Genomic DNA, 56892 nt, shown 5'->3' with positions numbered 1-56892 from the left:
GACGGGGCCCGACCCGGTCGCCGCGATGATCGCCACGCGATCCTCGTCGCCCGCGAACACCTTTCCCGCTGTGAACGCCTCGCCACGCGCACCGAAGGCGTCTTCGCCGATCAGTCCCGCGTGCCGCAGCGCCTCGTCGGCTGCGGCGATCGCCCAGAGCTGCACGGGGCTGAGACGTCGCATGAGTCCGGTCGGTACGAGACCCTCGGCGTCGAATCCCTCGATCCTGCCCCCGATACGCACCGGCAGCGCATCGAACTCCGGCCCGTCCAAGCGCTGGATCGCACTGCGTCCGCGCACCACCGCGTCCCACAGCGCTCCGACGCCGATCCCGCTCGGCGTCACGGCCCCCATGCCCGTGACGACGACCCGGCGCCCACGCGCGGCGGCGCTCACAGGCGCACCGCCGATCCGTCGGCGATGCGCTCGGCCGTCTCCCCGCGACGCACCTTGCCGCCCACGGTGCGGGGCAACTGGGGCAGCGAGAACCAGCGGCGAGGCACGTACTGCGGAGCCAGGCGCTCCGAGGCCCATGCGGCGAGCGCCTCGCGATCCGGCACCGCTTCACCGTTCGCTTCGACGACCAGAGCGACGATGCTGCCGAGCGACGCGTGCGGGAGCGCCACGGCGATCGCGGCCCCGATGCCGGGCGCCGCCGCGAAGGCGCGATCCACCTCGGGCAGCGAGACCTTGTGCCCGCCCGTCACCGCGACGTCACCGGCGCGGCCGAGCAGATGCAGCTTGCCGGCGACGAGTCGGGCCTGGTCGTGCACGGTCGCCCACCCGCCGGCGCCGCGGAGTACGTCGTCGGTCGTGCCTGCGAGGTAGCCGTCGGAGCAGGCGGCAGCACGGATCCAGAGCGTGCCGGCACGCCCCTCCGGCACCACGCGCCCCGACTCGTCTCGCACGCTCGCATCGATGCCGGGGTAGATCGCGATCGCGGTGCCGTCGCCGTCGCGGCTGTCGCCGATGAACCCGATCTCGGCGGCACCGTAGTAGCTGATGAGACGCGTCTGCGGCAGCGCGCGGGCCAACCCTTCGCGAATCGCTGCCGGAAGGTTCGCTCCACCGGTCACGACGAGCTCGAGCCGTTCGAACGCTGCGGGATCGCGTCGGGCGGCGTCCGTCAGCGCTTGCACCACTGCCGGCACGGCCACCACTCGGGTGATGGCCTCATCGCGCACGCGAGCCGCCACGCCGAAAGGATCGAACGCGTCTGCGACGTGCACGCTGCCGCCCGTCGCGAGGCACTCGATGACGGCGTAGAGCGTCAGGCTGTACGAGACCGGACCCGGGGCGAGCGTCGCTACGTCGGGCAGCGGTTCGAGGTGCGCGCTCGACACCGCGACGTTCTGTCGGTACTGCTGCCGCGTTTTGAGGAACGCTTTCGGGCGGCTCGTCGTTCCAGAGGAGAAGAGCAGGAGGAACGCTTCGTCGCCGTCGCGCACTGCGGGCGGCGGAGCCGGATCGATGGCCCGCTCGCGATCCGCGAACTCTGCAAGGGTCAGGATCGTGCCGCCCCAGCCGCTCTCCGCGAGCGCTGCCGCGAGATCGGCCGAGTCGGAGACGATGACCCCGATACCCGTCGCGAGCACCACGCCCACGCGATGCTCCAGCGGCCAGCGCGGATCGATCGTCGCCGACACCGCGCGGTAGCCCGCGAGGGACGCGACGAACCGTGCCGCAGCGAAGGCGGAGTCGACGCTGATCGCGCTGATGGGAATGCCGCCGGTTTCGGGAGCAGGAGCTGGCGCCGCCGACCGGGACGAGGTGGCAGCGTGCAGCGCATCGATCACCGCGAACGTGCGACGCGAGTGCTCGACCAGTTCGCCGTAGGTGAGCGCCCGCCCCTCCCCCACGATCGCGAGTTGCTCGGGGCGATGATCCGCGACGCGCAGCATCGCCGACGTGATGGGCATGCGCTCAGTCTACGCTCCGCCTCGGACCCTTTCTCTCACACCCGAACGCGGCCCGAGCTGGCGTTCAGGAGGCCAGTCACACGGTACGGAATCACTTCACGCAGAAAGAGGCTCGTCGAGGTGCGGGTGATGCCGGGGCACAGGCGGATCTCTTCGCTGACGCGGTACAGATCGTCGGGGTCGCGCGCCACCACGCGCAGCAGGAGATCGGTGCTGCCCGCGGGCGCGAAGCACTCCAGCACCTCGGGGATGTTCGCGAGCGCGGCGACCGCAGCACTGATCTGATGCTGATCGAGTTCGACCTGCACGCTCGCTCCCACCGGTCGGCCGAGCGATGCGGGCGTGACCCGGGAACTGTGGAGGCGCAGCGATCCGGCCTCCTTCAGCTTTTCGAGCCGCGCCTGCACCGTGCCGCGCGCCAAGCCGAGTTTCGAGGCGATCATCGCCGTCGGCATGCGCGCATCCTGATCAAGCAAGAGGAGAATTCGTCGGTCGGTCGCGTCCAGCTCATTCATTCTGACCACTTTCTGCTTGGTTTCGTCTTTGCACATTGATCATATCGATCAATTGGCGTGATGTCGCTTGCGCAGATCGACCCGGTACGATGAACTCATTCATGTGCAGGCGGACACCCCCGCCGCACTCGGATCAACGCCCGCACCACCCCGCGGGCTGAACCACCGGACGCGCCACCCCTGCGCCCGAAGAAGGAGCCCGCCATGCGCGCGAACGCATCAGCGACCGCAACACCATCGCTCAGCACCCCGAGCACCCTGCCCTCGTCCCAGGCACGAACTTCTCCGGCTCCGTACGCAGCGCTGCACCGCCCGCGGGCCCGCGTCGCACTCACCTCGCTGGCACTTTTCGCCCTGCTCGTGAGCGCGAATCTCAGCACTCCGCTGTTTCCGCTGCTCGAGACACAGCTGCAGACCGGATCGCTCGGCATCTCGATCGCGTTCTCGAGCTACGTGCTCTCGCTGATCGTGGGCTTGATCCTGTTTCGCCACGTCGCCGACCGGGTCAATCGCCGCACCGTGCTCATCGCGGCACTCGCGGCCGCCGCGCTCGCCACCGCGGCCCTCGCCTTCGCGCCGACGCTCGGCTGGTTCTGCGTCGCCCGCGCCGTGCAGGGCATCGCGGTGGCGTGCGCGACGGGCACCGGCTCCGGTGCCCTGCGCGTGCTGCTTCCCGGGCGCCCGGCCCTCGTCGGGCGCCTGACACTGCTCGCAACCTCGGGCGGCGTCGCTGCCGGGCCCGTGGCGGGCGGCGTGCTCTCGCTCATCGGCGTGCCGCTGCACACCCCGTACCTCGCCGTGGCGATCGTGCTCGCCGCGCTCGTCCCCGTGATCATCGCGGTCGCACCGCACGACGAGTGCGCGCCGCACATCGCGGGGATCGCACTCGCCGACGCGCCCGATCCTCGCCCTGACGCTCCCGGCTCGAGCGGCCGCAACGATCCCGCTGCCGCCCGCGCATTCCGCATCGCCGCGGCTACCGGGTTCCTGAGTTTCATGGTCTTCGGCTTCTGCCTGTCCCTGGCGCCCTCGCATTTCGCGACCATCGTCGGAACCGACTCGCGCGTGGTCATCGGAGTGCTCGCGGCCGTGACGCTCGCCGCGTCGGCGCTCGTGCAGCTCGTGCCGCTCTCGGGCGGATGGCGAATGCCGGTGGGACTCAGCGTGCTCGCGGTGGCCCTCATCGGTATTGCGGCCGCGGGCGGGGTCGGAGCCGTGTGGTTCCTCGTGCTCGCGAGCGCACTCGCCGGCGTGGGGCAGGGCATCGCCTTCCAGGCGGCGTTCACCGCGGCCACGGCGGCCGTCCACCCGCTGCGCCACGCCTCGACGGTGAGCGCTGTCTACACCGTCACCTATCTCGGGAGCGCGGTGCCGGTCATTGCTCTCGGCGCGATGGCCGAGCAGTTCGGCCTCTCGCAGGCGGTTGTGGTGTTCGCGCTCGTCGCGGCCTCCCTGAGCGGCATGCTCGCCTGGGTTTCGGGTCGCCGCCAGCGCTGAGTGCGAGGCGGCGGCGCGGGGCTACTCTGCGAGCGCGGCGAGGGCGCGGCGGTCCAGATCGCTCTCGACGAGCAGCCCGAAACGGTCGGCAACCGCCCGGCGCGCGATTCCGCTCGCGCGCGCGCCGTCCCGCTCTTCGATCGCCGAGAACAGGCTGCGGTCGATCGCGGCCGATTCGAGCTTCAACCGGTTGTCGTGGTGCTCGTTCTCGACGTCGCGCTGGATGATGGCGCGCAGCACACCGGACACGGCCTCACCCGTGAGACGCAGCACTTCGTTGCCGCTCGCCTCCCAAATGGCCTCGTGGAATTCGATATCTGCGGCGGCGAACGAATCCGAGTTCGCTTCGGCGTCGCGCTCCATCTGCTCGATCGCGGCACGCATGCGCTCCAGCTGTTCAGCATCGTGCCGCACGGCGGCGAGCCGGCTCGTGGTGCCCTCAAGCACCACGCGGTACTCGACGAGCGCCGAGACGTCGAGCGCATCCGTGCCGACGAGGGCGCGCAGTGATCGGGAGAGCGTCTTCGACGACGGCGCGAGCACCACCGGTCCGCCTCGGGTGCCGGGCCGCGACTCGATGAGTCCCATGCTCTGCAGAATGCGCAGCGCCTCACGCACGGTGGGTCGGCTCACGCCGAACTGCACCATGAGATCACGCTCACTGGGCAGTTGCGATCCCACGGCAATGTCGCCCGAGACAATCGCCCGTTCGATCTGATCGACGATGCGCTGATACGTGTGCACGGGCACCGCGGGCTCGAAGCTGTGGGTCGTGGACACCTGAGTCTCTTCCTATTCGAGGGTCGCAGTCGCGCTGAGTCAGCTGCGTGCTCCGATGATAGCGCCCACCGCAGTGGCCTTACCATGTATCCTGGTTCGAAATCTCTCGGGATTTCTGTCACACCAATCCGCCGGTTTCGCGAATACGCTGTGCATTGCGGATCGGCGACTGGGCATCGTCGCCCAACCCCACCCTCCACCCCGGCTTCGCCCAGCGAGGCCCCCATTCACAGGAAAGCAATGATGCGACGTAAGAATGCGATTCTCACCACGGCCGCCATCGCGACGGCGGCCGTCCTCGGCCTCGCGGGTTGCTCCGCGGGCGCCGGTAACAGCGCGGGCAGCGACGGGGAGACCCCGACCACCGCGACCATCGCCCTGACGGGCACCCCCACGAACCTCGACTTCACGACGACGGCCGGCTCGGCGATTCCGCAGGCGCTGATGTCGAACGTGTACGAGGGCCTCGTCGAGCTCGACCAGTCGGGCGAGATTCAGCCCCTCCTCGCGAGCGAGTGGACCGTCAGCGACGACCGCAAGACGTACACGTTCACCCTGCAGGAGGGCGTGACCTTCTCGAACGGCGACGAGTTCACGGCAGACGACGTGAAGTTCAGCTTCGACCGGGTGAAGACCGATTGGGTGTCGAGCCTCAAGGCGAAGATGGACGTCGTCGACAGCGTCGAGGTCGTCTCCCCCACTGAGGTCGCGGTCACGCTGAGCAAGCCCTCGAACGCGTGGCTCTTCAGCCTCGCAACGCCGGTCGGCGCGATCTTCTCGGAAGACGCCGTCGACGATCTCGCGAACACCCCAGTCGGCACCGGCCCGTACGCCGTCGAGGCGTGGACGCCGAACGAGAGCCTCGTCTTCGACACGCGCGACGACTACTGGGGCGAGGCTCCGGGCGTTGAGCAGGTCACACTGAAGTACTTCGCCGACGCGACCGCCACCACGAACGCGCTGCAGACGGGCGACGTCGACGCGATCGCGAACCTGCAGGCCCCCGAGCTGCTCTCGAGCTTCGAGTCGGATGACCAGTTCGTCGTCACGACCGGCACGTCGAGCGGCGAGGTCTCGCTCTCGATGAACAACCAGGCCGCCCCGTTCGACGACGTGCGCGTGCGCCAGGCAGTGCTCTACGCCCTCGACAAGCAGGCGATCCTCGACACCGCATGGAACGGCTACGGCTCGCTCGTCGCGACCTACGCGGCTCCGACGGACCCGTACTACGAGGATCTGAACGACGCGTACCCGTACGATCCCGAGAAGGCGATGGATCTGCTGGCTGAAGCCGGCCAGGAGAACCTCGACATCACCTTCACCGTGCCGACGCGCCCCTACGCGCAGGCCGTCTCGGAGATCGTCGTCTCGCAGCTGAAGGACGTGGGCATCAACGCGACCATCGAGTCCGCCGAGTTCCCCGCCGTCTGGCTCGACCAGGTCTTCACCCAGCACGACTACCAGATGACCACGGTGCTCGCCGTCGAGGCGCGCGATATTCTGACCGTCTTCAACGACCCGAACTACTACATCGGCTACGACAACTCGAAGATCGCTCCGATCGCCGAGGAAGCGGATGCTGCCGATGAGGACGGGTACGTCGACGGCATGAAGCAGGTCGCCGAGCAGATCGTCGACGACGCGGCTTCGGGCGTGCTCTTCCTGTTCCCGAACATCACGGTCGCGAAGGCTGATCTGCAGGGTATGCCCGAGAACGCCATCATCGAGGCGCTCGACCTGACGAACCTGAGCTGGAACTAAGCGGAGCGGCGGTGCGAACCGCCGCTCTCGCCCCTCCAGTGCGCGAGAGCGCAGTTGAGGTCGTACGAGGCGCATGCCCGAGACCACAACTGCGCTCTCGCGGGCGCACCACACCATCCCGCCACTGAACCCGAGGAACCCGAACCGCATGGCCATACGGATCCTGATCAATCTCGCGAGATTCGCGGTGACGTACGTCGTCGCCACGGTCGTCGTGTTCCTTTTCATGCGACTGATCCCGGGCGACCCGGCTCAGATCGCACTCGGCGTGAACGCCACCCCCGAACTGCTCGAGCAGACGCGCGAGCAGTTCGGCACGAATCGACCGCTGATCGTGCAGTACTTCGAGTGGTTCGGCGGGCTGCTCACGGGCGACTTCGGCACCTCGTACGTGACGCGCACCGACATCAGCCCCATGGTGCTCGACCGCGTGCAGGTCAGCCTCATCCTCGTACTCACCGCGATGGTGGTCGCCCTGCTCGTCGCGATTCCGCTGGGCACCTGGGCGGCCGTCAAGCATCGCAACTTCTCGGGCGTCGCGATCGGCCTCGGTTCGCAGATCGGCGTCGCGGTTCCCGGCTTCCTCGCCGGCATCCTGCTGGTCATCGTCTTCGCGGTCGGCCTCGGGTGGCTCCCGGCGAACGGCTGGACCGCCCCGGCCGTCGACTTCGGCGACTTCATACGCCGGCTGATCCTGCCCGTCGTCGCGCTCGCCTCGGTGCAGGGCGCGATCCTCACGCGCTACGTGCGGTCCGCCGTGCTCGAGGTGATGAGCGAGGACTACCTCCGCACCGCGCGCGCCAAGGGGCTCAGCAAGAACGGCGCGCTGCTCAAGCATGGCCTGCGCAACGCGGCGATCCCCGTCATCACGGTGACGGGCGTGCAGATCGCCGCCCTCATCATCGGCGCCGTGGTCATCGAGCGCGTGTTCGTCATCCCCGGCCTCGGCTCGATGCTGCTCGACGCGGTCGGCAACCGCGACATGCTCACCGTGCAGTCCGTCGTCATGGTGCTCGTCGCCATCACCCTGATTCTCAACCTCGTCGTCGATGTGCTCTACACGCTCATCGATCCGCGTCTGCGAAGGAGCGCCTAGCCATGAGCACGCAACAGGTTCCCACCCCACCCTCTCAGGCACCGCGCACCAGCGCGATCAGCGCCCCCGGCAACGCGAGCACAAGCGGCACCGCGCGGTCGGGCAAGCGCAAGCTCTCGGCAACGCTGCTGATCGGGCTGATCCTCATCGGGCTCGTCGCCCTCGCGGCGATCGTGTCCTTCTTCTGGACGCCGTACGACCCCACGCAGGCGATGCCCGCCGACCGGCTGCAGGGCTCGAGCCTCGCGCACCTGATGGGCACCGACAAGTACGGTCGCGACGTCTTCTCCGCCATGCTCTACGGCGCCCGCATCACGCTGTTCGTCGGCGTCATCTCGGTCGGCATCGCCATCCTGATCGGCACCCCGCTCGGCATCCTCGCAGGCATCCGCGGCGGCTGGATCGAAGAGGTCATCATGCGCGCCTCCGACATCGCCCTCGCCTTCCCGGCGCTGCTGCTCGCGATCATGTTCAGCGCCGTCTTCGGCGCATCGACGCTCACGGCGATGGTGGCCATCGGCATCGCGACGATCCCCGGGTTCGCCCGCGTCGCCCGCTCGGGCACCCTGCAGGTGATGACCACCGAGTACGTGCTCGCGGCGCGTGCGGCGAGCCAGTCGCGATTCCGGATCGCCCTGCGTCACGTGCTCCCCAACATCATCGGCATGGTGGTCGTGCAGTCCTCCGTCTCATTCGCGCTGGCGGTGCTCGCGGAGGCGGGCCTCAGCTTCCTGGGGCTCGGAACGCCACCGCCCACCCCATCGTGGGGGCGCATGCTGCAGGAGTCGCAGCAGTTCCTCGGCACCGAACCGATGCTCGCCGTCTGGCCGGGCATCGCCATCGCCATCGCGGTCATGGGCTTCAACCTGCTGGGTGACGGCCTGAGAGACCGCTTCGATCCGAAACTGAACGGGAGCCGCGGCTGATGCGCACCGAACCCACCGCCTCACGGGCGACTGCCGCCTCGCACGCCGAGGGCTCCGACCTGCTGCTGCGCGTCGACGATCTCAACGTGCGTACGCCGTACCGTACCCTCGTCTCGGACTTCTCCCTGCACATGGCTCACGGTGAGCGCATCGGCCTCATCGGGGAATCCGGATCAGGCAAGTCGATGACCACGACCGCGCTGCTCGGCCTGCTCCCGAACGGCGTCACCGCCGACGGGTCGGTCGAGATCGACGGGTACGCCGGCAACCTGCTCGAGGCCCCGGAATCCGATCTCATGAAGTTGCGCGGCAACGACATGGCGATGGTGTTCCAGGAGCCGCTGACGGCGCTGAACCCGCTGATGCGCGCGGGCGCCCAGGTCGCCGAGATCATCTTGCAGCACAAGCTCGCACCGAACAAGGCCGAGGCGAACCGCCGTGCGGTCGAGATGCTCGACGCCGTGCACCTCCCCGATCCCGCTCAGGCCGCGCGGGCCTACCCGCATCAGCTCTCCGGCGGGCAGCGCCAGCGCGTGATGCTGGCCATGGCGCTCGCGAACGATCCGTCGCTGTTGCTCTGCGATGAGCCGACGACGGCGCTCGACGTCACGGTGCAGCGGCAGGTGCTCGACCTCATTCTCGAACTCGTGCGCGAGCGCGGCACTGGCCTGCTCTTCATCACGCACGACCTCGCCGTGGTCGCGAACATGTGCACGCGCGTGCTCGTCATGAACAACGGCGCCGTCGTCGAGGAGGGCACGACCGAAGACGTCTTCACCCGCCCGACGCACCCGTACACGCGCGGGCTGCTCGCGGCGTCCGACCTCGACGCTGTCGATGCCAGGGGCCGCCTCTTCACCGTCGCGACCGCTCAGGAATACGTGCCGCCGACCGCCGACGAGCGGATCGTGGAGCGCGCTGAGGCATCTGGGGCGGTCGCTGGCACTGCTGCTGCCGACGTCGCTGCTGCTGGTGCCGCACCCGCGCACGCCGAACCGGTGATGCGCGTCACCGACCTCGTCCGCACGTACACGCGCGGACGCACGAGCATCCTCAAGCCAGCCCCCGAGGTGCACGCGCTCAAGGGCATCTCCTTCGAGGTGCCCGAGGGCGGGCGTCTCGGGGTCGTCGGCGAGTCGGGATCCGGCAAGTCGACGCTGCTGCGCATCCTCGCCGGGCTCGACCAGCCGACCTCCGGCAGCGCCGTCGTCGCGGGCAACGAGGTGAAGGGCGCGAAGGAGCCGCAGCTCCGCGCGCTGCGGCAGAACCTGCAGATCGTGTTCCAGGACCCGATGGGTTCGCTCGATCCGCGCATGACCGTCGAGCAGATCATCTCCGAGCCGCTGCTCGTGCCCGGGCGCGGTGAGACCGCCGCCGACCGCAAGCGCATGGTCGCGGAGATGCTCGAAGCCGTGGGTCTGCCCGCGTCTTCCGCTGAGCGCTTCCCCCACCAGTTCTCGGGCGGCCAGCGTCAGCGCATCTCGATCGCACGCGCGCTGATCTGCCGCCCCCAGGTGGTCGTCGCCGATGAGCCGGTGAGCGCCCTCGACGTCTCGGTGCGCGCCCAGGTGCTCAACCTGCTCGCCGACCTCGTCGACGAGTACGGCCTCACCCTCGTCTTCGTGTCGCACGACCTCAACGTCGTGCGGTACCTGTGCGACTCGGTGATCGTGATGCAGTCGGGCGAGATCGTCGAAGCCGGTGACACGGAGACGGTGTATCGCACCCCGCAGCACCCCTACACGAAGCGCCTCATCGATTCCTCCCTCACGCTGCGTCAGGAGCTCGCCCAGAGCGCCTAGCGCGGACGCTGCTTCGACCCGCACCACCTCGACGAAAGGCCCAGGATGACCTCGCCACGCCACGCCTCCCTCGACGCCGCCGCGCTCGGCGAGCGCTACGCCGACGGATCGCTCACCCCCAGCGAGGTCGCCGAAGACGTCATCGCCCGCGTCGAAGCGCGCGAACCCGAGCTCAACGCGCTCTACCTGTTCGACGCCGCGCAGGTGCGCGCCGACGCCGCCGCTTCGACCGAACGCTGGCGCACCAGGACGCAGCTCGGCCCGTTCGACGGGGTGCCGGCGACGGTCAAGGAGAACATCGCGCGCGCCGGGCAGCCGAAACCCGCCGGCACGGCGATCCCGAACCCGCCGATCGCAGCTCACAACGCTCCGACCACGGATCGACTGCTCGAAGCGGGCGCCGTCATCGTGGGTTCGACGACCATGCCCGACTGGGGCATGCTCTCGTCGGGCGTTTCGAGTCTGCACGGCATCACCCGCGGAGCGCTGAACCCGGCGCACACCTCCGGCGGGTCGAGCGCCGGAGCCGGCACGGCGGCCGCGGCTGGATACGGCCCGTTCCACATCGGCACCGACATCGGCGGATCCATCCGCCTGCCCGGTTCCTGGCAGGGCCTCACCGCGCTCAAGCCGAGCGAGGGGCTCATCCCGCTCGACGTGCCCTACGCCGGACGCGCTGCCGGCCCGCTGACCCGCACGGCTGCCGACGCGATCCGGCTCATGTCGATCGTCGCGCAGCCCGATCCCCGCGACTATCTTACGCGCGCATACGCCGAGATGGACTGGTCGACCGCGCCGCTCTCCCCTGCCGGCCTCCGCGTCGCCCTGCAGCTCGACGCGGGCTCGGGCCTGCCGGTCGAGCCCGAGACGCGTGCGATCATCGAGCGCGCCGCGGGCCGATTCGAGGAGGCGGGCGCGACCGTCGTACCGCTCGAGCCGTTCATCCCGGCAACGGTGCTCGACGGCATCGCCGACTTCTGGCGCAGCCGTTCATACGCCGACTTCGAGGCCCTCACCGAGGCCGAGCGTGCCGTGGTCCTCCCCTTCATCGCCGAGTGGTGCGCCGCTGGAGCAACGTTCTCCGCCGCTCAAACGGTGCGCAACCGCAACATGATCGACGAGATGGCCCACCTCACGAGAGCCGCGACGCAGCCGTTCGACCTCGTGCTCTCGCCCGTGACGCCGGTCGCGGCGTTCGCCGCGGAGGACCCGATGCCGATCCTCGACCCGCTCGAAACGATGGGACACATCTCGTTCACCGTGCCCTACAACATGTCGGGACAGCCTGCGGTATCGATCGGTGCAGGCGTGCAGGCGGACGGGCGCACCGTGGGTCTCCAGATCGCGTCGCAGATCGGCACCGACGATCGCCTCATGCAGGTCGCGCTCTGGTTCGAAGGCGTGCGTGGCAACGCCGCAGAGGTCGACTGGTCGCAGGTCGCCTGAGGCCTGCGACCTGCGCCGGGGTGTCGCGCCCTACGAAGCCGGCGGCGTGAAGCGGCCGTCGATCGCGGTCCAGCCACCGTCGACGAAGAGGGTGGATCCGGTGACGAAAGATGAGGCGTCGGACGTGAGGTAGACCACCGCCCCGGCGAGCTCGTCAGGCCGCGCCCAGCGACCGAGCGCGGCCTTCTGCGCGTACGCCCCGTACCACTCGTCGTTCGCCTTGATCTGCGCGGTGAGCGGGGTCTCAACGACCCCGGGCGCCACCACGTTCACGCGCACGCCCTGAGCGCCGTACTCGGCGGCCGCGGTCTTCGCGAGCTGCACGAGACCGGCCTTCGTTGCGGCGTAGACGCCCTGGCCGGGTTCGACGACCTGAGCGCGGATTGACGCGAAGCCGACGATCGACCCGCCGCCGTTGGCCGCGAACCGCGTGCCGAAGTGGCGGATCAGCTGGAACGAGGCGCGCAGATTCAGATTGACGACGCGGTCGAACTCGTCGAGCGTGTAGTCCTCCATGCGCTTGCGCACGTTCGTAGCGGCGGTGAAGACGAGCGCCGCCGCGTCGCCGAAGCGCTCGGCCGCAGCCTCGACCGCGGCGTCGTCGAGCACGTTGATCTCGTACGCCTCGGCCACGCCGCCCTGCTCGGTGATGAGCGCGACGGTCGCCTCAGCCCCCTCGAGCGAGTAGTCGGCGACCACCACGTGCGCACCCTGCGCGGCGAGCGCCTGCGCCGATTCGCGGCCGATGCCGCTGCCCGCGCCGATCACGACCACGGTGCGTCCGTCGAGGCGGAAGAGCTGCGAGTAGTCGATCTGCGTGTGGCTCATGCTGGTGTCTCCAGGGTCAGTTCGGAATGTGGTTCGGGATGCGGTGCGGGATCGCGGCGCGATCTCAGCTGCGCGCCTGCGGGCGGATCATCGCCATGCGGGTCACGGTGAACTCTTCGATCGCGAAGCGGGGGCCCTCTCGGCCGATGCCCGAATCCTTTACGCCGCCGTAGGGCATGATGTCGGAGCGGAAACCGGGGATCTCGTTGACGACGACCCCGCCGACCTCGAGTCGCTCGATGGCGTCGAAGGCGCTCGCGAGCGATGCGGTGTAGATGGCGGCCTGCAATCCGTAGCGGGAGTCGTTCACGAGGTCGATCGCGGCGTCGATCGAGTCGACGACGGTGAGGCAGACGACGGGCCCGAAGATCTCTTCGCACCACACGTCGACATCGGCCGGCACGTTGCCGAGCACGACGGGTCGCACGTGGGCGGCTTCGCCGTCGCCCGGGCCGTCGGTGAGCAATTCCGCTCCCGCGGCGAGGGCCCGGTCGATCATGGCGCGGATGCGCTCCCCCGAGGCGGCGTTGATGACGGGTGCGACGTTCGTCGCGAGGTCGCGGGGGTCGCCCACGACGAGTTCGCCCATGCGTTCGACGAGACGCGCGGAGAAGCGCTCGGCGATCCCGCGCTCGAGCACGACGCGCTGCACCGAGATGCAGGCCTGCCCGTTGGCGTAGAAGCCGCCGCGCAGCACGGCGTCGACGGCCGCTTCGAGGTCTGCGTCGGCTGCGACGATGAATCCGGTGTTCGATCCGAGTTCGAGCACGGCCTTGCGCGGTGCAGCCTGCTGCGCGATGAGGTGGCCGATCTTCGCCGAGCCGGTGAACGAGACGACGGAGGCGCGGGGGTCGCGCACGAGCGTCTCGCCGACGATCGGGGCGCCGTTCACGAGCTGCACCGCCGCCGGCGTCACGCCGTGCGCGTCGAGGATCTCGCGCGTGATGGCGAGCAGTTCGATCGTCGCGAGCGGCGTGTTCGGGGCCGGCTTGATGATGACGGGGCAGCCGGCCGCGATGGCCGGCGCGAGCTTGTGGGTGGCGAGCAGCAGCGGGTAGTTGAAGCCGGCGATGCCGATGACGATGCCGGCGGGTTTGCGGGTGTAGTAGCCGATCATGCCGCGGCCGAGCTCTTGCAGGTCGAGCGGCACGGTCTCACCGTGGATGTGCGATACCTCTTCGGCGGTCGCTTCGAGGGTGACGATGGTGCGGTTCACCTCCGTGCGGCAGTCGACGCGGGGCTTGCCGGTCTCGAGCACGAGCAGGTCTTCGAGGTGCTGGGCGCTCGCGCGCACGCGGCTCGTGAGGTCGGTGAGGATCGCCTTCCGCTGCGCCGTGGTCAGCGCTGCGACGGCCGCTCGCGCCGCCTCAGCAGCGTCGAGCGCGTCGCGCGAATCCTGCTCGCCGCTGACCGGTGCCTGACCCACGACGCTGCCGTCGAACGGGAAGACGATGTCGGAGCGCTCGGCGATCGCGCGCCATTCGCCGCCGATGGGCAGTGCCCCTGCGGGTGCGATGAGTTCGAGTGCCTCGGGCATGGTGGTTCCTCTGCAGCGGGCGGCGGATCCGTTCACGTGCGGCCGTGCACGCGAACCCTTCGCGCCGAGTGGTCTTACCATTTAATATAGTTCACCAGAGGCCCATCTCCAAGGCGCGAGCGGCCGCACGTTCTCGAAAGGATCGACATGACGAACAGCTACGCCATCGCGGTACTCCCCGGAGACGGAATCGGGCCGGAGGTCGTCGGGTGCGCGCTCGAGGTGCTCGACGCCGCGGAACAACGATTCGGCTTCTCGACCGACCGCAGCACCTTCGCGGCTGGAGCGAACCACTACCTCGAGACCGGGGAGCTGTTCGACGCCGTCGAGGCGCAGCTCCGCGACAAGGAGGCGATCCTCTTCGGCTCCATGGGAGACCCGAGAGTCACCCCCGGCATCCTCGAGCGCGGCTTCATCCTCGAGATGCGCCAGCGCTTCCAGCAGGCGGCGAACGTGCGCCCGGTACGGCTGTACCCGGGCGTTCCGACCCCGATCGCCGAGCTCACCCCGGAGCGCTGCGAGATGGTGATCGTGCGCGAGAACACCGAGGGAGCCTACGTCGGCCGCGGTTCGACCGTGCACGCCGGCACGCCCAACGCGGTCGCCATGCAGGAGTCGCTCAACACCCACGCCGGCATCGAGCGCGTCGTCGACTTCGCCTTCCGCCTCGCACTCGGGCGCCGCAAGAAGCTGACGCTCTGCCACAAGACCAACATCCTCGTGGCTGCCGGGCAGCTCTGGCAGCAGGTGGTCACCGAGGTGGGCGCCCGCTACCCCGAGGTGGAGGTCGACTACGTGCACGTCGACGCGATGTGCTTCCACCTGCCGCTCACCCCGGAACGCTTCGACGTGGTCGTCACCGACAACCTCTTCGGCGACATCATCACCGACCTGGGCGCCGTGATCCAAGGCGGGCTCGGGGTCGCCACCAGCGCGAACCTCAACCTCGACGGCAGCGCGCCGAGCATGTTCGAGGCCATCCACGGCTCGGCGCCCGACATCGCCGGCAAGGGGTGGGCGAACCCGGCCGGCGCGATCCTCTCGCTCGCACTCATGCTCGGCCATCTCGGCGAGGGCGAAGCGGCACGTGCGGTCGAGGCGGCGACGGTTGAGGTGCTCGGGTCGCTGCCGAGCCTGGCCGGTGCCGACATGGGAGCCTCGACCTCGGAACTCGGGTCGCGCATCGCGGCGATCGTGCGCGAGGGGCGCGCCGACACGGCACTCGTGCCCGACTCCCTCCTCGGGGTGCTCGCGGGCATGGCGCCGTCTCGGCTCGCCGGCTGACGCCGCGCTCTCTGGGCGGCATCACACCACGCTGGTACCTCTACAGGTCACTAGAGGGCTATACTGACCTGTATAGATACCAGTGGAGGGCGTTGAATGGTTCAGAGATCATCCCCCGCGCGCGAAAGAAGGCTCGCTCGTCTCGGTGAAAACATTCGGAAGTGGCGACAGCTTCAAGGCATGTCCGCATCCGAGATGTCTCGGCGCGCACACATCACCCGCGACACTCTCCGCAAGATCGAGAACGGGACGGGATCTCCTCGAATCGACTCGCTCATCGCTGTCATCACTGTGCTCGGATTCGCAGACCACTTCATCGCATCAGCCGACCCATTCACCACTGACGCCGGCCGCTCGCTCGCACTCGACCGAGCTCACGTAAAGTCATGAACCTGCACGACACACTTGACGTGTACGTCGAGATCAACGGGGAGAGCGTGCGCGCAGGAACCCTCGGCGCATCTTTCAACGGCATTCGTGCTCTCGGCGGCTCGTGGTTCGAATACGACGCCGGATATCACCAAGCACCAGGGGCATACCCCCTGGACCCTTCGCTGCCCCTTGGTCGGTCCCGCAGCTATTCAGGCGAGGACCAGCAACTTTTCGGGGCATTCCAAGACCTCACCCCGGACGACTGGGGAGAACGAGTCATCAATGCCAATCTGCAACGCCTGAGGTCGACAGGGGAGGAAGCACCGCGAAGCATTGGGAAGTTTGACTACCTGACGATCGCAAGCGACGAAGCACGACTTGGCGCGATCCGCTTCCAACCCAGCGGAGGTGGGCAGTGGCTGGGGCCAGCGAGCGTGCCGAGCCTGAGTCAGAAGAAGCTCGATGCATACTCAAGTGCAGCATCGAGACTCGAGGCGCACGAAGCCACTGCAGAAGACATCGAATTGCTCAATGCCCCGGGATCATCGGCAGGCGGGGCTCGACCCAAAGTTACTGTGCGACTCGATGGGAAACTCAAACTTCTCAAACTGCCTTCGGATCGAGACAGCGGCCGTGACGGTGAAGCTTGGGAGTACCTCGCAATCACCCTGGCAAAGAACGCGAATATCAGCGTTCAATCCGCGGAGCGGCTGCGCGTTTCGGGCGGTAAGACGAGCCTCGCGCTTGACCGGTTCGACCGCACCACTGACGGATCGCGGCTGGGGTTCATGTCCGCTCGGACAGCTATGGAAATCGGTGATCAAGAGCACGGCACAATCACCTACCTTGATCTCGCAGACGCTACGGATTCGCTCACCGCGGGAGACCGCAAGCAGTTGCGTGACCTCTTCAAGCGAGTCGCGCTCACGCTCCTCATCAACAACGTCGACGACCACTGGAAGAATCATGCGTTCGTCCGCCAGGGAGAAGGGTGGACGCTGAGCCCCGCCTACGACATCAACCCGTCGCCGACCCGAGGCGTCGTACTCTCCAGGCCAGTGTCGAGCAGCGACGACCCCAGCGATCGCGACATCAGAAATCTCGTCAGTACAGCTGACGCGTACTCCCTGTCAGCAGAAGCAACAGCTCAGTCTCTTGGTGAAGTGCTCACAGCAGTACGAGAGTGGGCGACCGTTGCGCGAGATATCGGGATCAGTGCAGGCGAGATCGAAGTGATGAAAGTGGCGTTCTCCGAGGACCAACAAGCTCACGTCGAGCGGGCGATCAGAAAGCTCGGCGGTCGATCCATCATCGACCTCGGCACAGACAGCCCAGGCGATTTTCAGCGGAGCAAGGAGTCAGAAGAGAGCTCTGGCGCTACTTGGGTGAGCCCCCATGTCCGAAACGGGAAGCCTGTCGCGGGATTCTGGCGCCACACACCGCGCCGCGAATAGGTGCTCCGGCGCGAACCTCCGGCACCGATAGGGTGTGTGCGTGAGGAACGCGGATCGGGGAGGCAGAGGACGCCTCTCCCGAACCCCGCCGCGCTGGGCCACCGTCGCAGTGCTCGCCTACGCGGGGCTCTGCTCGTCGTTCATGTTCACGCTCGTCGTGCCGCTCCAGGCGGAGCTGCCGCGCCTCCTGGACGCATCGCGCGAAGACACCTCGTGGGTCGTCACGATCACGCTGCTCGTCGCCGCCATTGCCACACCGATCTCAGGCCGGCTCGGCGACCTCTTCGGCAAGAAGCGCGTCGTACTCGTGCTGCTCGCCCTGCTCATCACCGGTTCTGTGATCGCCGCTGCCGCGGGCACCATCGTGGGCGTGATCATCGGTCGCGCCTTGCAGGGGGCCGTGACCGGGGTGATCCCGCTCGGCATTGCGATCATGCGCGACGTGCTGCCTCCCGAGCGCCTGAGCACCGCGGTGGCGCTGATGAGCGCGACGATGGGCGTGGGTGGCGCCGTGGGAATGCCGCTCGCCGCCTACCTCGCACTCAACGCCGACTGGCACGCGCTCTTCTGGCTCGCCGCGGGGCTCGGCGTGATCGGAGTGCCGCTGATCGCCTGGTACGTGCCGGGCGACGTGCTGCGCTCGTCGGGCCGCCTCGACCTGCTCGGCGCATTCGGCCTCGCGGTTGGCCTCTCGGGAATCCTGCTTTTCGTGTCGCGCGGTGCACAGTGGGGCTGGACCTCGCCCTTGACACTCACGACCATCATCGGCGGCGCCGTCGTGCTGCTGCTCTGGGGGTGGTACCAGCTTCGGGCGAAGGATCCGCTGCTCGATCTGCGCGTCGCGGCGCGCCCCGCCGTGCTCTTCACGAATGTCGCGGCGATCGGCATGGGGTTCGCCCTGTTCTCCTCCAACGTCGCGTTCCCCCAGCTGCTCGAGCTGCCCGTCGCGTCGGGATCCGGCTTCGGTCTCGACATGATGCAGGCCGCGCTCATCGTGATGCCGGCCGGAATCGTGATGATGATCCTGTCCCCCCTCTCCGGCTGGCTCGAGCGCACCGTCGGACCCAGGCCGCTGTTCACCGCCGGCACGGCCGCGATCGTGCTCGCGTACGTGTTCGTGCTGCTCTGGTCGAGCGAGGTGTGGCACATCTTCGCGGCGAACCTCTTCATCGGCGTGGGCATCGGGTTCAGCTTCGCGGCGATGCCGATGATCATCATGCGGTCGGTGCCGGCCCACGAGACCGGCGCCTCGAACGGGTTGAACGCACTGTTCCGGTCGGTGGGCACGTCGAGCGCGTCGGCCGTGATGGGCGGGGTGCTCGCCTCGATGACGATCGAGTTCAACGGGCAATCGATCCCGAGCCGCGCCGCATTCGACGTCTGCTTCTGGCTCGCGATCGCCGCGGGCGTCACCGCGCTCGTGCTGTCGCTGCTGATTCCGAAGTCGGCGGGCGAGCAACGGCCGGCGCTTCCGAACTGAACCGCGCCCTACTCCGCGTGTGCAGCTGGTGCGAGATTCGCCGATGCCCACCGGCCGAGGTCTTCGAGTACCGGAACGAGTTGCTCTCCCCCGGCAGTGAGCGCATACGACACCGATACCGGAGGTCCGGGCGCTACGGTGCGCGACACCAGGCCGACCTCGGCGAGTTCGGTGAGCCGATCGGAGAGCACCGCGTCGCTGATGCCCGGAACCGCCCGCCGCACCTCGGCGAACGCGAGCGAACCGTTGCCGAGCGCATCGATGATCATGCCGTTCCAGCGCTTACCGAGCACCGAGAATGCGAGACTGACTGCAGCGTCGCACGCGTGCCGATCGTGCCGGGAGGCTTCCATGCCTTCATTCTACGGTGCTACACTCGCCAAAGTCACTCTGAAAATATTAGTGACTCAACTTTCTGAGAAACGGAGCCCTCGTGACTTTCTTCCGCCTGGATGCGAGCATCCTTCCTGCAACCTCCGCGAGCCGCGCACTCGGCGACCGGGTCGAGCGCGAGTGGACCGCCGCTCACCCCGAATCGGACGTGGTGCGCCGCGACCTCGCAGCAGAACCCGTCTCCGCCGAGATCTGGCGAGCCGCCGTCACCGGCGGGTTCGCGGCAGAGGATGAGCGCAGCCCCGAGCAGCGCGAGGCCAAGGCCTTCGCCACGAAGCTCGCAGACGAGCTCGTCTCGGCCGATGCGCTGCTCTTCGACGTGCCGCTGTACAACTACGGCCCGTCGCAGCACTTCAAGACGTGGTTCGATGTCGCTTACACCGATTCGCGCATCGACCCGCAGGGCACGGCCCTGCAGGGCAAGCCGGCGACGCTCGTCACGACCATCGGCGGCAACTACGGCCCCGGCACGCCGAAGGAGGGGTGGGATCACTCCACGCCGTGGCTGCGCCGCGTGCTCGAAGACGTGTGGGGTCTCGATCTGCGCATCGTCGAGCGCCCGTTCACCCTCGTCGGCGTGAACCCCGCGCTCGACGACTTCGCCGACCTCGCAGCGTCGCTCAAGGAGCAGGCAGAAGAGCACGCGACCCGCTCGGGACGCGAACTCGCAGCACAGCGCTCGCGCCAGTCCGCCTGACCCGATCGGGAATGGGTTCCACTCGCCGCCGGTTGCACCTGCAGTGAACGACACCGGCCTTCTCGACAGCATCGTCATCGGTGCCGGGCAGGCCGGCCTGTCGGCCTCGTTCCACCTGCAGCGGCTCGGCATCCAGCACCTGGTGCTCGATGCAGACCGCACGCCGGGTGGCGCGTGGCAGCACCGCTGGGACGCACTCACCATGCGCGATGTGCACGGCGTCGCAGAACTCCCCGACTCGCGCCCACCCGCGCGCACGCTCGAACGGGCGAACACCGCCATCCCGCACTACTTCACCGAATACGAACAGGAGCACGATCTCCCGGTGATCCGGCCCGTGCACGTCGATCGTGTGCAGAACGACGCGCAGGATCGCGAGACCCTGAGCATTACCGCCGCCGAAGGCAGCTGGCGTTCGCGCACCCTCATCAACGCCACCGGCACCTGGTCGCAGCCATTCGTGCCGCGTTATCCGGGAATGGAGACGTTCGCCGGCGAACAGCTGCACACGGTGGCCTACCCTGGGCCGGAGCATTTCATCGGCAAGCGCACGCTCGTCGTCGGCGGCGGCGCCTCGGCCGTGCAGTTCTTGGGAGCTATCGCGCCACTCACCGAGACCATTTGGACGACGCGCAGCGAGCCCGTCTGGCGCACCGACGACTTCACACCCGAAGCGGGCGCAGCCTCGGTCGCGCTCGTGGAGCAGCGCGTCGCCGCGGGCCTACCGCCCCAGAGCGTCGTGAGCGTCACCGGCCTCATGTTGCGCGAGCAGGAGCGCGAGGCCGAGCGCCTCGGGGCGTATCGCGCGCGGCGCCCCATGTTCGCGAGGGTTGAACCCGATGGGGTGCGGTGGGCCGACGGCACGTTCGAACGGGTCGACGTGATTCTGTGGGCCACCGGGTTTCGACCAGCCATCGCCCACCTTGCGCCACTGCATCTGCGGAGCGCAGCCGGCGGCATTCAACTCGATCGCGATGGGCGCGGCACCACCGCGGTCGCCGATGCGCGAGTGCAGCTCGTCGGGTACGGCCCATCCGCGAGCACGATCGGGGCGAACCGCGCCGGCCGTGCGGCCGCGGCCGGGGTGCGGCGGTATCTGCTGCAGGCTGCGCAAGCCGCCTAGCGACTTCTGCAATTACGACGGTTGCGGCTGAGCGCCCTTCGAATCTACGCGCTCTGGTCGCGCAGGCGCACGAGTCGCTCGTGCCCGGTCTCCTCGAGCTCGGCGACGTCGGAGCGCGACTTCAAGAAGTCGGAGAAGGATCGGAACCCGAGCGCCTTCTCGTTGAACGAAGGGTCCATTCGTCGCATCTGCTGCTTCACGGCAGAACTGTAGAGCCAGCCGGAGTCGTCTTTGTCCTGGCTCAGCCACAGGGCGCGAATCAGCAAGCCGGTGACCGCGATCTCCGCGTCTTCCCCCGATTCGATCGCGTCGCCCGGCTCGACGTCGGTCGCCGCTTCCTCCGCGGCCTCGAGCGCGGTCGCGAGCCCCTGCTCGAACGTGCCCTCTGTCTCGGGCACCGCTTCGCTCGATGCGCCGCCCCGGCCGCCGCGCCCCCGCGACCGCCGCGGCTGATCCTCGCGCTGCGTACGCTGCGCCGCCGGCGCGTGCGGAACGGCCTCGATACCGGGAAGGGCGTCGTACGAGGCGAATTCGTCGCAGGCTGCAGTCAGCGCCTTCGCCGTGGATCCGGCCACACCGATGCCGACCACGTACCGGCCGAGGCGCTTGCAGCGCTGCGCCAGGGGCACGTAATCGGAATCGCCCGCGACGATCACCACGTGGGTGAGGTCGTCGAGGCGGAACATGTCTTCGACCGTGTCGACGGCGAGGCGAATGTCGGCGCCGTTCTTCGCGTATGCCGCGGCCGGGAAGAGCTGCACGAGATCGACGGCGCGCGACACGAGCTGCGAGCGGTATTCCGCGTTCATCGGAGCCGACCAGTCGGCGTACGCCCGCGTGAGCACGAGCGTGCCGAACGACGACGCGTAATCGATGATCGCACCCACATCGACCACGGCGGCGCGCAGGCGCTCGGCGATCTCGGGCTCAGATGGGTTCTCAGCGATGCGCTGGCGATCCCTCGCGAACGAATTGCGCCCGTGCACTCGGTCGTACCACGAGAGCACGATGTTATCGAAGTCGAGGTAGACCGCGACCCGGCCATTCTGAGTATCCGCCACGCCCCCAGTGTGGCACTGTTCGCTCAACACGCCAACGGCGACCGTACCTCGCCGACTTGCGGGAGCATATCGGAAATCGTATATTATTTTCGATTGGGTGTGTCACCTCGCAGAAAGCCTCGCCACAAAGGAGTGTTCGTATGTCACCAGCATCCGCACCAGGATCGCTGACCCCGACCGGTACGATCGCCACATCCAGCGATCGGCGTCGGGTCGCCTTCGCCACCGTCGTCGGCACCACCGTGGAGTGGTACGACTACTTCATCTACGCCTCGGCTGCAGGTCTCGTCTTCAGCCAGCTCTTCTTCGAACCGGCCGGCCCGGGCGTCGGCACGATCCTCGCCTTCCTCACCGTCGGCATCAGCTTCCTGTTCCGCCCGCTCGGCGCCTTCCTCGCCGGCCACTTCGGCGACCGCTTCGGGCGCCGCATCGTGCTCGTCGTCACGCTGATCCTCATGGGCGCAGCGACCGTGCTCATCGGCCTGCTCCCGACGTACAGCCAGATCGGCGTCGCCGCGCCGATCCTCCTCATCCTGCTCCGCATCCTGCAGGGCGTCTCCGCCGGCGGCGAGTGGGGCGGCGCCGTGCTCATGGCCGTCGAGCACGCTCCGCGCGACCGGCGCGGACTCTACGGCGCGATGCCGCAGATCGGTGTGCCGATCGGCCTGCTCCTCGCCAGCGCCATGCTCGCGATCATGAACATCATCTTCCCCGGCGACGCCTTCCTCGATTGGGGCTGGCGCATCCCCTTCCTGTTCTCCATCGTGCTCATCCTCGTCGGCTACTGGGTGCGGCGCCGCGTCGAGGAGAGCCCCGTGTTCACCGAGATCGCGGAGCGCAAGGAGCAGACGGGCGCCCCCATCGTCAAACTGTTCGCGCGCTTCACACCGCTGGTGATCCTCGCCGCGCTCGTTTTCGCCGGCAACAACGCCGTCGGCTACATGACGACGGGTGGATACGTGCAGAACTACGCGACGAACCCCGAGGGCCCCGTCGGCCTCGACCGCGGCGACGTGCTGTGGGCAGTGACCGCTTCGTCGGTGACGTGGCTCATCTCCACCTTCATCGCCGGCTGGATCTGCGATCGCATCGGCCGTCGCACCACCTACATCTTCGGCTGGATCCTGCAGGGCGCCGCGCTCTTCGCGCTGTTCCCGCTCGTGAACACCGCGAACCCGGTACTGCTCGCGTCGGGACTCATGCTGCTGACGGTCGGACTCGGCTTCACCTACGGCCCCCAGTCGGCCTGGTACTCCGAGATGTTCCCCGCCTCCGTGCGGTTCTCGGGGGTCTCGATCTCGTACGCGATCGGCGCGATTCTCGGCGGTGCGTTCGCGCCGACCATCGCCGCCTGGCTGCAGCAGACCACGGGAACGTCGACCTCGGTCACGCTCTACCTGGTCGGCATGACCGTGATCGGGCTCATCGCCACGCTGCTGCTGCGCGATCGCAAGGGCATCTCGTTGCGCCCCGGCGACGAGGAGGAGCAGCGCCAGGGTATCTACATCTGGGAGCCGGCGAGCGCGCCGAAGCCGTAGGAGCGCCCCCGGGCGCCGGCCCGGGATGCGCCGGCGCGAGATGCCCGATCCCGAAATATCTGGCCCCGAGATGCGACAGAACATCCGCTGAAGTTTCGCGCTTGAGCGGATGTTCTGTCGCATCTCTGCTCTGCGAGCGTTCGGGCTCGCGGGCATTCGGGCCGCGAGCGTTCGGGTATCCCGTGCTTACGAGCGGCGCGAGGTACCGCGTGATCGATCGGGCGGCGGCGCGACGATCCCGTGCATCACCTGGTCGACGATGCCGCGCAGGCGCTCTTCACTGTGCACCGTGCCGGTGAGCGCCGCATACGCGGTGATCGCGATGAGGTGATCGGCGAGCAGGATCGCGTCGACGCCGTCTCGCAGCGCGCCGTGCGCGGCGGCGCGATCGATGCGCTGCTGCACCCACTCGCGGATCGGCGCTGCGAGTCGGTCATTGAGCGCCGCCCCCACGGCCGGGTCTGAGGCGGTGACCGCGATCAGCGCGCGCGCCACTCCGAGGCCCTCGGTTTGCTGGAGTTGCCGCGAGGAGGCCGTGAGCCAGGCGAGCAGATCGCTCGCGAGATCGGGGGCATCGTCGCCTGCTGCAGTCGGTCGCGGAAGGGATGCCGGCAGCACCCCTTCCACGAGCGCCTCACCCAGAATCGCCGCCTTCGTCGGCCACCACCGATAGATCGTCTGCTTCGAGACACCGGCGTCGGCCGCGAGCTGCTCGATCGTGAGCGCCTCGTACCCCTCGCCGGTCACTGCGCGACGCATCGCCGCGAGCACCGCCTGGCGGGCGGATTCACTACGAGGTCTCGGCACGCAATCAGGCTACCCGGGTGTAACGTGTTTCATTAGTGGACGCACCGTTGCGAAACCCGCTTCGCGCGGTTCCCCTCGCGCCCGCTCCCACCGAAGGAGACATCATGGCACTCACCGCTCAGTCCAGCATCGGCGATTGGCTCGCAGACCCGACGGGAGGCGAGCTCGTGCGCGGGCTCCTCGCGCAGTCCGGGGCAGACCCCGATTCGCTGGCCCCCGTGCTCGGGCTCCCCCTCCAGCAGCTCGTCGTCCTCAGCCAGGGCGCGATGCCGCAGTCGGTCGTCGACGACCTGGTGCGCGCGGCGAACGGCGGGGAGATGCCCGATGCGCCCGCGGCGACCGGGTGGAGTGAGCGCGTCACGCCCGGCAGATTCGACGGCAAGACCGTCATCGTCACCGGCGCAGCGTCGGGCATCGGCAAGGCCACGGCCTCGCGCATTGCCCGAGAGGGCGGCCACGTCGTCGCCTGCGATATCGCGGCCGACAAGCTCGAGGCGCTTGTCGCCGAGCTGCCCGACGCCGACATCGTCACCGTCGCAGGCGACCTCACGCAGCAGGACGCGATCGATCGCGTGATCGCAGCGGCCGGCGAGCAGATCGACGGGCTTGCGAACATCGCCGGCATCAACGACGACTTCTCGCCGGCGGGAGAGACGCCCGATGCCGTGTGGGACCGGGTCATCGCTATCAACCTGACGGCACCGTTCAAGCTGATTCGTGCGGTGCTGCCGGCGATGGAAGCGGCGCGGCGCGGGGCGATCCTGAACGTGGCGAGCGAGGCGGCATTGCGCGGCAACGCATCGGGCAATGCCTACACCGCGAGCAAGCACGGCATCGTGGGCGTCACGAAGTCGGCAGCCTTCATGTATGGGCCGAAGGGCATTCGCGTGAATGCGGTTGCGCCAGGCGGCGTCGCCACGGGCATCCCGATGCCGCCGAACATGTCGGAGGCAGGATCGGCTCGACTGGCACCGTTCCAGCAGGCCATCCCCACGGTCGCGACTGCCGAGCACCTCGCCGCGTCGATCACGTTCCTCCTCTCGGACGACGCGGTCAACATCAACGGCGCGATCCTCGCCTCGGATGGCGGATGGTCGGTGCAGTAGGCGCGAGCCGGATCAGTCCGAAGCCGGCCGCAGCTTGCCCACGAGCGCGGCGACGCGCTTCGCTCGCGTCTCGGGCCGCACCGCAGTGACGATCGAATGGAGTGCGCTGTACCGCGCGCTCCGACTCAACGCGGCGAAGGCCGCACGAGCGTCGGGATCGGCGGCGAGCGCCGCGACCAGCTCCTCGGGCTCCTCCATCGTCGCCGACCCGGCGTAGGCGCGCTCCCAGCGTCCGTCGGCCTGCGCGCGTTCCACCTCGGTTCGCCCGCGCGGGCGCAGCAGCCCGTCGGCTTCGAGCCGGGCGATGATGTCGACGTTGCGCTTCGACCACATCGAGCGCGCGCGCCGTGGAGTGAAGCGCTGCTGAAACGTGGCGTTGTCGCGCGACTGCTTCTGGCCATCGATCCATCCGCTGCAGAGCGCCACTTCGAGGGCCTCTTGATAGCTCAGCGAGGTGGGGCTGGTCGTGCCTTTCTTGGCCAGCACCACCCAACCGCCGCCATGGGACTCTTCGTGAGTTTCGAGCCACGTGCGCCACGCTGCCGCATCGGTGAAGATCGCCGGCTCGGCAAAGACGGCCGGCTCAGCGACACCCGAGGCTGCTCCCGCGTCACTCGGCGACATCGAGAATCACCTTGCCGAGGTGGCCACCGGCTCGCAGCATCTCGTGCGCCCGCGCGGCTTCGGCGAGCGGCACTCGCGCGTGCACGGGCAATGTGATCTCGCCGTTCTCGAGCAGCGGCCAGACGAGCTCGGCCGTGCGCTCGAGGATTCGTTGCTTGTCGCGCGGTTCGCGCGACCGCACCGTCGTGCCGATGACGCTGGCGCGCTTGCCCATCAGCGCACCGACGTTGAGCTCTCCGGTCGCGCCGCCCATCGTGCCGATGATGACCAGCCGGCCGAACTCGCGCAGCATCGCCACGTTGTCCGTCAACGCCGGGCCGCCGATCACGTCGAGGATGATGTCGGCCCCGCCTGCCTCACGAACCGCCGCCACCACGTCGGTCGTGTGCCGGTTCCAGGCCTCAGCAGCACCGAGCCTCCGCACCTCGTCGATAGCGGCATCCGATCCGACCGTCGTGAGCACGCGCGCTCCGAGGGCGCTGGCGAACTGGATCGCGAACGTGCCGATGCCGCCGGTGCCGCCGTGAATCAGCACGGTCTGGGGCTCGGGCGCCGCTCCCCCGTCACCGCCGGCCGGTTCGGCGCGCAACCCGCCCTCGATCACCAGGTTCGACACGACGGTCGCCGCGACCTCGATGATGCCGCCGGCATCTGCGAGCGAGAGCGCGGGCGGGGCCGAGAGCACCTGCGCCTCGGGCACGGCGACGACCTCCGCGTATCCCCCACCCGCGAGCAGCGCGACGACCGCCTCGCCGGTGTCTCGTCGATGCCCCGAGACCTCGAGACCCGGCAGCTCGGACGCGCCCGGCGGCGGCGGGTACTGCCCCGCGGCCTGCGCGACATCTGCGCGATTCACCCCCGCCGCGACGACATCGATGAGGATCTCGCCCTCGCCCGTCTCGGGCGCGGGCAGGTCGGCGAGTTCGAGTCGATGGTCATCGGTGATGGTGATAGCGCGCATAGCTCCACGCTAGACCGGGCGGTGCGCCACCGCTAGCGCCCGGTGATCAGCATGTCGGCGAACCCGGCGACGCGCTGCTGCAAACGTTCGATGCGGCGCTGCCGGTCTGCCGCCATGTCGAAACCGTCATAGGGCACCGGCGGGTCGGTACGCACGACCCACGAGCATTGAAAGTTGCGGCAGACGAGTGTGCCGACGGTGTTGCCCCTGCGGCCAGACTCGCCCACACGGCGCGCGGCGAAGAACACGACCTCGTTGATCAGCCGCGCATCGCGGCACCACTCGCAGATCTGTCTACGCTGCGGTGATGCGTCAGCCTGCCTGAACAGAATGCCCGTCGGGGTGCCGTCGGGAGCGGGCAGCACGGCGTAGGCGCGCTTGGCGAATTTCGGGTCGTGCCAGCCGAAGTAGTCGAGGGCATCCCAGTCGCGGGTCTCGAGGTCTTCGGGAAGCCCCGCGACGGAGACCTCTTTCCGTGAGGCATTGACGAAGCTGGAGCGGATGGATGCTGCGGTGAGTGGGAGCATGAGAACACCTGTTCGTACGGGGCGTTCCGAGGTGCGGCCGCGGCAATTGTGCGCGGTGAGCGACGGCATCGGGAGAGGCCGGTGAGTGATGGAGAGCGCGCCCGGATCGGGCGCAGAAGCGCGTCTCGGCGGGGCCGCACCTGCGGCTCGCATCGCCGAGCGATCAATCAGCTGCCGAGGGCGGATATTCCGCCGCCGACCTCCTGACGCCCGAGGGCCGTCCGATTCACACCATTCACCTCGCCACGGTAGCATGCGGTCAGCACCGCCGCGATCGAGAAGGAGCGCCATGTCTGCTGAGTACGACGTCATCGTGATCGGAGCCGGCCCCGTCGGCGAGAACGTGGCCGACCGAGCCGTGCAGGGCGGTCTGACCGTCGCTCTGGTCGAGGCCGAGCTGGTGGGCGGCGAATGCTCGTACTGGGCCTGCATGCCGTCGAAGGCGCTTCTGCGCTCGGGCGAGGCGGTGCGCGCGGCTCGGCGCCTCGATGGGGCACAGCAGGCGGTCAGCGGCGAGGTGGACGCAGCTGCGGTGCTCCGGCGCCGCGATTCGTTCACGAGCAACTGGGATGACTCGGGCCAGGCCAAGTGGGTCGCGAACGCGGGCATCGATCTCGTGCGCGGGCACAGCGTCGTCTCGGGCGAACGCGAGGTCACGGTGCGCTCCGCCGACAACGGGTCGGAAGATGACGCCACCTCGGCTGAGATGGTGCTCCGCGCTCGCCACGCGGTCGTCATCGCAACCGGATCGGCCGCGTTGATGCCCGACATTCCCGGCCTCGCCGAGGCGAACCCGTGGACGAACCGCGAGGCAACGAGCACCGAGCAGATCCCGCCTCGGCTCGCGATCATCGGAGGCGGCGTGATCGCGGCCGAGCTCGCCACCGCGTTCGCGTCGCTCGGTTCGCAGGTGACCGCTCTCGTGCGAAGCGAGCTGCTCTCGGGCCAGGAGCCGTTCGCGGGCGAGCTCGTCGGCGACGCGCTGCGCGAGCTCGGCGTCGATCTTCGGCTGCACACCTCGCCGACAGCGGTTGAGCGTGGTGATGACGGCGTGGTGCGCATCACGACGGACGGCGGCGATGTGTTCGAGGCCGATGAGATCCTCGTCGCCACCGGGCGCGTGCCTCGCACCTCGGACCTCGGGCTCGACAGCATCGGCCTCGAACCCGGGCGCTGGCTCGAGACCGATGACACCCTGCTCGTACGGGGCGCAGACGGCGCGCCACTCGCCGGCGACTGGCTCTACGCCGTGGGCGACGCGAACCACCGCGCACTGCTCACGCACCAGGGCAAGTACCAGGCGCGTGCGGCGGGCGACGCCATTGCGGCCCGGGCGAACGGAACCGTGCTGCGCGATGAGCCCTGGGGGCGCCACGTCGCCACGGCCGATCACGCCGCGGTGCCTCAGGTCACGTTTACCGATCCGCCCGTGGCCTCCGTCGGATTGACCGCCGCGGCCGCCGAGAAGCAGGGGCTCAACACGCGCGTCGTCGACTTCGAGATCGGAGGCGTCGCCGGCGCGAGCCTGCACGCCGACGGGTATCAGGGCACGGCGCGCATGGTCGTTGACGAGGATCGCGGGGTGCTCGTCGGGGTGACCTTCGTCGGCCCCGATGTGCACGAACTCGTGCACTCTGCGACCGTGGCCATCGTCGGCGAGGTTCCGCTCGAGCGACTCTGGCACGCCGTGCCGTCGTACCCGACGATCAGCGAGGTCTGGCTGCGGTTGCTCGAGACTTACGGGCGGTCGAACGAGCAGGTGGCGTAGGGGCGCGATCCAGCAGCGCCGCACATCTGCAGGCTTGCACGGCGCGTGTCCATCACAAGCGCGTGCTCGAGTGGCGCACAGTATGCTGCGCCTACCCTTGTGTGCGCAGAATAATGTGCATACTATGGGTTGCACACGATACTGTGCAACCACAGGGGGCCCTCATGTTCGTTCAATCGCCGCAAGCGTTCGCGGACTTTGTACGCTCGCACCGCGTCCGAAGCGGAATGACGCAGCAGGACCTCGGTTCACTGGCCGGAATGAGTCGTCGGTGGGTGCAGGAGGTCGAATCGGGAAAACTCGTGCCGTCCCTGGAAGCGACACTGAGTGTGGCGACGGCGTTCGGCTACGAGCTGCACCTGGAGCCAATGCCAAGCGCCTCGCACTTGGACACCCTGTTCGATGAGCTGTCATGAGTGGGAATTCGGACATGCTAGACCTCTGGCTCGACGGGCGGTTAGCAGGTTCCCTCATGCGCGGGCCATCCGATGATGTGGAATTTTCTTACAGTTCGGAATATTTCGGCAGCCGTGGGGCGACTCCCCTATCGGTGAGTATGCCGCTCGTCCAGCAGCACTATGGCCCTGTCGAGGTGATGCCGTGGCTATCGAATTTGCTGCCAGATGCGGTCGAGGTTCGAGACAGGTGGGCGGCCAAGTTCGGTGAGACGCGCAACGACCCTTTCTCACTGCTGCGACACATGGGCCAGGATGCGCCTGGCTCCGTTCAGGTCGTACCGCACGGCACCGAGCCATCTCAGCTCGGCAATCTGTCGCAGATCACTGATGCACGTATCGCTGAGCGGATCCAGGAGATCATCGAGGACCCCGACCATTGGGTTGACGGCAGCGACGAGGACCAGAGCCGTTTCTCCCTCGGCGGCAACCAAGGGAAATTTGCGCTTGCGAGGATCGACGGACAATGGTTCGAGCCAAATGGCCGAACGGCGAGCACACACATTGTGAAGCCGGGAATGGCCACAGTCACCGGACACACGAATGCTGAAGTCCAGGCAGTCGAGTTCGTCACGATGCGCGCGTCACGGTATCTGGGCCTCGCAACTGCGCTGGTGAAGATCGAGGAGTTTAACGGCCTCGCCGCGTTCGTCACGCAGCGATATGACCGCATCACCCAACCCGACGGGACGGTCACCCGACTGCACCAAGAGGACTTCTCCCAGGCTCTCAGTTTTCTGCCCACCCGAAAGTACGAGCAAAACGGAGGCCCGACGATGGCCGACATGGTGGCCGTGGTTGATGACCACAGCTCACCGCAGTGGCGAGCCAAAGATCGTGCAGCGCTCGCAGGTTTTTTCATGTACAACCTGCTTATTGCGGGCGTCGACGCGCACGCGAAGAACCACAGTCTCATTCTCAGCGGCAACCTCGTGCGTCTCGCTCCAGCCTACGACCTCATTTCAGCACACGGCATGTGGAATGCCGACCGTGTGCGTTTCAAGAGCTCGGCCGCGGTCCGCTACGGCAAGCAGCGACCCTATCGTCGGATCACGGGACGAAATCTGGCTCGCACTGCCGACACACTGCTCTTGAACCGCGGGGAGTTCCACGACCGACTTGTAGACATGCAGCAGAAACTCCCCACCGCGCTCGCTCAGGCCATCAGCGAACTTCCCACGGAGATGGTGACGGACCGGGTGAAGCGCATGGCTGAGCGCGAGAAAGAGTTCGGCGCCGAGGTCGTTTCACGCATGACCCTGGCAGATATCGCGGACACCCCGATCTTCGATCCGCCATCTCACCGCAGACGCAGCCGGCGCAACTCCGTCTGGGTGCCAGGACAGCTGAAGAACGGTGCTTGGGAGTTGGGCAGCTACCGAAACCGTGGACAATCGCGCGCATCAGCGACTTCGGCACAGCGCACCTCGTGAAAGAGGGCGTGCTCACCGCGTACCGCTAGTCGTCAGTGGCCTGCACCGCGACGGTCGGTTCGACGGCCTCAGTGTCGGCGACCGGACGCTCCCCCGGGGGCAGTAGCTTGAGGTCTTGGGCCGGGAACACGACCTTCTGCACGATGATGATGACGCTCGCCGCAACCGGGATCGCGACGAGTGCACCGAGAATGCCGCCGAGCGCACCGCCGCCGACTGCGGCGATGACGACCAGGGATCCGGGCACCGCCACCGCGCGGCTCATGATGCGCGGGCTCAGCACGTACGCCTCGATCTGCATGTAGACGAGGTAGTAGATGCCTGCGGTGAGCGCCGTCATCGGCGAGCTGACCAGACACACCACCGAGATGATGATTGAGGCCGAGAGCGTGCCCACGAGCGGGATCAGCGATCCCACGAAGGCGATCAGCGCGAGCAGCGCCGGGAGCGGAGCGTCGATGATGCTGAGGAAGATGAGGCTGAGCACGCCGTTGCAGAGCGCGAGGCTCACCTGACCGATCACGTACCGCCCGACCGCGCCCGAGACGTCTTCGAGCAGTTCGCGGAACCGGGGCCGGTGGTAGGCGGGCACGAAGCGCACGGCGAGACGCTTCATCGCGCGCATCGAGGCCATGAAGTAGAGCGTCAGGATCAGCACGATGATGACCCCGGTGACGCCGCCCGCAATCCCCGCACCGACCGCGACGATGCCGCCGCCGATCTGGCCGAGGTTCGTCGGATCCTGCAGGAAGTCGAGGGCGCCCGAGACGGCGTTGTCGAAGTTCGTGCCGAGTTGATCGGTGAGCCACGCGTACCAGTCGGAGTGCACGATGTCGCCGACCATCTGCGGGGCGTTCTCGACCAGGTTGGAGATCTGCTTGACGAGCACGGGCACGATCGCGAGCAGGATGCCGGCGCAGGCCAGCAGCACGCCACCGACCACGACCGCCACCGCCGCGGCTCGCGGGAGCTTGCGCTCGATGCGCGACACGATCGGATCGAGACCGAGCGAGAGGAACAGAGCGACGCCGACGTAAACGAGCACGGTGCCGAGCTGACCGATGATCGCGCCGATGAGCAGCGCCACCAGCACACCGAGCGCTCCGAGCAGCCCGAACGTGAAGGGGTTGATGCGCGCACCCTCGCCCCAGGGGATGTAACCGGGGCTCGAAGCTGCTTTGCCGGGCAACTCGTCGGCGCCGTCTTTTTCGGCGCTGTTCTTCACAGCCCACCACCGCAGCATGTCGTTCCCCTTCGCCGCGGCGCAGAAAGCCGCGCCGCCTGCTGCCAGTCGACCACTCGGCGGGGTCGGGGTCAAGTTCATCCCGTTGTGGGATGCCGCGTGTCGCGCTCCCTCGACGCGCGGGTGAAAGCTCGGGTGATTTCTCCCAGAACATGAGGGTGCATCTTTCAGCTTCCGCTAAGTTTCACGCGGGGAGTGAACGATCACGCCTTGATCATCGCTGATTAGACATGACGATCGCTCGACGTGTCGCACGGGTATCTGGGAGCACATGTTGTCAACCATCGGCGCGCCACGCGCGCGTACGTATCGTCTACGATCGCGCGCTGGTCGCGCAGTCGCCATCGCCGCGGCTGCCGCGGTCGCTTTCTCCGGGCTCGTGCTCGGCACCGCCCAGCCGGCTCAGGCCGCGGTCGAGAACATCCAGTTCGAGGCTCCAAAAAATGAACCCGTGAAGCTCGGCGAACTCGCGAGCCGCTCGCAGCGCGGCCCGGTCGCCATCAGCGGCATCGGCCCGTACACCGTGCGCGGCACCGATTCACTGACGAACGAACCCTACGAGTTCGTCACCGACTGGAACTATTCGGCAAACAATATCGGGTGGCAGCGAGAGAGCGACGAGCGCAATGCTCAGATGACGCTCGGCTCGCAGTCGAACGTCCCCTTCCTCAATCGCACCGGTGCGCTGCAGCTCAACTCGAACGGTCGGTGTGACTCGGGCAACGATTTCGGCGGGCTGACGACGTACTGCTCGTCGTTTGGGCCGGAGGTCTACTCGCAGCCCTTCGCCGCGACGAGCGGACAGGCCGTGTCGTTTGACTGGGCCGCGCAGCGCACAGGTGACGACTACGAGATTTACGCCTACCTGGTGCGGGTCGATGGTCAGAGCTACGGAACGCCCGAGGACCACACGCTCATCGCCTACGGCCGCGGAAGCACGCAGAACTGGACGACCTCGAGCAAGACGATTCCCGCCGATGGGACGTACCGGTTCCGCTTCGTCAACGGGACCTACGATCAGTCGGGCGGCTACGTCATCGGGTCGAACATGTACATCGATAACGTGCTGAAGCTCGGCCAGGCGAACCCGGTCGACTTCGCACAGCTCTCCGACCATGTCGCGACGGATGGAGCGATCACTGTCAGCGCAACCGCCCCGGGCGGCGTCGTCACCTTCAGCACCAGCACCACCTCGATCTGCGCGGTGAACGGCACCACGGTGACCTTCACCGGCACGGTCGGCACCTGCACGATCGTCGCGAACCAGGCCGGCAGCGGTGAGTACGTGCCCGCCGAGAGCACGGCGCAGTCGTTCCGCGTGCTGGCCGACCGCACCGCACCCGTCAATGCCGGTCTGCCGTTCTTCACGGGGTCCACCGCCGAGGGCAGCACCATTTCCTTCGACGAGGGCACCTGGCTCGATGGCGGCTCGCCGATCACCGAGACGACGGTCCAGTGGACGCAATCGGTGAATGGTGCAACCGCGACCGATATCCCTGGCGCCACCGGTACATCGTGCTACCTCGTCGAATCCCCCGGCAGCCAGCTGCGAGTGAACGTCACCAAGGTGAACGCCATCGGCAAGACCACCTCGTCGTCGACGCCACTCAACGGCTTCACGTGTGGCGCGCCCGCGGCTCCGGTGTGGGTGCAGCAGTCACTCGGCGACCCCGTCGTCGGCACGGCAGTCTCGGTCACGTTCACCGCGAGCGGGGCGACCAAGCCGACGTACTCGGTCGTGGCGGGCGAGCTGCCCGACGGCCTCACGCTGAACTCGACCACCGGCGTCGTCTCGGGCACCCCGACCGCTGCTGGCGCGTACTCGTTCACGCTGCGCGCGGAGAACCCGACCGGCACCGACGACCTCGAGGTCACCGGAACCGTTAACGCGGCCCCCGGTGCCATCACCGGCACACCGGGCCAGTTCGTCGTGGGTACCACTGCGACCGGCGCAGTGGCAGCCACCGGCACTCCCGCACCGAGCTTCACCGTCACCGCGGGCGAGCTGCCCGCCGGTGTCACGCTCGATCCGGCAACGGGGGCCTTCACCGGCACACCGACCGAGGCCGGCGCGTACGCCTTCACCGTGGCTGCATCGAACGGCATCGGCACGGCCACGACTCGCGAGTTCACCGGAACGGTCGAGCAGGCTCCGAATTGGAACGTGACCGTCGGCTGGAGCCCGCAGGTCGGCGAGGCGCTCGATGTGACCTTCTCCGCCGACGGCACTCCGGCTCCGACGTACTCGATCAGCTCGGGCGAGCTGCCCGACGGCCTCACGCTCGACGGGGCCACGGGGCGCGTCACCGGCACGCCGACCACCCCGGGCGCATACTCGTTCATCATCCTCGCGTCGAACACTCAGGGCACTCAGGCGCTCAGCGTCTCGGGTACGGTTACCGCGGCTCCGGGCGCGATCACGGGCGACCCCGGTCACTGGATCGTGGGCACCGACGCGGCCGGCACCCTGCAGGCCAGCGGCACCCCCGCTCCGGTCTACCTGGTGACGTCGGGCAAGCTGCCCCAGGGCGTCTCGCTCAACCCCATCACGGGTGAGTTCAGCGGATCGCCGATCGCCTCCGGCGAGTACTCCTTCACGGTGACGGCGTCGAACGGCGTCGGCACCACGACCACTCGGGAATTCTCGGGCGTCGTCGACCAGGCGCCGGTCTGGAACGAGCACACCGGCCTCGCGCTGCAGACCGGCGTTGCTGTCTCGACGACCTTCACCGCGACCGGAACCCCGACTCCGACGTACTCGATCCTCTCAGGCGCGCTGCCCGAGGGGCTCTCACTGAACGAGTCGACGGGTGAGATCACGGGAACGCCGACGACCGCCGGCTCGTACTCCGTGACGCTCGGTGCGTCGAACGGCATCGGCGATCCCGTGGCGCTCGAGCTCACCGGCATCGTCACCGCCGCTCCGGTCTGGGTCGACACGACCCTCGGCTCGCTGCGCGTGGGCACGGAGTTCTTCGACGGCGTCTTCGCCGAGGGCACCCCGGCAGCGACGTACGCCGTCACCGCCGGTTCCCTTCCGTCCGGGCTCGCCCTGAATGAGCTCACCGGCGCGATTACCGGAACGCCGACGGCCTCGGGCGCATTCGCGTTCACGATCTCTGCGTCGAACGGTGTCGGCGAGGCCATCTCGTACGAGTTCACCGGCACGGTCGTGAAGTCGCCGGCGCAGGCACCGGGGAGCGCTGTGAAGCTTCCCCAGCTGCAGCAGGGCAAGTACTTCGAGATCGATCTGAGTGCGGGCATCGATTCCGATCCTGCGGCGACGTACCGCGTCACGAGCGGGCTGCTGCCCGAGGGGGTCTCGCTCGATCCCGTCACCGGCATCCTGAGCGGCACGCCGATGCATGAAGGGCCGTACTCCTTCATCATCACAGTCGACAACGGCACGGGCGAGCTGCTCACCTTCGCGTTCGAAGGGTACGTGGAGGCTGCTGCTGCCGGATCGGCTGCACCCGCTGCACCGGGCTCCGCTGCCGGTGCCGGATCGGGCAACGCAGGTCTGGCCGCAACCGGTGCCGACACGGCTCCCGTTGCCGCGCTCGGCGCGATGCTGCTGCTCGCCGCAGGCCTCATCGGCGGGCTGACGCTGGCGCTGCGCCGTCGTCGCAGCATCGGCTAACGGCGAGTCTCGCCACGGAGTTCGTCTCCTACCGCAGTGCCCCCGAAACCGCTCTGGTTTCGGGGGCACTGCCGTTTCTCGGCGACGTCTCGCGTCTACTCGGTGACGTTCGTCATCGTCGCGCGCCAGAAGAGATCTTCGACGTCTTCTGGGCTGACGCGAAATTCTCCGCCACCGTCGGCGCTGTTGCCAGGCCCCCACGGGTTGCGCATCCACACGCTTCCGTCGGGATCGATGCGGGTGATGACGTAGGAGTGCGAGGTCACGACGTCGACCTCGCGGGAGTTGCCGTCTGGGTCAGTGACCGTGATCTGGTGGTCGCCGTTTCTGGGCGACGAGATGACGACCTGCCCGCCGTCATCGAGCACCTCGCGCAGCTCGTCGACCTGGCCTTCGTCGAGGCCGGCGTAGTTGCTATTCTCGATCACGTCGACCGGGTGACCGGTGATGATCTCCATCGCTTCGGCAGGCACCCCGCCGTCAATGAAGTCGTAGCCGTACTCCTGACGGATCGCCGCTTCGTAGAGCGCAGCGATTGAGGGCTTGTCGCCCCCGAAGATCCACCAGTCCCAGTCGCTCTGCTTGGCCCCGTTGTCGAAGACGTACTCGACGAAGACCTCCTCGGGCTCGCCATTCGAGTAGAGCGTGACCCAGTAGCCCTCGCGCTCGGGGTCCCAGCGCACGTTCTCACGAATGAACTCGTCGCCCTGGTCGCTGTTCAGCAGCGACACGATCGAGCTCAACATGAAGCAGTCGCCGATGCTGCCCTGAGCGACGTCATCGGGGTCGAACGCGTCGTCATCGAGGATGTTGTCTGAGACTCGCTCATCGGGATCCTCGGGATCGTTGAACCAGCCGAACGGATCCCACCAGGGTCTACCGTCGCCCTCCTCGCCGACCGCGGCGCGCAGTTCGTCGGCGGCAGTCGACGCCGCCTGCTGCACCTGCCCGAGCGCGCCGAACGCGGCGAACTCCGCGCGTGCGATGGTGAGCGCGGCGGGAATGTCGAGCGGATTGCTGCGCAGCGCCTGGGTCGCGCGGTCGACATCGCTCTGAGCCTGCTCGTAGTGCGATTGCGCCTCGCGCTGCACTGCGGTGTATCGGCGCAGCGTACCGGCCGCGGCTTCGAGGGTGTCGGCGAGACGCAGACTTTCGGGCAGTGTCTGTTCGGCGGCGGCGCTGTACGCATCCGCGGCCGCGCCGCTCCAGGTGTCGGGCCGGGCACGAGCAGCCTGGTCGCGAGCGCGCTCCGCCGCCTGCGATCCGGTGCGCAGCGCCGCTGCGGCGGCTTCAACGGCGGCCGGATCGCCGAACCCGCTCACCACAGCCGCCACCGCAGGTGCACCGTCGCCTGAGCGCCATCGGCGTCGGTCTCCGCGCCGGCATCCTGGCCATCCGCGCCTTCGATTCGCACGACCTCGACGACGCAGAGTGCGTGCGCGCGAGCACGGTCGCCCGCGGCGAGCGGCGCGTCAGAGACTCCGAGCAACTGAACGGCGCGTCCGGGTTCGACCACGGAAACGCCCACCGACGTGCCGCACATGCGAACCTGCGTGCCGGCGATCACTGTGCGCTCGACGCCGACGAATCCGAGCACTCCGACGGCGACCACGGCCCCGACGACCGCTGCGCCGCCGATGATGCGGGCGATCCTGCCCCTGCGATTCACGCCGGTGCCTCCGTGACCTCGATCGCCGCCGCCGTCTGCGTGCCGTCGGGGCTCACAAAAATGTCGACGATGTGCACCGATCCCCCGCCGGGCAGCTCGGCAGACTCTCCAGGGCCGAGCTCGACCGTGGTGCGGCCGTCGGGGCTCGAGATGCCGAGACGTGCCGCGATCCCGCCGCCCTCGTCGGAGGGACGCAGCTTCGTCGTGATGAAACCGATGGAACAGGTTGCGCCGCGCCGTTGCGCCCCCTGCCGCAGCAGCTCGGGAGCGCCGGTCACAGGAGCAGCCCCGGGCTGCGGGGCGGCTCAGTCACGCCGCCGATATTCACACCGACGGCTCCACCGACTCTCGCTCCAAAGGCCCCGCCGAAGCGCCCGATGCCCGCGACGAGCTCGTCTTCGACCGCACTCATGTCGTCGAAGGTCTCGCGCACGCCCGCTTCGAGAGCCGTCCACCGCTGGGCGAGACGTTCGGCTTCCCGTCGCATCGCAGCCTCGAACGACGCGACCGCGCTGCCGAGCACCTGCGGCCCGAACGCTGCGGCCCCCGGCAGCTGCGGCACCGCATCGCCCACGTCTTCGCTCGCCGTTCGCAGATGCTTGCGAATTGCCGCCACGTCATCGGCATCGATCGCGATCGTCACGCTTCCCCTCCCCCGAGTTCCCTGCGTGACATCATACGGCGAGCGTCACTCGTCGTCGCGAGACATCCGACGAGGAGCCCTACTCGTCGTCGCCTGCCCCGCTCACGTCGGGGTGCTTGCGCAGGCGGAGAATCGCCCAGGCGAGCCCGCCCCACAGAATGCCGATGGAGAGCACCATCATGATCAGTGCGCTGGTGGTCATCGTGTTCCCCCTGGGGTGCGTCGCTGTGCGGATGTTTCTCTGGCCACCGTGATGAGGTCGGTCATCTCGGTGTGCAGCTGCTCCGGCTCGTCTGGCACGAACGTTTCGGCATCAGCGCGGCGGTACTTGCGGTAGCTCATCGCGAACGAGAAGATTGCGAGCAGGGCGATCGCGCCCCAGCCGATCGTCGTGATGAACCACGTCGGGAATCCGCCGTAGCCCTCGGTGATGTACTCGGCAATGCCCCGCACCAGGATGACCGCGAGAATGACGGGCGTGACAGCCGTGACGGCGATGGTCCAGATGGGACCGAGCTTCAGCGACGACAGCGCGTTGAGGTGCGCGCGCAGGCTCGGCACGGCGCGGAAGACCCACGCGACCAGCACGAGCGTCGCGACGGCCGATCCGGTGACGCCGATGTTGTTGACGAACGCGTCGAGTACGTCGAGCACGTTGAGGCCCGACGTCGTGCCGAACAGCACCACTGAGGGGATGCCTGCCGCGAGGCCGACGGTGACCGCGACGCGGCGGGTCGACCAGCCGGTCTTGTCTTGGATGGAGCCGGTGACGACCTGGTAGATCGACAGCAGCGACGAGAAACCGGCGAGCACGAGCGAGCCGAAGAAGAGCACGCCCATGAAGGCGCCGCCCGGCATCTCGCTCAGCAGCGTCGGGAACGTCATGAATGCGAGGGCGACACCGCTCAGCCCGTCCAGGTCGTCGATCTGCACATTCTGCGAGAACGCGAGGAAGCCGAGGGCGGCGAATACGCCGATGCCCGCGAGAATCTCGAACGCGCAGTTCGCGAAGGCCACGACGACGCCCGAGCCGGCGAGATCGCTGCGCCGCTTCATGTACGAGGAGTACGTCAGCATGATGCCGAAGGCGATCGAGAAGGAGAAGAAGATGTGCCCGTACGCCGCGAGCCAGACGCCCGGGTTTGCGAGCGCTGCAAAATCGGGCTCGAAGAACTGGTTGATGCCGTCCCAGGCGCCCGGAAGCGTCATCGCGTAAATCACGATGATCACGAACACGATGACGAGCAGTGGCAGTGTGACGCGGTTGGCGCGATCGAGCCCGCGTCGCAGGCCGAGCGACATGACGATGATCGCGGCGATCCACACGATCAGCAGGGTGAGGAGCACCGCCGGCACGAACTCGAAGGTCACGCCGGGCGCATCGGCGAGCTGCAGATAGTCGCCCGTGAAGAAGCCGACCGCGTCGTCGCCCCACTGGCGACCGAAGCTGAACCAGACGAAGCCGAGCGCCCAGGCGATGATCACCGAGTAGTAGGTGAGGATCAAGAAGGAGACGCCCACCTGCCACCAGCCGAGCGGCTCGGCTTTGCGGTTGAGGCGTTTGAACGCGAGCGGCGGAGCTGCGCGGAACTTGTGGCCGATCGCCGAGTCGAGGAAGAGGATCGGCAGCCCGGCGGTCAAGAATGCGACGAGATACGGGATCAGGAACGCCCCGCCACCGTTCTCGTAGGCGACTCCCGGGAACCGCCAGATGTTGCCCAGGCCCACCGCGGAGCTGATCGCGGCGATGATGAACGCGCTTCGCTTGCCCCAGGTCTCGCGCTCAGGCGCACTGTTCTTCGTTGATGCAGTCACGAGGTTACGGTAGCAGGCGCTCCGACCCTTCGCGAAGCCGGGCCCGCTGGGTGAGACGCGAGCAGAGCAGAGCTCTTGTTCTCGCTTCTGGCCGTAAGCGAGAATAACGGCATCGCTATTCTCGCTTCGCACCTCCGCGCGCAGATCTCCCGGTTGGAGCCCCCGCACCGCCTCGCCGGGGTCGATCTCGCGCGCGGGTTGGCCGTGATCGGCGTCTTCGCCGCTCATCTCGCCGTGATCTCGTCGTTGGAGTGGGACGACCCCGGCACCTGGTCGGGGCTCGTCGAAGGGCGCTCAGCGGTGCTCTTCGCGATGCTCGCGGGGGTCTCGATCGGCATCATCGCGGCGGCGGCTCGCCGTCGAGAGGCCCGTGGGGTCAGTGCACCGAGACCGCTCTGGGGTCTGCGCACGCAACTGCTGCTGCGCGGCATTCTCCTGTGGCTGCTCGGCATCTGGCTCGATGATCTCGATGTGCCGGTCTACGTCATTCTCCCCGCCTACGGCGCACTCTTCGTGCTGGCGATCCCGTTCACCCGGCTCGCCGTGCCGCTGCTGTTCGTGATCTCGGCAGTGCTCGCCGTCGGCGCACCGTTTGTCGTGTGGTGGATCAACGCCGCTGTCGCCCGCAGCGACGATCCCGTATCCGCCGAGGAGTCACTGCGTCTCATCGCGTGGAACTACCCGCTGCCGCTGTGGCTGGCGTTCATGCTCTGCGGCATGGCGACCGGGGCGCTGCTGATGCGCTAGTGGAAGTTCGCGTGGCCGCTGCTCGCGGCCGGCATCGTACTCGCCGTCGTCGGATACGGCGTGGCCGGGCCCGCCGGTCTCGCCGGTCTCGATGCGGGTGCCGGATCAGTCGAACCGCGAGCGACCTCCGCGGGCACGACCGAGTGGTGGTTCGCGGCGCTCAGCGACGCACCGCACTCGTCAGGGGTCGGTGAGGCCCTCGGCTCTGGCGGATTCGCCCTCGCGGTCACCTGCGCTGCCGTGCTCGTATGCATGACTCCCCTGCGCTGGATCGCGCTCCCGCTACGCGCCGTCGGCTCCATGCCGCTGACCGCGTACGTCGCCCACATCGGCAGCTGGGCGATCTGGATCGCGATCGAGACCGCGCGCGACCCCGGCATCGACCCGTCGCAGGGCTTTCGCGCGCTCGACCCGTTCTGGCCGACGACCGTCTGGGTGCTCGCCGGGTGTACGGCGTGGGCGCTGCTCGTGGGGCAGGGTCCGCTGGAGTGGATGCTCGGCAAGCTCACCAAGGCCCCTCGATGGCTCTCGGTTCGCGCGCGACACCCCTGAACCGCCACTAAAGTGCATTATCGGCGCTCTTACTGCACTTTTTTGGCGGCTCACGGCCGACCACCGTGCTCGCCCCGCATGAGCAGCGTGTGCACGAGCGGCTCGAACTCGGCCTCCTCGGCGTCGCGGTTGGCCAGCTGCACGAGCGGGTGCCGTGCGACGCTCGGACCGCCGAGCCCGAGGCCCGCCTGCGCACCGGCGTCGAGCAGCCTGATGAGCAGGATCAGGTCGTCGGCCCCCAGCGTCGGGTTCTCGAACAGCACGTTGATCGGCGTGAGATGCGAGAGCTGGATCGACGCGTCGATCGCATCAAGGTCTTCGAGCAGCAGCAGCGCGATCTCGCGACGGTTGCGCGGGTCGGGGTTCGCAAGCGCCGCGTCGAGCAGATACCGGCGCGCGGGCATGCCGAGGGCGGTATCGAGGAATTGGTTCAGCGATCCCGTGAGCGCGACCTGGTGCACGTCGCCGAGCTGCGCGTAGGCTGCCTCGGCTTCGTGGAGCGACACCCGCTGGCCGAACACGACGCTCGAGTAGCGGTCATCGGCGAGGATGTCGGGGGTGACACTCTCACCCGCTCCGACCGCCCACTGCAGCTGCGGTACGCCGATCGCGTCTGAGTAGAGCATGGCGAACGGGTTCGACGTGTCGGGCGTCGCGGACTCGGGGGCCGCCTCCTCGCGTTCACCGCTGCGTTCAGGGGCCGCGGGACGCACCCGTTGCAGCATGCCCGTCGACGCGCGCCAGTCGCTCTCGTCGCGCCAGAACACGGCTTGCACGGCGGGGAGCGAGGTTGCGGTGCGCAGCAGACCGGGAATCGGCGGGCGATCCGGATCGGCACGGCCCGGCCGCGTCACCACCGGATACAGGCCGGCGGGGTCGCGGTCTGTCACGAGTGACAGCAGGTCGACCGGCACGCCGCTGAAGAGCTCGGCCTGATCCTCGAATGAGAGCCGCGCGACCGCAGCCGCCGTCTCATCGAGCGGAAACGACATCAGCAGCCCACGCCCGTCGTGAGCGAAGTGCCACACCCAGTAGTGATCGTCGGCCCGGATGCGCCCGCGCACCGCGTTCGGTCGCAGATCGGATCCCGCGAGGCTCGGCCCGCGCCACGAGATCTCGTGCGGTGCGGCTTCGCCCGCCACCTCTGCGGCGAGCGCGCCGATGACCCGCGTGCGCTGGCGCAGCTCCCACGTGCGGGTGCCGCGCATCAGGTCGATGACCGCATCGGCTCGGCCGATCACGATGATCGCCTGCGGCTCCTCGGCGTAACTCGGGTCGGGCGCGCCCGCGATCAGCAGCACCGCGTGGCCGTTCACCCACCACATCGGCGCGTTCATCAGCCCGACCGCGCGCATCACCCGCGCCACCGGCGTCTTGCGCTCCATGCCGGTCTTCGGTTCGCGCGCCTGCATCTCGAAGGCGGGCCCCCACCGACGCTCCATCGCGTCGCTCAGCTCCGTGACCCAGGCCTGCAGCACGTCGACCGACCAGGGCTCAGCGAGGGCGATCACCGAGCGCAGCACGCGGCCGTCGATGGACCGCAGCTCGCGGCCTCCCACTTGGAAGGTCTGGTCGCGGAAGTCGACGTGATCAGGATCCGTGTCCCACCACACCTCGGTCGCCCGCTCGATCTCGAGCACCATCTCGGCATGGGTCGTGTCGCGCGGCAGCCCGTAGCCGAGGCGCTCAGCGTCTGGCGGGCGCGGCTGCTCGGGGTACGGGCACGCCGCGAAGACCTGCTCGATCTGCGCGCGGCGATCCTCACTGGTGCGCCCCGAGAAGTCTTCGAGGGTGAACGATCCGCCGAGGCGGTAAGGCTTGCGCACGGCCTCGGCGAATCCGAAGTCGTCCATGCCGAAGTCGTTGAGGCTGCCGATCTCGAGCAGACTGCGCGTCACCCGCCAGTGCTCTCCGTCGAACCACACGGCGCCCGAGATGAGCGGCAGCGGCTGGTCGCCGAGCATGCGGAACTCGAGTTGGTGCTCCGCAGGCTCGCCGCGGCCGTTCTCCGTGCGGGCGGCGATCAGCTCGCGCAGATCCTCGGGCACGCCGTCGAGCATGCGGGCGATGAGGATCAGCTGCGCCTCCTCCAGCTGATCCTCGAAGGGCTCGTCCGCGTGCTCCGCCTCCGCGAGCTGATCGGCGATGAGCTGCTCGGCGGCGCTGGAGACGAAATCGGACTGGGGATCCTGCATGAGCACCAACGCGCGGCCGTCATCGGTGAACGTCCACACCGTTGTGGTGCCGTTCCTCGCCCGCAGGCTGAAGCGGGACGCCTCGAGCGCGGTGTCGCGCACGCGCACCTCTCCCTGGCCGGCGAGCGCGCTCATGAGCCAGGCGCGACGGCGCAGCTCGGTGAGGTGCTCGCCGTGCATCAGGAGGTCGTGCACCGTGACCTCATCGTCGGCGAGCACCGCCATGCCGCCGAAGGCGTACTCGCGGGGCATGACGACGAGGATCTGGCGCAGCATGCTCGTCAACGGCTCGCCGTCCCAGCTGGTGAGGAGCACGCAGCAGAGCGCACCGTGATCCCACATCTCGGCCTCTTCGATGCGCACCGCGACCATGAGGTAGTCGAGAATGCCCTCAGGCTCCATCGAGACCCCCACGAGCTTGGGGGTGCGCACGAGCGGCGTGCCCCACGACTCGCGCAGCACCCGGCGCACACCCTGCGCCCACGTGTCGGCGACCTCGGCGTAACCGCCCGGCGGCAGCTCGCGGTCTGCTGGGGCGCCCTCGGTGAGCGTCCGGTCCTCTTTCGGGTCGTAGCCGCCGAGCGGCAGGATCCAGACGCCCTGCGCCTGCTCTCCCTCGACGCCCTCGAACGTGAACTCCTCGCCGGTCTCGCTCGAGATCAGGTGGTCGACGAGCCGTTCGCAGAAGCCGGGCACGTCGTCGAGGCCGAACGGGGGCTCGAAGATCGGCAGCCCGTCGTCATCATCGTCGGCGGCGCTCGTGTCGCCCGTGCCGCCGTTGGTTCCGGTGTCTTCGGTCATCGCTCACTCGCCGTTCTCGAATCGGGCCCCGTACGCGGCTTACGCTAGCAAAGGGGCGCCGGTTGCGGCAGGGCTGCGTGCGTCGGCTTCGGTGAGAGATCCGGCGTCGATGAGAGATTCCTTGGCAGGAGCGCTGTGCGCCTCGGCTTCGGTGACAGATTCGGCGTCGGTGAGACGCATCCCCCGCCTCACCGACGCCGAATCTCCGACGGTCGGCACCGACCGCGTCGGAGTACACTCACCTCATGGTCTCGAAGGCGGCAACGATCGACGAGTATCTGGCCGCGCTCGATCCGGAGCCTCGCGCCGAGCTCGAACGGATTCGCGCGCTCGTGACATCGCTCGTGCCCGACGCTGTCGAGTCGATGAGCTACGGGATGCCGACCCTCTCCTATCTGGGGCGGGCGCTCGTCTACTTCACGGCGTCGAAGAAGCACCTGAGCTTCTACCCGTCGTCATGGGCGCTCGAAGAGCTGCAGGATCGACTCACCCCGTACAAGACCACCGCGCATGCCGTGCAGTTCACGCTGCAGGCGCCGCTCCCTGATGAGCTCATTGCGGATCTCGTGCGCGTGCACGTGCGCGAGATCGAGGCGAAGCGGGAGTAAGAGGCTCCGCCTGTCGCCCGAAGCCGAGCGCAACGCGGTGGGCGGTCAGTGTGGTGCGGTATCCCAACGCTACGTGCACGACACTGAACGCTCGAAGCGCTAGGAAACCGTCAGCGACGCGAGTCCGTGAGGCTGACGGGCCGCAGATCACTCAGGCCGGCATTTGGGAGCGCGATCCAACCCTCGCGGCGAGCGCGGTCCAACAGTTCCGGTGGCGGCTGCGCATACAGACCGAGTGCCGCGCTTCGCGCTGCGAGCGCAGCGACCACCGCATCGAATGCATCGGCTGAAGTGATCATAGGTTCGGCGAACGCTGCGAGGTCCACCCAGGGAGCGGCCATTTCGAGATCTCGCAGCAACCTCTTCCGACACTCCGGATCCGTTCGATATCGACGAGTGTCGAAGCCCCAGACGCGCAGCGACGCCCCCGGGTACACCTCGACGACCGCCCCGGTGCCCGCACGATCGACCGGAATACCGGCATCCGCGAGCCGCCCGAGCAGGCCAGCGCAGCGCATCGCAGTCAGCCCGAGGCGGTCGGTCGAGACGCTGAGCGGCCAGCGCCCCGAGCGTTCGCGCACATCCCGGTCCGTAGCGCGGTAGGCGAGGGTGCGGCGCCACGCCATGCCACCGTCGGGGCCGGCAGCATCCCGCACACCGGCCGCATGATCGTTGACGAAGCGAACGAACTCGTCTGGCCACCCGAAGGCGCAGTCGATGCCGATCTTGTCGACGTCCACGGCGACCTCGACGATGCGCGCATCGTCGACTCCCAGATACAGCTCCCGCAGCTGCACCCCTGAGGCCGACCATTCGATGATCGCGAGTGCCGTTCCCGTGCGTTCCGCGGCAAGGTCGACTCCGGCCGTCAGCATCCCCCCATAATAGGTCGTTCCCATCGACGACGGACGGGCACTGCGCTCCCGCGTTGACAACCCACCCATGTATTGCAAGGCTGTTCAGCATGCCGACCAGTGATCGCACCGCGCAGCTGCGCAAGGGAGTGCTCGAACTGGCGATTCTCGCCGTGCTCGACCGCGAGGAGTGCTACTCGATCGAGATCATCGAGCAGCTCGGCGAGTACCCGGCGCTGACCGCGACCCCAGGCACGGTCTACCCGCTGCTCGCGCGACTCGACAAGGCTGACAAGGTGGAGACGCGCTGGGTGGAGGCCGCGGGCGGCCCGCCGCGCAAGTACTACCGCCTCACCGACGAGGGCCGCGCCGCACTCACAGAAGGAGCGGCCGCATGGAGCGCCCTGAGCAGCGCGATGCACCGCATCTTGCAGCTGGAGGGCGACGCATGAAGACGTATCTGCGGGAGGTCGACGCGCACCTCGGCGCACTCTCACGGCAGGATCGGGTGCTCGCGCTCGAAGCGCTCGCAGCCCAGCTCGACGAGCTCGCCGAGGCCGGCATCGATCCGGTCGAGGCACTGGGGCCGGCTCAGGATTATGCGGCGGATCTGCTCGACGCACTGACGAGCGACTCCCCTGCCGAGAATCCCAACCTCCGCGTGCTGGGCGTGCCCGTCGAGCTGCGGGGACCGCTGAGCGCCGAGGTGCGGTCGCGCACCTGGAATCCCGAGAGCCCGCAGCTCTTCGTGCCGCGGTTGCTCGGCGCCGGGTGGACGGTCAACCTCGGCGCGCTCGCGGTGCGGATGCGGCTCATCCGCCCCGATGACGCAACGAGCGATGTGCTCGACCAGATTCCCGAGCGCGCGGTGCGCACGGCCCAGCTCACTCCCCTCGTGATCGCGGCGGCATCGTCCGGCGCGCTGGCGCTGACCTGGAAGCGGCTCCCCGACCGCGTCGCCTCCGGCTTCAGCCTCACCGGGCGACGCAATCGCACCGGGTCGAAGCGCGCACTCGCCGCTACCGCTGCGCTCGGCGTCGTCGCGGCCCTGTGGGCCGCACGGGAGCAGACCTCGACCGAGGACCAGCTCGTGCGCACCGCGAGCGCGACGACGCTCACCGGGATGTCGGCTTCCGTGATCGCCGCATCGACACTCGACGCGCGGCGCCCGCGCGGACGCTGGGGGCTGCTCGTCCCCGCGACCCTCCCCCTCGGGATCGCCGCAGCGCTCGCCATGATCGTGCTGCCATTGCGGGCGGGGCTCCGCCGCGCCTGGCGCGCGGCCGGTGCGGGCGCTGGCACAGATGCGGGCGCGGGCACGACGCCGGCTCCGTAAGCGAACCGGGCCCGCATGGGCTGAGGCGGCGGCGCGCTGCGCGATCCGGCCACCGAAACGGCTGACTTGACTCGGGTACTTTGTATTGCAAGGATATATGCAATACCTACCCGCTGGCTTCGCACGCCGAGAAAGAAGATCGCGCATGGATACGGATTTCCCCTCATTGGCCACGACGACCGGGCTCATCGTGGTGATCGCCCTGTCGCTGCAGGCGCTGCTCGCCGCAGTCAGCCTGCTGGTGCTCGTCAAGACCCCCACGCAGCGGGTGCAGTTCGGACGCAAGTGGCCGTGGGTGCTCATCATCCTGGTGGCGAATACGATCGGGCCGATCCTGTTCCTCGCGGTGGGCCGCCGACCCGCGCCCGTCGCAGACACTGCCGCGCAGGCTCCGGCGAACGTGGCGAGCACCGTCCAGGGCCTGTACGGTTCCGAGCCCCGTGCGACCGGTGAGCAACGATGAGCGGCCCCCACGACTCCCCCGCGATCGAAACCCGTTCGCTCACGAAGCACTACGGATCGCGGCTCGCGCTCGACGGCCTGACCCTGCGGGTCGAGCGGGGGTCGGTGTTCGGCTTTCTCGGCGCAAATGGGGCGGGGAAGACGACGGCGATCCGGATCCTGCTCGCCCTCGCCCGCGCGACCAGCGGCAGCGCCCGCCTGCTCGGCCACGCGCCCGGCAGCACCGAGGTGCGGCCCCTCATCGGCTACTGCCCCGACGTTCCCGGGTTTCCGTCGTGGATGACCGCGCGCGAGGTGCTCGAGCAGGCCGCGACGCTGTTTCAGCTCCCCCAGAGCACTGTTCGGCGCCGGGTTCCTGAGCTGCTCGAACTCACCGGCCTCGCCGACACCCGCGCCCGCGTCGGCGGATACTCGCGCGGCATGCGTCAGCGACTCGGTCTCGCGCAGGCCCTCATCAACAGCCCGCAGCTGCTGATACTCGACGAACCGACCTCAGCACTCGACCCGATGGGCCGCCGGGCCGCGCTCGAACTCATCACCGAACTCAAAGGAAAGACGACCGTGTTCTTCTCCACGCACCTGCTGCCAGACGTCGAGCGCGTGTGCGACGACGTCGCGATTCTCAGCAACGGACGCGTCGCCGCCGAGGGCGCGCTCCGCGATGTGCGGGCGCGGCTCGGCGGGTCGCGCAGCCGACTCGTCGTGGAGACCGATGAACCGGAGCGGCTGCGCGAGGCGCTTCGTGCTGCTACGAGGGTTGGTGCCGGATCCGGCTGGGTGCTCGACGTGGCCGAGGACGCCCCCGGGTCGCGCGCCCTCGTGGTCACCGTCGACGATGTGGAGGACGGCGCCGCCCGCGTCGCCGCGGTCGTGAGTTCGCTCGGTTGCCGCCTCTTCCAGCTCGAACCTCGGGCGGCCAGCCTCGAAGACGTGTTCGTCGATCTCGTGGAGGGTGCCCGATGAACGCCATGCTTCCGCTCCTGCGTCTGCGCGCTCGCGAGGTGGTGCGCACATGGCGCGTCTGGGTGCTGCCCGTCGTGCTCGTCTTCCTCGCGGCGAGCGGACCCGTCATCGCGCGCTTCACCAATGAGATTCTCGCCGGTGCGCTCGGCGGTGGCGAGCTCACCGCGCTCGCGCTGCCCGAACCCACGGCCGCCGACGCGGCAGCGCGCTGGATCACCGACCTCTCACAGCTCGCCGTTTTCGTGGTGGTGATCATGGCCGCCGGTGCGATCAACACCGAGGTGCGCTCGGGCGTCGCGTCGCTGCTGCTCGTGAAGCCCGCGTCGCGGTCTGCATACGTGGTGAGCCACGCGGTAGTGCTCGTAGGGTTCGTCGCGGTGGCGGCGTTCGTGGGGGCGTTGGTGTCTTGGGGTGTGACCCGGGTCGTGTTCGGTGGTGCTGGTGGTGACGGTGTTGGCGCCAGTAATCTCGGGGCGATGCTCGGCGCGACCGGTCTGTGGGTCGTGCTCGCCATGGTGCTGATCACGGTGTCGCTGCTGGCCTCGGCGACCTTTGACGCGATGGCTGCGGCCGCGGGCGTCGGTGTCGGCGCGTTCTTCCTGCTCGCCGTCGCGGGCGCCGCGCCTCGCCTCGCTGAGTTTACGCCCGCGGGCCTGCTCCCTGCAGCGGTGGCCGTCGCGTCGGGCACTCCCACGGAGGGTTTTGCCACGTGGTGGCCTGTGGGGACCGGACTCGGTGCCAGCTTGGTGCTGGTTGTCGTGGCGGTGGCGGTGTTTCGGCGGCGGGAGCTGCGGTGATCAACGGAGTACGCCGCCGAGGATCAGGCCGGTTCTCGCCTACCTCTGACGACTCCGAACGCACTCGGCTCCCTTGCGTCTAGAGACGAATGACGTATCCCCTGACTCGAATACACCCAGACCGCTTAAAGTCGTCGCCGAGTGATGTGAACGAGTCACTCAGTGACACGCAGGACACGAACAGCGATTGAACCAAGAGCAACTGACGAGCTCCGGGAAAATCTCCCTTGCCAAAATATGGCCAAAAACTGCATCTTTCTGCGGTTCTCGTGGCCTCAGCCTACCGGAGATTACCGGCCGGTAGCGGCCAATCTGGTGACCGCAGGAGGGGTTTCTAGTGACCAAAGTGGTGACCATTCGTAGGAGGAGACGGCTGCGACACCCGTCAACAATCTGCCATCCGCAGAATCAGCCGTTGCAGAACGAGCCCTCTTTATTGCCACGGCCGGCAAGACAGACATGACACGTGCGGGCTGCTACCGCTCGGAACCCATGCAAGATCCTAGACTATCTGATACACACATCGATGAAGGAACCTATGGCGCTCCCCCACTTAGCCCGAACGAAGCATGGTGCCGCGATCGACGGCAAGGGACGCACTGGCACGAGTGAGCAGCTGATCAAGTCACGTCAGCGCGTGAAGGCTCATGGCGAGGTCTTCACTCCGCGGCGCATGGTCAATCAAATGCTCGACCTAGTGCGTGCCGAGCTTGAGACGGGCCCCCAGTTCGTCGATAAGACGTTCTTCGAGCCGAGCGCGGGCGACGGCAACTTCCTGATCGCGATCCTGCAGCGCAAGCTGCACGCGATCGAGAAGCGCTACCAGAGGGAGTTCTGGCCGACTGAGTCCCTCTTCGCGCTCGCGTCGATCTACGGCATCGAGCTGCTGCATGACAATCTCGAAGCGGCACGAGCAGGGCTGATGGCCGAGTTCGTCGCATTCCACGAGGATGCCGGGGTCCGCTGCAACCACCGGACGAACCTTCGACGCTCAGCCGAGTTCCTGCTCGCGAGCAACGTGGTTCAGGGCAACACTCTGACCGGGTTCGACGATTCCGGCGCCGAGATCGAGTTCTCGTGGTGGCACCGCGTGCTGAACCTCCCCGCGACCGTGCAGCGCGAGCCGTTCACGTTCGCTTCGCTCCGTGGTGCGGTCACCGGTGCCTTCGACTTCACCGTCTACGAGAGCTACGAGCGGTGCCGAATCGACCATGTCCACAAGGAAGCGAGAGCCGATGCCTAGCCCGAACATCAGCACCTACCGAGAGATCACACCGCTGATCTACTCGTGGTCGACCCCCGACATTCCCAAGTACGAGGGCTGGGAGAAGATCGGCTACACCGAGCAGGGCAGCGCCGAGAAGCGGGTCGCCCAGCAGGCTTCGCAGCTCTCGGTCCAGAAGAAGATCGAGTGGGAACGCCGCGCCTTCTTCATGACGGCGGCAGGAGGCAGCTTCAGAGACAGCGACTTCCACGCCTACCTGAAGCAGCAGGGCATCGAGCGCGAGCTGCGGCCGAGCACCGAGTGGCACCATTTCGCTGGCGCACCGAGAACCTCGCTGGAGTACTTCAACGCGTTCGCGGGCCAGGACTACTCAGCCCTGCAGACGAGCGGCACGGACGACTACAAGCTCCGCCCTGAGCAGCAGGCGGCCGTCAATCAGGCATTGAACGCGTTCACCTCCGGGCACGACGAGGTGCTCTGGAACGCGAAGCCTCGTTTCGGCAAGACGCTGACCACGTACGACCTCGTGCGCGAGCTCGGGGCTCGGAAAGTCCTGATCGTGACGAACCGACCAGCCATCGCGAACTCATGGCTCGACGACTTCGAGCGTTTCATCGGCCACCAGACGACGTACAAGTTCGTTTCCGAGTCGCAGTCACTCGAATCGCGTTCGCCGATGACACGGGACCAGTGGCGTAAGTTCCTCACCAATGACACCGGAGATGATCCTCGCATCGTTGAGTTCGTCTCGCTCCAGGATCTCAAGGGCTCGCAGTACTTCGGCGGCGTACACAAGAAGCTGAAGCACATCGCGGAGTACGAGTGGGATCTGCTCGTCATCGACGAGGCCCATGAGGGCGTCGACACGCTGAAGACGGATGTTGCCTTCGAGCAGATCACCCGGTCGTGGACCCTGCATCTTTCGGGCACCCCGTTCAAGGCGCTGGCCTCGGGACGGTTCAGCGATGAGCAGATCTTCAACTGGACGTACGAGGACGAGCAGATAGCGCACCGCGACTGGGACGACGAGACTCAGGAGAACCCCTACGAGGCCTTGCCCACCCTGAACATGCTGACCTATCAGGTCTCACGCATGATCTCCGATCAGCTAGCCGTCGGCGTGGCGGTCGACGAGGAGCAGGCGAACATCGACTTCACCTTCGATTTGAACGAGTTCTTCAGCACGAAGGAGAGCGGCTTCTTCGAGCACGAGGACGACGTCAGGAAGTTCCTCGACTGCCTCGCAGCCAACGAGAAGTATCCGTTCTCGACCCCCGAGCTGCGTGACGAGATCAGGCACTCCTTCTGGCTGCTGAACCGCGTGGCCTCGGCGAAGGCACTCCAGCGCCTGCTTAAGAAGCACAAGGTGTTCAAGGACTACGAGGTGATCCTCGCCGCTGGCGACGGCCGCGACGAGGCAGTGGATGCTGAGGCGGTAGGCAAGTCGTTCGACCGAGTGAAGGCCGCGATCGACGCTGCCGAGAAAGTCGGGGGCAAGACCATCACGCTCTCCGTCGGGCAGCTGACGACGGGTGTCACGGTGCCTGAGTGGACCGCCGTGGTCATGCTCTCGAACCTGTCTTCGCCGTCGCTGTACATGCAGGCGGCGTTCCGCGCGCAGAACCCGTGCACCTTCATGCGGGGCAACTCCCTGCTGCAGAAGAAGAACGCCTACATCTTCGACTTCGCTCCCGAGCGGACGCTGCGGATCTTCGACGAGTTCGCGAACAACCTGAAGTCGAGCACCTCGAACGACCAAGCTGTGCGGCAGGAGAACATCCGCACGCTCCTGAACTTCTTCCCCGTCATCGGCGAGGACTCCGAAGGCAGGATGGTTGAGCTCGACGCCGCGCAGGTGCTCACGTTCCCGCAGGTGTTCGCGGCGCGGGAGGTGGTGCGGCGAGGGTTCCTGTCGAACCTCCTTTTCGCCAACGTGGCCGGCATCTTCAGATACTCGGAGCACGTCAAGGAGATCCTTGAGAAGCTGCCGGAGGCGAAGCAGGGCAAAACGAAGAAGGGGCAGTCCGTCGAGATGCCCGAGCCCGTCCCGAACGTCGACGAGAACGGCAATGTGCAGCTGGACACCGCGACGGTAATCAACCCGAAGGTCGCAGAACTTGGGAAGCCGGTCTGGCGGATCGAGGACATCGCATCGATCGAGCTGGAAAAGAGCGCCCCCGCACACAAGGTCGCTCGCGAGGTCGCAAAGCTGGTGACCGAGAAGACCAAGGAGACCAGAGAACAGCTCAAAGAGGAGTACGGACTCTCCTCCAAGCAGGTGGAGCGCGATGAGAAGCAGACCGAGGCGCGCGTCGTCGCTGACGTCGAGCGCGTACTCCTGGAGCGCAGCATCGTCGATACTCGTCTATCTGAGGAGCGCGAGCAAGCCGCAACCGAGTCAGAGGCGCGAGAGATCGAGCGGGCTCAGGCCGAGCACGAGAAGTCGTTCAACGACCAGATCCTCGCCCTGGTGTCGGCACGCACGGATGAGATCGCACCCGAGGTCGTCACCCGCGAGGAGACGAAGAAGGAGCAGCGGCGAGCGAACCAGACGATGGACGACGCCCGGTCGCACCTGCGCGGCTTCGCGCGCACGATCCCAATGTTCCTGATGGCCTATGGCGACAGGGATCTCCGTCTCTCGAACTTCGACGACTACACGCCCGACGACGTCTTCCAGGAGATCACCGGCATCACCGAGGCGGAGTTCCGCATGCTCCGCGACGGACAGGAAGTCACGGAGGAGGACGGCACGGTGGTGTCGATCCCTGGCATGTTCGACGAGGCTGTCTTCGACAAAGCAGTGCAGGAGTTCCTGGACAAGAAAGCGCAGCTCGCCGACTACTTCGACGAGTCGCAGACCGAGGACATCTTTGCCTACATCCCGCAGCAGAAGACCTCACTGGTGTTCACACCGCGCGATGTGGTGGAGACGATGGTGGACGAGCTTGAGAAGGCGAACCCCGGCATCTTCTCGGATCCCGAGAAGACGTTCGCCGACCTGTTCTCGACGGCGGGGCTGTTCCTGATGGAGCTCGTGCGAAGGCTCGACGCCGGCCTGGCAGATCAGATCCCTGACCAGACCGAGCGGCTGAGGCACATCCTCACGAAGCAGATCTTCGAGATGAGTCACAATGAGCTGCTGCACAGGATCACCATCGAGGCAATATCGGGCGGCGTGCTTGAGCGGCGCGAGTGGATCGAAGGCTCGGGGCACTTCGTGCACGGAGACATCGCTCGCATGAGCACAGAAGAACGACAGCAGCTTGTCGACGACATGTTGACGGAAGGACACTGAGCATGGGAAAGAAGTTCGACGTCGTCATCGGCAACCCGCCGTATCAAGATGAGGCGAAGGGTGAGGGCACTCGTGACACGCCGATATACCATCGGTTTATGGATGCGGCCTACGAGGTCGGTCAGAAAGCCGTTCTGATCACGCCCGCCCGGTTTCTCTTCAATGCCGGCCTCACTCCGAAGGCCTGGAATGAGAAGATGCTGTCTGACCGGCATCTGTCGGTCCCGGTGTACGTGCCTAGCAGTGCAAAGCTGTTCCCCGGTACAGACATCAAGGGCGGTATCGCAGTGACCTATCGCGACGAGGACCGGGAAGGTGAACCGATCGAGACTTTCACCAAGTACCCGGAGCTCAACCACGTGCTGCGCAAGGTGACCTTGTCAGGCGCGGCTCCTCTGACAGATGCAGGAATCACAAGCTCCCGCTCTTACCGCTACTCGGATCAGCTTTATCAGGACCACCCTGATGCACGCGCACTTCGACCTGACGGCAACACCGCGCTTGTGAACACAAACACGTTCGAGCAGTTCTCGTTTCTCTACTACGCCGAACGGCCTTCCGATGGTCACGAATACACCCAGGTGCTCGGACTCATCAGAAACAAGCGCGTTCTAAGGTGGATTCGGAGCAGTTACACGACTGGCCCTGCGAGTTTTGGAACTTACAGGGTTGCGCTCACCGCTGCGAACGGCGCGGGAAACCTCGGAGAGGTTCTTTCCTCCCCTCTCGTACTTGCGCCGGATATTGCGGTGACGCAATCGTTCATCACAATCGGTGCGTTCGACAGTGAGACCGAGGCTGAGGCGTGCCTCAAGTATGTGAAGAGCAAGTTCGCACGGACCATGCTCGGCGTGCTGAAGATCACGCAGCACAATCCGGCGAAAACCTGGAAGCACGTTCCCCTCCAGGACTTCACGAGCAACTCCGACATCGACTGGTCCAAGTCGATCGCCGAAATCGACCAGCAGCTGTACGCCAAGTACGCGCTCGATGCCGACGAGATCGAGTTCATCGAGACGCACGTAAAGCCGATGGACTGATCATGGACGCTGATCCCACCCGTTGTTGCGATGGAGGAGCTCGCTGCTCGTATTCGCGGCCAGCGGATCGAGCGTGCGTGGTCCCAGTTCGAGCTGGCCGAACGTGCCGGTTTCTCACGTCCGACTGTGGCACGCATCGAACGAGTCGACGACGTCTCCACAGCGACGCTCGTGAAAGTCGCGGGCGCGCTGGGGCTGAGGGTTGAACTTAGCGCCGACAGATAGGGGCTGCTGAAACACAATGACCGCGACGAAGTGCATCATGTGCGAAGGCACCGGCATGACGAAGGCGCACTATGTCCCCAGTGCCATTCGCGCTGCTCTGCCTGCGCAGCAGAGCTCGTACACGGTGATGGGAGCCTCCTCGAACATCGAGCCCATGCCCCTCCTCGATCTGGAGGAACGAGCTTCCGGTCGCGGCGTGTTCGACACGCAGCCTCGGGTGCTCTGCGGCAATTGCAACAGTGCGTGGATGACGCCCTTCGAGGACATCGCCGGCCCCCTGCTCGCTGGAATGATCAGCTCCTCTGGGCCTCGCTCCGTTGACAATGAGGAGGCGCAGGCGGTCGCCATGTGGGCGGTGGCTGCTCTGATGATCAGGTCGACGGTCGATCCGGCGATCCCGCGCCTCTCGCCCGAGCGGATGAGGGTGTTCAGAGCGGAGGGGTGGGAGGCGATCGAAGCATCGGTCGCGGTGTTCTCAATCGCGAACACAAGGGCGTTCTTCAGCGGGGATGCGGTGGGTTCGACGTACATATCTGACGCTTACGAACCCGAAGCGAGTGCTCTTTGCCTACTCTTCTTCCAGCAGATAGTCGTAATAGTAGGTGTCGGTAAGTTCTCCTGCCTCGTCCAGCGTGCGGCCAGTGTGTTCGCCGGCAGCGCGGCACTCGTCTGGCTGTCGAGCAGTGCAGAGCAACAGGGCTGGCCGACGCGCAGCCAGGTGGTCGACAGCGATCTTTTGCTCATGCTGGGCGTAGAACATCACTCGCGTTCGATGTTTGTTCCAGCAACGAGGGTGCGCGGATCCAACGCTTCGCGGCGCACAGTCGTCCGTGTGCCGGAAGCGTTCACGCTCAATGAGATCACAACGGATCAGCAGCTACTGACCTCGATGCGAGCATTAGAGGAGATCATTGCAAAAGGTCTCGCCGAGCGTTACCGTTCGTGACCTCAACGTATACTTGCAAGGCCTCAGATCAAAGCACGAGGAGGTGGGGCCGTGCTTCCTGCGCTCGATATGGACACCGGGCTCTTGGCACTTGGCCGATTCGGCGCGACGTGGGAGAACGTGAAGCGAGACTTCGTCGACGACACCACGTACGCGGACTCTGAGACCCGTTCGCAGATATGGCAAGACTTCGAGTCCACGATGCAGGGCAGTTCGGTGCTTCCGGTGGTCTGCGTCTGAGTCGGCGGCATCTTCCTCACGGAGAAGCTCAATCCCGACGACATCGACCCCGTCTATTGGTGCAGGGACTCGGACGTGCAGCAGGCGCGCTCAGATGTTCAGTCAGCTCCGATGCTGGAAATGTTCGCGATGACTCAAGTACGCGATTGCACCGAGCTCAGGGCCGTTACCCTTGTCATCCAACTGCGAAGTGAATGGCCAGTCGTAGGTCGAAGTACGGCTCCCCGATCCATCTGAAGGCTAAGCGGCAGAGCTGCAGAGCGCGATCACCCACGTCCGCATGACTAAAACGTTGGGCTTAGGTCCATTTGGCGAGTAGTCGTTTAAGGTACTCCTCGTCCACCTAGTTGGTACTCGGTTCCGGGAAGAGGGTACTGGCCCGCAGCATTACCCGCCTTGGGCC

Annotated in this window: 53 protein-coding genes (1 of these 53 only partly in view); 32 read left to right on the top strand and 21 right to left on the bottom strand. The window is 67.4% G+C overall.

All coding sequences use genetic code 11. From position 1 onward, the window contains the following. The 3 genes in view from AB0O71_RS12990 to AB0O71_RS12980 are tightly spaced (at most 35 nt apart) and all read right to left on the bottom strand, a layout consistent with a single transcriptional unit that may run on beyond the window. Positions 1 to 396, bottom strand: partial view of a beta-ketoacyl-[acyl-carrier-protein] synthase family protein gene (locus AB0O71_RS12990; protein WP_363745963.1) — the 5' portion only. It extends 948 nt beyond the left edge of the window; the window shows 396 of its 1344 coding nt (coding positions 1-396); the start codon lies at positions 394 to 396; its stop codon lies off the left edge, out of view. Beyond that, positions 393 to 1919 (bottom strand): AMP-binding protein, encoded by a 1527-nt coding sequence (locus AB0O71_RS12985; protein ID WP_363745961.1) that lies wholly within the window; start codon positions 1917 to 1919, stop codon positions 393 to 395. The genes AB0O71_RS12990 and AB0O71_RS12985 overlap by 4 nt, the downstream gene beginning before the upstream one ends. A 35-nt stretch (positions 1920 to 1954) precedes the next feature. Then, positions 1955 to 2434, bottom strand: a complete 480-nt coding sequence (locus AB0O71_RS12980) for an Lrp/AsnC family transcriptional regulator (protein WP_363745959.1) — start codon at positions 2432 to 2434, stop codon at positions 1955 to 1957. 204 nt (positions 2435 to 2638) lie between these two features. On the opposite strand from AB0O71_RS12980, the gene AB0O71_RS12975 reads away from it, so the two are divergent. Then, the gene (locus AB0O71_RS12975; RefSeq protein ID WP_363745957.1) at positions 2639 to 3931 is read left to right on the top strand and encodes an MFS transporter; all 1293 of its coding nucleotides are present in this window, start codon (positions 2639 to 2641) and stop codon (positions 3929 to 3931) included. Positions 3932 to 3952: 21 nt separating this feature from the next. Here the strand turns inward: AB0O71_RS12975 and AB0O71_RS12970 are convergent, their stop codons facing one another. Continuing rightward, positions 3953 to 4711, bottom strand: a complete 759-nt coding sequence (locus AB0O71_RS12970) for a FadR/GntR family transcriptional regulator (protein ID WP_363745955.1) — start codon at positions 4709 to 4711, stop codon at positions 3953 to 3955. A 240-nt stretch (positions 4712 to 4951) separates the two neighbouring features. Here AB0O71_RS12970 and AB0O71_RS12965 point away from each other — a divergent pair, with 240 nt between their 5' ends. The 5 genes from AB0O71_RS12965 (at position 4952) to AB0O71_RS12945 (ending at position 11742) form a co-directional block, all read left to right on the top strand. Further along, entirely contained in the window at positions 4952 to 6472 is a 1521-nt protein-coding gene (locus AB0O71_RS12965; RefSeq protein ID WP_363745953.1) for an ABC transporter substrate-binding protein, read from the top strand. Positions 6473 to 6620: 148 nt separating this feature from the next. Next, on the top strand, positions 6621 to 7568 hold the full coding sequence (locus AB0O71_RS12960) for an ABC transporter permease (RefSeq protein ID WP_363745969.1): 948 nt from the start codon (positions 6621 to 6623) through the stop codon (positions 7566 to 7568). 2 nt (positions 7569 to 7570) lie between these two features. Continuing rightward, entirely contained in the window at positions 7571 to 8494 is a 924-nt protein-coding gene (locus tag AB0O71_RS12955; protein WP_363745951.1) for an ABC transporter permease, read from the top strand. Next, on the top strand, positions 8494 to 10296 hold the full coding sequence (locus AB0O71_RS12950) for an ABC transporter ATP-binding protein (protein WP_363745949.1): 1803 nt from the start codon (positions 8494 to 8496) through the stop codon (positions 10294 to 10296). Before AB0O71_RS12955 ends, AB0O71_RS12950 begins: the two co-directional genes overlap by 1 nt. A gap of 45 nt (positions 10297 to 10341) precedes the next feature. Then, positions 10342 to 11742 carry an amidase gene (locus AB0O71_RS12945; RefSeq protein WP_363745947.1) on the top strand — a complete coding sequence of 467 codons (1401 nt, stop codon included), beginning with the start codon at positions 10342 to 10344 and terminating at the stop codon, positions 11740 to 11742. A gap of 30 nt (positions 11743 to 11772) precedes the next feature. Here the strand turns inward: AB0O71_RS12945 and AB0O71_RS12940 are convergent, their stop codons facing one another. Next, entirely contained in the window at positions 11773 to 12570 is a 798-nt protein-coding gene (locus AB0O71_RS12940; protein WP_363745945.1) for an SDR family oxidoreductase, read from the bottom strand. Positions 12571 to 12634: 64 nt separating this feature from the next. Beyond that, positions 12635 to 14107 (bottom strand): aldehyde dehydrogenase family protein, encoded by a 1473-nt coding sequence (locus AB0O71_RS12935; protein WP_363745943.1) that lies wholly within the window; start codon positions 14105 to 14107, stop codon positions 12635 to 12637. A 147-nt stretch (positions 14108 to 14254) separates the two neighbouring features. Between AB0O71_RS12935 and AB0O71_RS12930 the strand changes: the two genes are divergently transcribed. From AB0O71_RS12930 to AB0O71_RS12915, 4 genes are all read left to right on the top strand, one after another. Then, positions 14255 to 15391 (top strand): 3-isopropylmalate dehydrogenase, encoded by a 1137-nt coding sequence (locus AB0O71_RS12930; RefSeq protein ID WP_363745941.1) that lies wholly within the window; start codon positions 14255 to 14257, stop codon positions 15389 to 15391. A 96-nt stretch (positions 15392 to 15487) separates the two neighbouring features. Continuing rightward, positions 15488 to 15781, top strand: coding sequence for a helix-turn-helix transcriptional regulator (locus AB0O71_RS12925; protein ID WP_363745939.1), 294 nt, complete (start codon positions 15488 to 15490; stop codon positions 15779 to 15781). Further along, the gene (locus AB0O71_RS12920) at positions 15778 to 17217 is read left to right on the top strand and encodes a type II toxin-antitoxin system HipA family toxin (RefSeq protein WP_363745937.1); all 1440 of its coding nucleotides are present in this window, start codon (positions 15778 to 15780) and stop codon (positions 17215 to 17217) included. Before AB0O71_RS12925 ends, AB0O71_RS12920 begins: the two co-directional genes overlap by 4 nt. Positions 17218 to 17257: 40 nt before the next feature. Beyond that, the gene (locus AB0O71_RS12915) at positions 17258 to 18697 is read left to right on the top strand and encodes an MFS transporter (protein WP_363745935.1); all 1440 of its coding nucleotides are present in this window, start codon (positions 17258 to 17260) and stop codon (positions 18695 to 18697) included. Between the two features lie 8 nt (positions 18698 to 18705). Here AB0O71_RS12915 and AB0O71_RS12910 read toward each other — a convergent pair whose 3' ends face one another. Beyond that, positions 18706 to 19050: a helix-turn-helix domain-containing protein gene (locus AB0O71_RS12910; RefSeq protein ID WP_363745933.1), complete on the bottom strand. Its 345-nt coding sequence runs from the start codon at positions 19048 to 19050 to the stop codon at positions 18706 to 18708. Between the two features lie 80 nt (positions 19051 to 19130). Between AB0O71_RS12910 and AB0O71_RS12905 the strand changes: the two genes are divergently transcribed. Both AB0O71_RS12905 and AB0O71_RS12900 read left to right on the top strand, forming a co-directional pair. Further along, positions 19131 to 19787: an NAD(P)H-dependent oxidoreductase gene (locus tag AB0O71_RS12905; RefSeq protein ID WP_363745931.1), complete on the top strand. Its 657-nt coding sequence runs from the start codon at positions 19131 to 19133 to the stop codon at positions 19785 to 19787. A gap of 43 nt (positions 19788 to 19830) precedes the next feature. After that, entirely contained in the window at positions 19831 to 20910 is a 1080-nt protein-coding gene (locus AB0O71_RS12900) for an NAD(P)-binding domain-containing protein (protein WP_363745929.1), read from the top strand. Between the two features lie 44 nt (positions 20911 to 20954). On the opposite strand, the gene AB0O71_RS12895 is transcribed toward AB0O71_RS12900, so the two are convergent. Next, positions 20955 to 21971: an NYN domain-containing protein gene (locus AB0O71_RS12895; RefSeq protein ID WP_363745927.1), complete on the bottom strand. Its 1017-nt coding sequence runs from the start codon at positions 21969 to 21971 to the stop codon at positions 20955 to 20957. Between the two features lie 140 nt (positions 21972 to 22111). On the opposite strand from AB0O71_RS12895, the gene AB0O71_RS12890 reads away from it, so the two are divergent. Continuing rightward, positions 22112 to 23509, top strand: a complete 1398-nt coding sequence (locus AB0O71_RS12890) for an MFS transporter (RefSeq protein WP_363745925.1) — start codon at positions 22112 to 22114, stop codon at positions 23507 to 23509. A 186-nt stretch (positions 23510 to 23695) separates the two neighbouring features. Here the strand turns inward: AB0O71_RS12890 and AB0O71_RS12885 are convergent, their stop codons facing one another. Beyond that, positions 23696 to 24316, bottom strand: coding sequence for a TetR/AcrR family transcriptional regulator (locus AB0O71_RS12885; RefSeq protein WP_363745923.1), 621 nt, complete (start codon positions 24314 to 24316; stop codon positions 23696 to 23698). 104 nt (positions 24317 to 24420) lie between these two features. On the opposite strand from AB0O71_RS12885, the gene AB0O71_RS12880 reads away from it, so the two are divergent. After that, entirely contained in the window at positions 24421 to 25422 is a 1002-nt protein-coding gene (locus tag AB0O71_RS12880) for an SDR family NAD(P)-dependent oxidoreductase (protein WP_363745921.1), read from the top strand. Between the two features lie 12 nt (positions 25423 to 25434). On the opposite strand, the gene AB0O71_RS12875 is transcribed toward AB0O71_RS12880, so the two are convergent. The 3 genes from AB0O71_RS12875 to AB0O71_RS12865 are packed head-to-tail and all read right to left on the bottom strand — an operon-like array spanning position 25435 to position 27534. Then, positions 25435 to 26046 carry a YdeI/OmpD-associated family protein gene (locus tag AB0O71_RS12875; RefSeq protein WP_363745919.1) on the bottom strand — a complete coding sequence of 204 codons (612 nt, stop codon included), beginning with the start codon at positions 26044 to 26046 and terminating at the stop codon, positions 25435 to 25437. Beyond that, on the bottom strand, positions 26033 to 27007 hold the full coding sequence (locus tag AB0O71_RS12870; protein WP_363745917.1) for a zinc-binding dehydrogenase: 975 nt from the start codon (positions 27005 to 27007) through the stop codon (positions 26033 to 26035). The genes AB0O71_RS12875 and AB0O71_RS12870 overlap by 14 nt, the downstream gene beginning before the upstream one ends. Before the next feature lie 32 nt (positions 27008 to 27039). After that, positions 27040 to 27534: an FBP domain-containing protein gene (locus tag AB0O71_RS12865; protein ID WP_363745915.1), complete on the bottom strand. Its 495-nt coding sequence runs from the start codon at positions 27532 to 27534 to the stop codon at positions 27040 to 27042. A gap of 289 nt (positions 27535 to 27823) precedes the next feature. Here AB0O71_RS12865 and AB0O71_RS12860 point away from each other — a divergent pair, with 289 nt between their 5' ends. From AB0O71_RS12860 to AB0O71_RS12850, 3 genes are all read left to right on the top strand, one after another. Continuing rightward, positions 27824 to 29302: an NAD(P)/FAD-dependent oxidoreductase gene (locus tag AB0O71_RS12860; protein WP_363745913.1), complete on the top strand. Its 1479-nt coding sequence runs from the start codon at positions 27824 to 27826 to the stop codon at positions 29300 to 29302. A gap of 113 nt (positions 29303 to 29415) precedes the next feature. After that, positions 29416 to 29718 carry a helix-turn-helix domain-containing protein gene (locus AB0O71_RS12855; protein WP_363745967.1) on the top strand — a complete coding sequence of 101 codons (303 nt, stop codon included), beginning with the start codon at positions 29416 to 29418 and terminating at the stop codon, positions 29716 to 29718. Between the two features lie 14 nt (positions 29719 to 29732). Beyond that, positions 29733 to 31190: a HipA domain-containing protein gene (locus tag AB0O71_RS12850; protein ID WP_363745911.1), complete on the top strand. Its 1458-nt coding sequence runs from the start codon at positions 29733 to 29735 to the stop codon at positions 31188 to 31190. A 25-nt stretch (positions 31191 to 31215) separates the two neighbouring features. Here the strand turns inward: AB0O71_RS12850 and AB0O71_RS12845 are convergent, their stop codons facing one another. Further along, positions 31216 to 32433, bottom strand: a complete 1218-nt coding sequence (locus AB0O71_RS12845) for an AI-2E family transporter (protein WP_363745909.1) — start codon at positions 32431 to 32433, stop codon at positions 31216 to 31218. Between the two features lie 271 nt (positions 32434 to 32704). Here AB0O71_RS12845 and AB0O71_RS12840 point away from each other — a divergent pair, with 271 nt between their 5' ends. Beyond that, positions 32705 to 36073: an Ig domain-containing protein gene (locus AB0O71_RS12840; RefSeq protein WP_363745907.1), complete on the top strand. Its 3369-nt coding sequence runs from the start codon at positions 32705 to 32707 to the stop codon at positions 36071 to 36073. Between the two features lie 95 nt (positions 36074 to 36168). Here AB0O71_RS12840 and AB0O71_RS12835 read toward each other — a convergent pair whose 3' ends face one another. From AB0O71_RS12835 to AB0O71_RS12810, 6 genes are all read right to left on the bottom strand, one after another. Next, on the bottom strand, positions 36169 to 37395 hold the full coding sequence (locus tag AB0O71_RS12835) for a C2 family cysteine protease (protein WP_363745905.1): 1227 nt from the start codon (positions 37393 to 37395) through the stop codon (positions 36169 to 36171). Next, positions 37392 to 37742 carry a hypothetical protein gene (locus AB0O71_RS12830; RefSeq protein WP_363745903.1) on the bottom strand — a complete coding sequence of 117 codons (351 nt, stop codon included), beginning with the start codon at positions 37740 to 37742 and terminating at the stop codon, positions 37392 to 37394. Before AB0O71_RS12830 ends, AB0O71_RS12835 begins: the two co-directional genes overlap by 4 nt. Next, positions 37739 to 38020, bottom strand: a complete 282-nt coding sequence (locus AB0O71_RS12825) for a hypothetical protein (protein ID WP_363745901.1) — start codon at positions 38018 to 38020, stop codon at positions 37739 to 37741. Before AB0O71_RS12825 ends, AB0O71_RS12830 begins: the two co-directional genes overlap by 4 nt. Continuing rightward, positions 38017 to 38385 carry a hypothetical protein gene (locus AB0O71_RS12820; protein ID WP_363745899.1) on the bottom strand — a complete coding sequence of 123 codons (369 nt, stop codon included), beginning with the start codon at positions 38383 to 38385 and terminating at the stop codon, positions 38017 to 38019. The genes AB0O71_RS12825 and AB0O71_RS12820 overlap by 4 nt, the downstream gene beginning before the upstream one ends. A 79-nt stretch (positions 38386 to 38464) precedes the next feature. Beyond that, a complete protein-coding gene (locus tag AB0O71_RS12815; RefSeq protein WP_363745897.1) occupies positions 38465 to 38587 on the bottom strand; it encodes a methionine/alanine import family NSS transporter small subunit in 123 nt (40 codons plus the stop codon). Next, on the bottom strand, positions 38584 to 40200 hold the full coding sequence (locus AB0O71_RS12810; protein ID WP_363745895.1) for a sodium-dependent transporter: 1617 nt from the start codon (positions 40198 to 40200) through the stop codon (positions 38584 to 38586). Before AB0O71_RS12810 ends, AB0O71_RS12815 begins: the two co-directional genes overlap by 4 nt. Before the next feature lie 75 nt (positions 40201 to 40275). On the opposite strand from AB0O71_RS12810, the gene AB0O71_RS12805 reads away from it, so the two are divergent. Together AB0O71_RS12805 and AB0O71_RS12800 are read left to right on the top strand one after the other, a co-directional pair. After that, entirely contained in the window at positions 40276 to 40947 is a 672-nt protein-coding gene (locus tag AB0O71_RS12805) for a heparan-alpha-glucosaminide N-acetyltransferase domain-containing protein (protein WP_363745893.1), read from the top strand. A 60-nt stretch (positions 40948 to 41007) separates the two neighbouring features. Further along, complete coding sequence (locus AB0O71_RS12800; RefSeq protein WP_363745891.1) at positions 41008 to 41499, top strand: hypothetical protein; 492 nt, start codon at positions 41008 to 41010, stop codon at positions 41497 to 41499. 50 nt (positions 41500 to 41549) lie between these two features. On the opposite strand, the gene AB0O71_RS12795 is transcribed toward AB0O71_RS12800, so the two are convergent. Next, positions 41550 to 44495: a hypothetical protein gene (locus AB0O71_RS12795; protein WP_363745889.1), complete on the bottom strand. Its 2946-nt coding sequence runs from the start codon at positions 44493 to 44495 to the stop codon at positions 41550 to 41552. A 245-nt stretch (positions 44496 to 44740) separates the two neighbouring features. Here AB0O71_RS12795 and AB0O71_RS12790 point away from each other — a divergent pair, with 245 nt between their 5' ends. Then, entirely contained in the window at positions 44741 to 45103 is a 363-nt protein-coding gene (locus AB0O71_RS12790) for a DUF1801 domain-containing protein (RefSeq protein ID WP_363745887.1), read from the top strand. 110 nt (positions 45104 to 45213) lie between these two features. Here AB0O71_RS12790 and AB0O71_RS12785 read toward each other — a convergent pair whose 3' ends face one another. Then, positions 45214 to 45978, bottom strand: coding sequence for a DUF429 domain-containing protein (locus tag AB0O71_RS12785; protein ID WP_363745885.1), 765 nt, complete (start codon positions 45976 to 45978; stop codon positions 45214 to 45216). An 89-nt stretch (positions 45979 to 46067) separates the two neighbouring features. Between AB0O71_RS12785 and AB0O71_RS12780 the strand changes: the two genes are divergently transcribed. The 11 genes from AB0O71_RS12780 to AB0O71_RS12730 all read left to right on the top strand — a co-directional run bounded on the left by AB0O71_RS12780 (position 46068) and on the right by AB0O71_RS12730 (position 56489). After that, positions 46068 to 46409 carry a PadR family transcriptional regulator gene (locus AB0O71_RS12780; protein ID WP_363745883.1) on the top strand — a complete coding sequence of 114 codons (342 nt, stop codon included), beginning with the start codon at positions 46068 to 46070 and terminating at the stop codon, positions 46407 to 46409. Beyond that, positions 46352 to 47293, top strand: a complete 942-nt coding sequence (locus AB0O71_RS12775; protein WP_363745881.1) for a hypothetical protein — start codon at positions 46352 to 46354, stop codon at positions 47291 to 47293. Before AB0O71_RS12780 ends, AB0O71_RS12775 begins: the two co-directional genes overlap by 58 nt. 145 nt (positions 47294 to 47438) lie before the next feature. Then, complete coding sequence (locus AB0O71_RS12770; RefSeq protein ID WP_363745879.1) at positions 47439 to 47756, top strand: PLD nuclease N-terminal domain-containing protein; 318 nt, start codon at positions 47439 to 47441, stop codon at positions 47754 to 47756. Beyond that, positions 47753 to 48718, top strand: a complete 966-nt coding sequence (locus AB0O71_RS12765; RefSeq protein WP_363745877.1) for an ABC transporter ATP-binding protein — start codon at positions 47753 to 47755, stop codon at positions 48716 to 48718. The genes AB0O71_RS12770 and AB0O71_RS12765 overlap by 4 nt, the downstream gene beginning before the upstream one ends. Continuing rightward, a complete protein-coding gene (locus AB0O71_RS12760; RefSeq protein ID WP_363745875.1) occupies positions 48715 to 49515 on the top strand; it encodes an ABC transporter permease subunit in 801 nt (266 codons plus the stop codon). Before AB0O71_RS12765 ends, AB0O71_RS12760 begins: the two co-directional genes overlap by 4 nt. A gap of 526 nt (positions 49516 to 50041) precedes the next feature. After that, on the top strand, positions 50042 to 50758 hold the full coding sequence (locus AB0O71_RS12755; protein WP_363745873.1) for a hypothetical protein: 717 nt from the start codon (positions 50042 to 50044) through the stop codon (positions 50756 to 50758). Further along, positions 50751 to 54038 carry a DEAD/DEAH box helicase family protein gene (locus tag AB0O71_RS12750; RefSeq protein WP_363745871.1) on the top strand — a complete coding sequence of 1096 codons (3288 nt, stop codon included), beginning with the start codon at positions 50751 to 50753 and terminating at the stop codon, positions 54036 to 54038. Before AB0O71_RS12755 ends, AB0O71_RS12750 begins: the two co-directional genes overlap by 8 nt. Positions 54039 to 54040: 2 nt before the next feature. Then, positions 54041 to 55078, top strand: coding sequence for an Eco57I restriction-modification methylase domain-containing protein (locus AB0O71_RS12745; RefSeq protein WP_363745868.1), 1038 nt, complete (start codon positions 54041 to 54043; stop codon positions 55076 to 55078). A gap of 30 nt (positions 55079 to 55108) precedes the next feature. Then, positions 55109 to 55303, top strand: coding sequence for a helix-turn-helix transcriptional regulator (locus tag AB0O71_RS12740; RefSeq protein WP_363745866.1), 195 nt, complete (start codon positions 55109 to 55111; stop codon positions 55301 to 55303). Positions 55304 to 55457: 154 nt separating this feature from the next. Then, the gene (locus AB0O71_RS12735; RefSeq protein ID WP_363745864.1) at positions 55458 to 56249 is read left to right on the top strand and encodes a hypothetical protein; all 792 of its coding nucleotides are present in this window, start codon (positions 55458 to 55460) and stop codon (positions 56247 to 56249) included. A gap of 51 nt (positions 56250 to 56300) precedes the next feature. Then, positions 56301 to 56489 (top strand): hypothetical protein, encoded by a 189-nt coding sequence (locus AB0O71_RS12730; RefSeq protein WP_363745862.1) that lies wholly within the window; start codon positions 56301 to 56303, stop codon positions 56487 to 56489. The last annotated feature ends 403 nt before the right edge of the window (positions 56490 to 56892 follow it).

This window comes from Leucobacter sp. NPDC077196 (assembly GCF_040687075.1).
Classification (GTDB): domain Bacteria; phylum Actinomycetota; class Actinomycetes; order Actinomycetales; family Microbacteriaceae; genus Leucobacter.
The sequence above is the reverse complement of the archived record's forward strand: the minus strand, read 5'-3'. Positions and strand labels throughout refer to the sequence as shown.

Coding starts and splice junctions, on each gene's coding strand:
- AB0O71_RS12985 (WP_363745961.1), bottom strand. CDS start 1,919: ATGCCCATCACGTCGGCGATGCTGCGCGTCGCGGATCATCGCCCCGAG.
- AB0O71_RS12980 (WP_363745959.1), bottom strand. CDS start 2,434: ATGAATGAGCTGGACGCGACCGACCGACGAATTCTCCTCTTGCTTGAT.
- AB0O71_RS12975 (WP_363745957.1), top strand. CDS start 2,639: ATGCGCGCGAACGCATCAGCGACCGCAACACCATCGCTCAGCACCCCG.
- AB0O71_RS12965 (WP_363745953.1), top strand. CDS start 4,952: ATGATGCGACGTAAGAATGCGATTCTCACCACGGCCGCCATCGCGACG.
- AB0O71_RS12960 (WP_363745969.1), top strand. CDS start 6,621: ATGGCCATACGGATCCTGATCAATCTCGCGAGATTCGCGGTGACGTAC.
- AB0O71_RS12955 (WP_363745951.1), top strand. CDS start 7,571: ATGAGCACGCAACAGGTTCCCACCCCACCCTCTCAGGCACCGCGCACC.
- AB0O71_RS12950 (WP_363745949.1), top strand. CDS start 8,494: ATGCGCACCGAACCCACCGCCTCACGGGCGACTGCCGCCTCGCACGCC.
- AB0O71_RS12945 (WP_363745947.1), top strand. CDS start 10,342: ATGACCTCGCCACGCCACGCCTCCCTCGACGCCGCCGCGCTCGGCGAG.
- AB0O71_RS12940 (WP_363745945.1), bottom strand. CDS start 12,570: ATGAGCCACACGCAGATCGACTACTCGCAGCTCTTCCGCCTCGACGGA.
- AB0O71_RS12935 (WP_363745943.1), bottom strand. CDS start 14,107: ATGCCCGAGGCACTCGAACTCATCGCACCCGCAGGGGCACTGCCCATC.
- AB0O71_RS12930 (WP_363745941.1), top strand. CDS start 14,255: ATGACGAACAGCTACGCCATCGCGGTACTCCCCGGAGACGGAATCGGG.
- AB0O71_RS12925 (WP_363745939.1), top strand. CDS start 15,488: ATGGTTCAGAGATCATCCCCCGCGCGCGAAAGAAGGCTCGCTCGTCTC.
- AB0O71_RS12920 (WP_363745937.1), top strand. CDS start 15,778: ATGAACCTGCACGACACACTTGACGTGTACGTCGAGATCAACGGGGAG.
- AB0O71_RS12910 (WP_363745933.1), bottom strand. CDS start 19,050: ATGGAAGCCTCCCGGCACGATCGGCACGCGTGCGACGCTGCAGTCAGT.
- AB0O71_RS12890 (WP_363745925.1), top strand. CDS start 22,112: ATGTCACCAGCATCCGCACCAGGATCGCTGACCCCGACCGGTACGATC.
- AB0O71_RS12880 (WP_363745921.1), top strand. CDS start 24,421: ATGGCACTCACCGCTCAGTCCAGCATCGGCGATTGGCTCGCAGACCCG.
- AB0O71_RS12875 (WP_363745919.1), bottom strand. CDS start 26,046: ATGTCGCCGAGTGACGCGGGAGCAGCCTCGGGTGTCGCTGAGCCGGCC.
- AB0O71_RS12870 (WP_363745917.1), bottom strand. CDS start 27,007: ATGCGCGCTATCACCATCACCGATGACCATCGACTCGAACTCGCCGAC.
- AB0O71_RS12865 (WP_363745915.1), bottom strand. CDS start 27,534: ATGCTCCCACTCACCGCAGCATCCATCCGCTCCAGCTTCGTCAATGCC.
- AB0O71_RS12860 (WP_363745913.1), top strand. CDS start 27,824: ATGTCTGCTGAGTACGACGTCATCGTGATCGGAGCCGGCCCCGTCGGC.
- AB0O71_RS12855 (WP_363745967.1), top strand. CDS start 29,416: ATGTGCATACTATGGGTTGCACACGATACTGTGCAACCACAGGGGGCC.
- AB0O71_RS12850 (WP_363745911.1), top strand. CDS start 29,733: ATGCTAGACCTCTGGCTCGACGGGCGGTTAGCAGGTTCCCTCATGCGC.
- AB0O71_RS12845 (WP_363745909.1), bottom strand. CDS start 32,433: ATGCTGCGGTGGTGGGCTGTGAAGAACAGCGCCGAAAAAGACGGCGCC.
- AB0O71_RS12840 (WP_363745907.1), top strand. CDS start 32,705: ATGTTGTCAACCATCGGCGCGCCACGCGCGCGTACGTATCGTCTACGA.
- AB0O71_RS12815 (WP_363745897.1), bottom strand. CDS start 38,587: ATGACCACCAGCGCACTGATCATGATGGTGCTCTCCATCGGCATTCTG.
- AB0O71_RS12795 (WP_363745889.1), bottom strand. CDS start 44,495: ATGACCGAAGACACCGGAACCAACGGCGGCACGGGCGACACGAGCGCC.
- AB0O71_RS12790 (WP_363745887.1), top strand. CDS start 44,741: ATGGTCTCGAAGGCGGCAACGATCGACGAGTATCTGGCCGCGCTCGAT.
- AB0O71_RS12785 (WP_363745885.1), bottom strand. CDS start 45,978: ATGCTGACGGCCGGAGTCGACCTTGCCGCGGAACGCACGGGAACGGCA.
- AB0O71_RS12780 (WP_363745883.1), top strand. CDS start 46,068: ATGCCGACCAGTGATCGCACCGCGCAGCTGCGCAAGGGAGTGCTCGAA.
- AB0O71_RS12775 (WP_363745881.1), top strand. CDS start 46,352: ATGGAGCGCCCTGAGCAGCGCGATGCACCGCATCTTGCAGCTGGAGGG.
- AB0O71_RS12770 (WP_363745879.1), top strand. CDS start 47,439: ATGGATACGGATTTCCCCTCATTGGCCACGACGACCGGGCTCATCGTG.
- AB0O71_RS12765 (WP_363745877.1), top strand. CDS start 47,753: ATGAGCGGCCCCCACGACTCCCCCGCGATCGAAACCCGTTCGCTCACG.
- AB0O71_RS12760 (WP_363745875.1), top strand. CDS start 48,715: ATGAACGCCATGCTTCCGCTCCTGCGTCTGCGCGCTCGCGAGGTGGTG.
- AB0O71_RS12755 (WP_363745873.1), top strand. CDS start 50,042: ATGAAGGAACCTATGGCGCTCCCCCACTTAGCCCGAACGAAGCATGGT.
- AB0O71_RS12750 (WP_363745871.1), top strand. CDS start 50,751: ATGCCTAGCCCGAACATCAGCACCTACCGAGAGATCACACCGCTGATC.
- AB0O71_RS12745 (WP_363745868.1), top strand. CDS start 54,041: ATGGGAAAGAAGTTCGACGTCGTCATCGGCAACCCGCCGTATCAAGAT.
- AB0O71_RS12740 (WP_363745866.1), top strand. CDS start 55,109: ATGGAGGAGCTCGCTGCTCGTATTCGCGGCCAGCGGATCGAGCGTGCG.
- AB0O71_RS12735 (WP_363745864.1), top strand. CDS start 55,458: ATGCCCCTCCTCGATCTGGAGGAACGAGCTTCCGGTCGCGGCGTGTTC.